General features: G+C 69.4%; 59 protein-coding genes. 39 read left to right on the top strand and 20 right to left on the bottom strand.

The genetic code is table 11. The features are described from left to right. The 8 genes from NL1_RS39695 to NL1_RS26030 all read left to right on the top strand — a co-directional run. Window positions 1-707: Rv0497 family membrane protein (locus NL1_RS39695; RefSeq protein ID WP_507763278.1), on the top strand; the 707-nt coding region annotated here is incomplete at its 5' end. Between the two features lie 139 nt (window positions 708-846). Beyond that, on the top strand, window positions 847-1,722 hold the full coding sequence (locus NL1_RS26005; protein ID WP_067844667.1) for a sugar phosphate isomerase/epimerase family protein: 876 nt from the start codon (window positions 847-849) through the stop codon (window positions 1,720-1,722). Between the two features lie 104 nt (window positions 1,723-1,826). Then, complete coding sequence (locus NL1_RS26010; protein ID WP_084510952.1) at window positions 1,827-2,714, top strand: thioesterase family protein; 888 nt, start codon at window positions 1,827-1,829, stop codon at window positions 2,712-2,714. A 23-nt stretch (window positions 2,715-2,737) separates the two neighbouring features. After that, window positions 2,738-3,559: a pyrroline-5-carboxylate reductase gene (proC, locus tag NL1_RS26015; RefSeq protein WP_067844579.1), complete on the top strand. Its 822-nt coding sequence runs from the start codon at window positions 2,738-2,740 to the stop codon at window positions 3,557-3,559. A 191-nt stretch (window positions 3,560-3,750) separates the two neighbouring features. After that, window positions 3,751-4,041, top strand: a complete 291-nt coding sequence (locus NL1_RS39700; RefSeq protein ID WP_245673532.1) for a helix-turn-helix domain-containing protein — start codon at window positions 3,751-3,753, stop codon at window positions 4,039-4,041. Window positions 4,042-4,286: 245 nt separating this feature from the next. Beyond that, window positions 4,287-4,388 (top strand): 30S ribosomal protein bS22, encoded by a 102-nt coding sequence (locus NL1_RS36840; protein ID WP_003402602.1) that lies wholly within the window; start codon window positions 4,287-4,289, stop codon window positions 4,386-4,388. Between the two features lie 346 nt (window positions 4,389-4,734). Further along, window positions 4,735-5,766: an NAD-dependent epimerase/dehydratase family protein gene (locus tag NL1_RS26025; RefSeq protein ID WP_067844581.1), complete on the top strand. Its 1,032-nt coding sequence runs from the start codon at window positions 4,735-4,737 to the stop codon at window positions 5,764-5,766. Next, window positions 5,763-6,791, top strand: coding sequence for a lysophospholipid acyltransferase family protein (locus NL1_RS26030; RefSeq protein ID WP_067844583.1), 1,029 nt, complete (start codon window positions 5,763-5,765; stop codon window positions 6,789-6,791). Before NL1_RS26025 ends, NL1_RS26030 begins: the two co-directional genes overlap by 4 nt. Window positions 6,792-7,256: 465 nt before the next feature. Here NL1_RS26030 and NL1_RS26035 read toward each other — a convergent pair whose 3' ends face one another. Beyond that, a complete protein-coding gene (locus tag NL1_RS26035; protein ID WP_245673534.1) occupies window positions 7,257-8,204 on the bottom strand; it encodes an HAD family hydrolase in 948 nt (315 codons plus the stop codon). 186 nt (window positions 8,205-8,390) lie between these two features. Here NL1_RS26035 and NL1_RS26040 point away from each other — a divergent pair, with 186 nt between their 5' ends. The 5 genes from NL1_RS26040 to NL1_RS26060 all read left to right on the top strand — a co-directional run bounded on the left by NL1_RS26040 (window position 8,391) and on the right by NL1_RS26060 (window position 13,882). Beyond that, the gene (locus NL1_RS26040; RefSeq protein WP_067844585.1) at window positions 8,391-8,675 is read left to right on the top strand and encodes a glutaredoxin family protein; all 285 of its coding nucleotides are present in this window, start codon (window positions 8,391-8,393) and stop codon (window positions 8,673-8,675) included. Window positions 8,676-8,912: 237 nt separating this feature from the next. Then, window positions 8,913-9,743 carry a redox-sensing transcriptional repressor Rex gene (locus NL1_RS26045; RefSeq protein ID WP_067844673.1) on the top strand — a complete coding sequence of 277 codons (831 nt, stop codon included), beginning with the start codon at window positions 8,913-8,915 and terminating at the stop codon, window positions 9,741-9,743. A gap of 73 nt (window positions 9,744-9,816) precedes the next feature. Continuing rightward, on the top strand, window positions 9,817-11,229 hold the full coding sequence (locus NL1_RS26050; RefSeq protein ID WP_067844587.1) for a glutamyl-tRNA reductase: 1,413 nt from the start codon (window positions 9,817-9,819) through the stop codon (window positions 11,227-11,229). Then, entirely contained in the window at window positions 11,226-12,323 is a 1,098-nt protein-coding gene (hemC, locus tag NL1_RS26055; RefSeq protein ID WP_084510953.1) for a hydroxymethylbilane synthase, read from the top strand. Before NL1_RS26050 ends, hemC begins: the two co-directional genes overlap by 4 nt. Beyond that, window positions 12,320-13,882, top strand: a complete 1,563-nt coding sequence (locus tag NL1_RS26060; protein ID WP_067844589.1) for a bifunctional uroporphyrinogen-III C-methyltransferase/uroporphyrinogen-III synthase — start codon at window positions 12,320-12,322, stop codon at window positions 13,880-13,882. Before hemC ends, NL1_RS26060 begins: the two co-directional genes overlap by 4 nt. A 200-nt stretch (window positions 13,883-14,082) precedes the next feature. Here the strand turns inward: NL1_RS26060 and NL1_RS26065 are convergent, their stop codons facing one another. From NL1_RS26065 to NL1_RS26080, 4 genes are all read right to left on the bottom strand, one after another. After that, window positions 14,083-14,367: a hypothetical protein gene (locus tag NL1_RS26065; RefSeq protein WP_067844591.1), complete on the bottom strand. Its 285-nt coding sequence runs from the start codon at window positions 14,365-14,367 to the stop codon at window positions 14,083-14,085. 105 nt (window positions 14,368-14,472) lie between these two features. Further along, window positions 14,473-14,754, bottom strand: a complete 282-nt coding sequence (locus NL1_RS26070; RefSeq protein WP_067844675.1) for a hypothetical protein — start codon at window positions 14,752-14,754, stop codon at window positions 14,473-14,475. A gap of 247 nt (window positions 14,755-15,001) precedes the next feature. Continuing rightward, a complete protein-coding gene (locus tag NL1_RS26075; protein WP_067844593.1) occupies window positions 15,002-15,796 on the bottom strand; it encodes a tetratricopeptide repeat protein in 795 nt (264 codons plus the stop codon). Next, window positions 15,793-16,029, bottom strand: coding sequence for a hypothetical protein (locus NL1_RS26080; RefSeq protein ID WP_067844595.1), 237 nt, complete (start codon window positions 16,027-16,029; stop codon window positions 15,793-15,795). The genes NL1_RS26075 and NL1_RS26080 overlap by 4 nt, the downstream gene beginning before the upstream one ends. Here NL1_RS26080 and hemB point away from each other — a divergent pair. The 6 genes from hemB (at window position 16,028) to NL1_RS26110 (ending at window position 19,517) form a co-directional block, all read left to right on the top strand. Further along, window positions 16,028-17,005, top strand: coding sequence for a porphobilinogen synthase (gene hemB, locus NL1_RS26085; protein WP_067844597.1), 978 nt, complete (start codon window positions 16,028-16,030; stop codon window positions 17,003-17,005). The two genes, NL1_RS26080 and hemB, sit on opposite strands and share 2 nt — an antisense overlap. Then, window positions 17,002-17,532: a hypothetical protein gene (locus tag NL1_RS26090; protein ID WP_067844599.1), complete on the top strand. Its 531-nt coding sequence runs from the start codon at window positions 17,002-17,004 to the stop codon at window positions 17,530-17,532. The genes hemB and NL1_RS26090 overlap by 4 nt, the downstream gene beginning before the upstream one ends. 341 nt (window positions 17,533-17,873) lie before the next feature. Then, complete coding sequence (gene mce1N / locus NL1_RS40315; RefSeq protein WP_373862596.1) at window positions 17,874-18,644, top strand: transport-regulating membrane protein Mce1N; 771 nt, start codon at window positions 17,874-17,876, stop codon at window positions 18,642-18,644. Further along, a complete protein-coding gene (locus NL1_RS26100; RefSeq protein ID WP_156095054.1) occupies window positions 18,641-18,889 on the top strand; it encodes a hypothetical protein in 249 nt (82 codons plus the stop codon). Before mce1N ends, NL1_RS26100 begins: the two co-directional genes overlap by 4 nt. Window positions 18,890-18,949: 60 nt before the next feature. Next, on the top strand, window positions 18,950-19,189 hold the full coding sequence (locus tag NL1_RS26105) for a hypothetical protein (protein WP_067844603.1): 240 nt from the start codon (window positions 18,950-18,952) through the stop codon (window positions 19,187-19,189). Between the two features lie 109 nt (window positions 19,190-19,298). Next, complete coding sequence (locus tag NL1_RS26110) at window positions 19,299-19,517, top strand: hypothetical protein (RefSeq protein ID WP_156095055.1); 219 nt, start codon at window positions 19,299-19,301, stop codon at window positions 19,515-19,517. 140 nt (window positions 19,518-19,657) lie between these two features. Here the strand turns inward: NL1_RS26110 and NL1_RS26115 are convergent, their stop codons facing one another. After that, window positions 19,658-20,050: a hypothetical protein gene (locus NL1_RS26115; RefSeq protein WP_067844607.1), complete on the bottom strand. Its 393-nt coding sequence runs from the start codon at window positions 20,048-20,050 to the stop codon at window positions 19,658-19,660. A 170-nt stretch (window positions 20,051-20,220) separates the two neighbouring features. Between NL1_RS26115 and hemL the strand changes: the two genes are divergently transcribed. The 8 genes from hemL (at window position 20,221) to NL1_RS26155 (ending at window position 28,550) form a co-directional block, all read left to right on the top strand. Further along, window positions 20,221-21,558 carry a glutamate-1-semialdehyde 2,1-aminomutase gene (gene hemL, locus NL1_RS26120; protein WP_067844677.1) on the top strand — a complete coding sequence of 446 codons (1,338 nt, stop codon included), beginning with the start codon at window positions 20,221-20,223 and terminating at the stop codon, window positions 21,556-21,558. A 638-nt stretch (window positions 21,559-22,196) separates the two neighbouring features. Continuing rightward, window positions 22,197-22,814: a histidine phosphatase family protein gene (locus NL1_RS26125; protein ID WP_067844679.1), complete on the top strand. Its 618-nt coding sequence runs from the start codon at window positions 22,197-22,199 to the stop codon at window positions 22,812-22,814. Continuing rightward, complete coding sequence (locus NL1_RS26130; RefSeq protein WP_084510955.1) at window positions 22,811-23,464, top strand: TlpA disulfide reductase family protein; 654 nt, start codon at window positions 22,811-22,813, stop codon at window positions 23,462-23,464. Before NL1_RS26125 ends, NL1_RS26130 begins: the two co-directional genes overlap by 4 nt. Before the next feature lie 31 nt (window positions 23,465-23,495). After that, on the top strand, window positions 23,496-24,317 hold the full coding sequence (locus NL1_RS26135; protein ID WP_067844683.1) for a cytochrome c biogenesis CcdA family protein: 822 nt from the start codon (window positions 23,496-23,498) through the stop codon (window positions 24,315-24,317). Then, entirely contained in the window at window positions 24,314-25,984 is a 1,671-nt protein-coding gene (gene resB, locus NL1_RS26140) for a cytochrome c biogenesis protein ResB (protein WP_067844609.1), read from the top strand. Before NL1_RS26135 ends, resB begins: the two co-directional genes overlap by 4 nt. A gap of 2 nt (window positions 25,985-25,986) precedes the next feature. Next, a complete protein-coding gene (gene ccsB / locus NL1_RS26145) occupies window positions 25,987-26,952 on the top strand; it encodes a c-type cytochrome biogenesis protein CcsB (RefSeq protein WP_067844611.1) in 966 nt (321 codons plus the stop codon). Window positions 26,953-27,008: 56 nt separating this feature from the next. Beyond that, window positions 27,009-27,617 (top strand): phosphoribosylglycinamide formyltransferase, encoded by a 609-nt coding sequence (gene purN / locus NL1_RS26150; protein WP_067844612.1) that lies wholly within the window; start codon window positions 27,009-27,011, stop codon window positions 27,615-27,617. A 219-nt stretch (window positions 27,618-27,836) separates the two neighbouring features. Further along, window positions 27,837-28,550 carry a hypothetical protein gene (locus tag NL1_RS26155; RefSeq protein ID WP_156095056.1) on the top strand — a complete coding sequence of 238 codons (714 nt, stop codon included), beginning with the start codon at window positions 27,837-27,839 and terminating at the stop codon, window positions 28,548-28,550. 144 nt (window positions 28,551-28,694) lie between these two features. Here NL1_RS26155 and NL1_RS26160 read toward each other — a convergent pair whose 3' ends face one another. Both NL1_RS26160 and NL1_RS26165 read right to left on the bottom strand, forming a co-directional pair. Further along, entirely contained in the window at window positions 28,695-28,895 is a 201-nt protein-coding gene (locus tag NL1_RS26160) for a hypothetical protein (RefSeq protein WP_067844617.1), read from the bottom strand. A 117-nt stretch (window positions 28,896-29,012) separates the two neighbouring features. Beyond that, window positions 29,013-29,225, bottom strand: coding sequence for a BldC family transcriptional regulator (locus NL1_RS26165; RefSeq protein WP_067844619.1), 213 nt, complete (start codon window positions 29,223-29,225; stop codon window positions 29,013-29,015). Between the two features lie 183 nt (window positions 29,226-29,408). Between NL1_RS26165 and NL1_RS26170 the strand changes: the two genes are divergently transcribed. The 6 genes from NL1_RS26170 (at window position 29,409) to NL1_RS26195 (ending at window position 33,010) form a co-directional block, all read left to right on the top strand. Further along, on the top strand, window positions 29,409-29,756 hold the full coding sequence (locus NL1_RS26170) for a DUF4229 domain-containing protein (protein WP_067844621.1): 348 nt from the start codon (window positions 29,409-29,411) through the stop codon (window positions 29,754-29,756). After that, window positions 29,753-30,838, top strand: coding sequence for an L-cysteine desulfhydrase Cds1 (gene cds1, locus NL1_RS26175; RefSeq protein ID WP_067844624.1), 1,086 nt, complete (start codon window positions 29,753-29,755; stop codon window positions 30,836-30,838). Before NL1_RS26170 ends, cds1 begins: the two co-directional genes overlap by 4 nt. Window positions 30,839-30,880: 42 nt before the next feature. Then, window positions 30,881-31,645, top strand: coding sequence for an SDR family oxidoreductase (locus NL1_RS26180; RefSeq protein ID WP_067844626.1), 765 nt, complete (start codon window positions 30,881-30,883; stop codon window positions 31,643-31,645). A 119-nt stretch (window positions 31,646-31,764) separates the two neighbouring features. After that, the gene (locus NL1_RS26185) at window positions 31,765-31,983 is read left to right on the top strand and encodes a hypothetical protein (RefSeq protein WP_067844628.1); all 219 of its coding nucleotides are present in this window, start codon (window positions 31,765-31,767) and stop codon (window positions 31,981-31,983) included. Beyond that, on the top strand, window positions 31,983-32,561 hold the full coding sequence (locus NL1_RS26190) for a Clp protease N-terminal domain-containing protein (RefSeq protein WP_067844630.1): 579 nt from the start codon (window positions 31,983-31,985) through the stop codon (window positions 32,559-32,561). The genes NL1_RS26185 and NL1_RS26190 overlap by 1 nt, the downstream gene beginning before the upstream one ends. Before the next feature lie 59 nt (window positions 32,562-32,620). Beyond that, window positions 32,621-33,010, top strand: coding sequence for a phage holin family protein (locus tag NL1_RS26195; protein WP_067844632.1), 390 nt, complete (start codon window positions 32,621-32,623; stop codon window positions 33,008-33,010). Window positions 33,011-33,018: 8 nt separating this feature from the next. Here the strand turns inward: NL1_RS26195 and NL1_RS26200 are convergent, their stop codons facing one another. Further along, complete coding sequence (locus NL1_RS26200; RefSeq protein WP_067844634.1) at window positions 33,019-33,888, bottom strand: 1,4-dihydroxy-2-naphthoate polyprenyltransferase; 870 nt, start codon at window positions 33,886-33,888, stop codon at window positions 33,019-33,021. A gap of 69 nt (window positions 33,889-33,957) precedes the next feature. Then, on the bottom strand, window positions 33,958-34,416 hold the full coding sequence (locus NL1_RS26205) for an SRPBCC family protein (protein WP_067844636.1): 459 nt from the start codon (window positions 34,414-34,416) through the stop codon (window positions 33,958-33,960). A 121-nt stretch (window positions 34,417-34,537) separates the two neighbouring features. Here NL1_RS26205 and NL1_RS26210 point away from each other — a divergent pair, with 121 nt between their 5' ends. Then, window positions 34,538-38,107, top strand: coding sequence for an AfsR/SARP family transcriptional regulator (locus NL1_RS26210; protein WP_084510960.1), 3,570 nt, complete (start codon window positions 34,538-34,540; stop codon window positions 38,105-38,107). A gap of 250 nt (window positions 38,108-38,357) precedes the next feature. Here the strand turns inward: NL1_RS26210 and NL1_RS26215 are convergent, their stop codons facing one another. From NL1_RS26215 to NL1_RS26240, 6 genes are all read right to left on the bottom strand, one after another. Then, window positions 38,358-38,672 carry a hypothetical protein gene (locus NL1_RS26215; RefSeq protein WP_067844640.1) on the bottom strand — a complete coding sequence of 105 codons (315 nt, stop codon included), beginning with the start codon at window positions 38,670-38,672 and terminating at the stop codon, window positions 38,358-38,360. Between the two features lie 188 nt (window positions 38,673-38,860). After that, the gene (locus NL1_RS26220; RefSeq protein ID WP_067844642.1) at window positions 38,861-39,697 is read right to left on the bottom strand and encodes an ABC transporter permease; all 837 of its coding nucleotides are present in this window, start codon (window positions 39,695-39,697) and stop codon (window positions 38,861-38,863) included. After that, on the bottom strand, window positions 39,694-40,674 hold the full coding sequence (locus tag NL1_RS26225) for an ATP-binding cassette domain-containing protein (protein WP_067844644.1): 981 nt from the start codon (window positions 40,672-40,674) through the stop codon (window positions 39,694-39,696). Before NL1_RS26225 ends, NL1_RS26220 begins: the two co-directional genes overlap by 4 nt. A gap of 328 nt (window positions 40,675-41,002) precedes the next feature. Then, window positions 41,003-42,136, bottom strand: coding sequence for an o-succinylbenzoate--CoA ligase (gene menE, locus NL1_RS26230; protein WP_067844647.1), 1,134 nt, complete (start codon window positions 42,134-42,136; stop codon window positions 41,003-41,005). 399 nt (window positions 42,137-42,535) lie between these two features. Further along, window positions 42,536-42,928, bottom strand: a complete 393-nt coding sequence (locus tag NL1_RS26235; RefSeq protein WP_067844649.1) for a VOC family protein — start codon at window positions 42,926-42,928, stop codon at window positions 42,536-42,538. 16 nt (window positions 42,929-42,944) lie between these two features. Continuing rightward, window positions 42,945-43,838, bottom strand: coding sequence for a 1,4-dihydroxy-2-naphthoyl-CoA synthase (locus NL1_RS26240; protein ID WP_067844651.1), 894 nt, complete (start codon window positions 43,836-43,838; stop codon window positions 42,945-42,947). A 93-nt stretch (window positions 43,839-43,931) separates the two neighbouring features. Between NL1_RS26240 and NL1_RS26245 the strand changes: the two genes are divergently transcribed. The 3 genes from NL1_RS26245 (at window position 43,932) to menD (ending at window position 47,509) form a co-directional block, all read left to right on the top strand. Continuing rightward, window positions 43,932-44,660: a PaaI family thioesterase gene (locus NL1_RS26245; protein WP_084510957.1), complete on the top strand. Its 729-nt coding sequence runs from the start codon at window positions 43,932-43,934 to the stop codon at window positions 44,658-44,660. A gap of 86 nt (window positions 44,661-44,746) precedes the next feature. After that, entirely contained in the window at window positions 44,747-45,193 is a 447-nt protein-coding gene (locus NL1_RS26250; protein WP_067844653.1) for a DUF6918 family protein, read from the top strand. 675 nt (window positions 45,194-45,868) lie between these two features. Further along, window positions 45,869-47,509: a 2-succinyl-5-enolpyruvyl-6-hydroxy-3-cyclohexene-1-carboxylic-acid synthase gene (gene menD / locus NL1_RS26255; RefSeq protein WP_067844655.1), complete on the top strand. Its 1,641-nt coding sequence runs from the start codon at window positions 45,869-45,871 to the stop codon at window positions 47,507-47,509. Window positions 47,510-47,527: 18 nt separating this feature from the next. Here the strand turns inward: menD and NL1_RS26260 are convergent, their stop codons facing one another. Both NL1_RS26260 and NL1_RS26265 read right to left on the bottom strand, forming a co-directional pair. Then, the gene (locus NL1_RS26260; RefSeq protein ID WP_067844657.1) at window positions 47,528-47,764 is read right to left on the bottom strand and encodes an Rv3202a family protein; all 237 of its coding nucleotides are present in this window, start codon (window positions 47,762-47,764) and stop codon (window positions 47,528-47,530) included. A gap of 91 nt (window positions 47,765-47,855) precedes the next feature. Next, entirely contained in the window at window positions 47,856-48,092 is a 237-nt protein-coding gene (locus NL1_RS26265; RefSeq protein WP_067844659.1) for a DUF8836 family protein, read from the bottom strand. A 146-nt stretch (window positions 48,093-48,238) separates the two neighbouring features. On the opposite strand from NL1_RS26265, the gene NL1_RS26270 reads away from it, so the two are divergent. Next, complete coding sequence (locus NL1_RS26270; protein ID WP_067844661.1) at window positions 48,239-48,817, top strand: TIGR03086 family metal-binding protein; 579 nt, start codon at window positions 48,239-48,241, stop codon at window positions 48,815-48,817. Window positions 48,818-48,836: 19 nt separating this feature from the next. Here NL1_RS26270 and NL1_RS26275 read toward each other — a convergent pair whose 3' ends face one another. After that, on the bottom strand, window positions 48,837-49,466 hold the full coding sequence (locus NL1_RS26275) for a TetR/AcrR family transcriptional regulator (protein WP_067844663.1): 630 nt from the start codon (window positions 49,464-49,466) through the stop codon (window positions 48,837-48,839). Between the two features lie 113 nt (window positions 49,467-49,579). Here NL1_RS26275 and NL1_RS26280 point away from each other — a divergent pair, with 113 nt between their 5' ends. Continuing rightward, window positions 49,580-50,614 carry an aldo/keto reductase gene (locus tag NL1_RS26280; RefSeq protein ID WP_067844665.1) on the top strand — a complete coding sequence of 345 codons (1,035 nt, stop codon included), beginning with the start codon at window positions 49,580-49,582 and terminating at the stop codon, window positions 50,612-50,614. A gap of 35 nt (window positions 50,615-50,649) precedes the next feature. Here the strand turns inward: NL1_RS26280 and NL1_RS26285 are convergent. Continuing rightward, the coding region (locus NL1_RS26285; protein ID WP_373862597.1) for a diflavin oxidoreductase at window positions 50,650-51,817 on the bottom strand (1,168 nt) is incomplete at its 5' end.

Genomic DNA, 51,817 nt, shown 5'->3' on the forward strand with positions numbered 1-51,817 from the left:
CGCCGAGCCAGGAGCCGCGCGAGGAGCAGCGAAGATCTCCGCGCTCCGAGAGCCTGCGCTCCCGCGCGGAAGGCGCGCGGCCGGCGTGGTCGGCGAGACGGCACAAGCCGGAGCCGCAGCAGACCGATTCCGAGCCCGAGTCCGGTGGCATCCCGACGGCCGCGTGGTCGCTGGCCAGCCAGGATCAGCAGCTGGTCTCCGGTTCCACGGTGGCGGGCGACCTGCTGCGCGACGGTGTGGAGCGCGCCGAACGCGCAGGCGGTCGCGGCAGGTCGCGCGGCGGCCGCGCCGAGGTCGCGCTCGACGAGGGCTTCACCGATGTGCACGATCAATTCCTGCTCGACGACGAGGAGGACGAGGACGAGGCGCCTGCCAGGAAGCGGACGCCTGCCAAGCGGCCGTTGCCGCGTGGCTCCCGCGCCGCGCGCAAGGCGGAGTACGACGCCAACCGCAAGCAGTGGATGGTCCTCGGCGGGCAGAGCACCGGCGCTGCGGTCGCCGGAATGTTGCTGTTCAAGGGTTTCGAGCGGATGTGGGAGATGCTGCCCTGGGTGGCGCTGGCCCTGGCGATGATCGTGATCCTGGGTCTGGTTGCCCTGGTGCGGATTCTGCGCAGGACCGACGACATCCTCAGCACGGTGATCGCCGTCGTTGTGGGCATCTTCGTCACGCTGGGACCGCTAGCCTTTCTTCTCAGTACGAACTGAGTAGGGAGTGGCTGTGGGGACCATCGGGCAGGCGGAAGACACTCGGATCGGCAGCGCGGTCGGGGGACCGGCGCCCGATCCGAGCGGGGAACCGGCGGCGGGGACGCCGGGTGGATCGGCGAGCCCGCCAGGGCGCGACATCCTGGTCGGCCTGTCCAGCGCGTCGGTCTATCCGCAGAACACGGAGGCGGCCTTCCGGTACGCGGCCGAACTCGGTTACGACGGCGTCGAACTGATGGTCTGGGCCGAGCCCGCCAGCCAGAGCATCGCCACCGTGCAGAGCTACATCCGCAGATACGGTGTGCCGGTGCTCGCGGTGCACGCGCCGTGCCTGCTGATCTCCCAGCGCGTGTGGGGCGCGGATCCGGTGGCCAAGCTGGAGCGCAGCGTGCGGACCGCCGAGGCGCTCGGCGCGGCGACCGTGGTGGTGCATCCGCCGTTCCGCTGGCAGCGCCGCTACGCGGAGGGCTTCGCCGAGCAGGTCGCCGAGCTGGAGGAGCACAGCCCGGTCGTCGTCGCGGTGGAGAACATGTTCCCGATGCGCGCGGATTCGCTGTTCGGCCGCGGCGCGAATTCGGCAAAGCGGTTGGAGCGGCGCGGCGGACCCGGCTGGGGCGTGACCGCCTTCAGCCCGTCCTACGACCCGACCGACACCGGCTTCCGGCACTACACCCTCGACCTCTCGCACACCGCGACCGCGGGCGCCGATCCGCTCGCGCTGGCCGCCCGGATGGGACAGGGCCTCGCCCACCTGCACCTGGCCGACGGGCGCGGTGCGGCCCACGACGAACACCTCGTGCCCGGCGACGGCACACAGCCCTGCGTCGAACTGTGCGAGCAGCTGGTGCGCAGCGGTTTCTCCGGGCACGCCGTCGCCGAGATCAACACCCAGAACGCCCGCACCACCGCCCATCGCGCGGCGATGCTGCATCGCACGCTGTCCTTCGCCCGGCTGCATCTGAACGGCGTGACCCCGGCTCCCGCACCGGCGTCCGCGCACGCGAATCAGGGCTGACGCCGGCTCAATGTGATATTGATCAGCCCCGCACCGGGGAATGCCGTGGTCACTACCGAGAGTTGTACGCTGTACGAATCTCTCGGAGTACGACAGGAGCGACGATGACGCTGGAGTTCACCGCCGACATGGCCGGGACGGCCGCACTGAACGGCCCGTTCGGCGAGGTGTGCGCGCTGACCGAGCTGCTGTCGGCCGAGGACGGAATCGGGCGATACGCGGGCGTCATCGACGATATCTGGACCATCGGCCCGAAGGTGCACGGCGGCACCATGGTCGCCGCGAGCGCCGCGGCCGCCACCCGCTGGCTGCGCGCCTCCGATCCCGCGCTCACCGGGATGGCTCCGATCGCCGCCAGTTCGGACTTCCTCGGCGCTCCCGAGCCCGGCGAGGTCGAGTACGAGGTGCGCATCCGCAAGATCGGCCGCCAGATCTGTCTCGCCGATGCCACCCTCACCCAGAACGGCCGCGCCATGGTGCGCACCGCCTTCACCTTCGGTCATCTCGACGACATCGAACCGCTCTACGCTCCCGAGCACGGTGACATGCCCGCCGAGCCGGCTGACGATGCGATGGGCTACGAGGGTTCGCCGATGGGCAAGATCGTGCACGTCGCCAAGGGCGCCGACCTCTACCTGGACCGGACCTGGGCGCCGTTCCTGGAAGGCGCGAAGGGCGAGCCGCGGCTGCGGTTGTGGATGCGCCCGTTCGAGAGCGATCAGCGCGATCCCGACGTGTCCATGTACTTCGCGATGATGGCGGCCGACATGAGCCCGCCGGTGCCGGTGAACCTCGGCCACTTCGGCTGGGCGCCCACCGTGCAGATGACGACCTACCTGCGCCGCAGGCCTGCGCCCGGCTGGCTGCGCATCATCGCTACCTCGCACGAGGTGGGTGGACGCATGTTCGACGAGGATCAGCTCATCCTGGACAGCACCGGCGCCGTGGTCGCGCAGAGCCGCCAACTCGCACTGATTCCCCAGCCGCGCTGACGCGCCAACTAATCTCTACAACCATGACGAGAATTGCGGTGATCGGTGGAGGCCGGATCGGGGAGGCGTTGATCGCCGGCTTGCTGGAGGCGGGCAGGGCGAGCAAGGATCTGGTCGTCGTCGAGACGCACGCCGATCGGGCCGAGCTGATCGCGAGCCGGTTGGGCGTGCGCGTCACCGCCGAGGCGGCCGACGCGGCCGTCGGCGCCGATCTGCTGGTGATCGCCGTCAAGCCGGGTGACGTGGACGCCGTGCTGACCGAACTGGCCAAGGCCGAGCTGAATGCGGGCGACCGCGACCAGGTGCTCGTCTCGCTGGCGGCGGGCGTGCCGACAGCGCGGCTGGAGGCCAAGCTGCCCGCGGGCTTCCCGGTGGTGCGGGTGATGTCGAATACCCCGATGCTGGTCGGCCAGGGCATGAGCGCGCTCGCGCCGGGCCGCTACGCCAAGCCCGAGCAGCTGGAGCTGGTCACCGAGCTGCTCTCCGCGGTCGGCAAGGTAGTCACCGTGGCCGAGTCGCAGATGGACGCGGTCACCGCGGTATCCGGCTCCGGCCCCGCCTATTTCCTGCTGGTCGTCGAGGCCATGGTGGACGCGGGCGTCGGGCTCGGCCTGACCAGGGACGTGGCCACCCAGCTGGTGGTGCAGACGATGGTCGGCTCGGCCGCGCTGCTCGACGAATCCGGCCAGAGTGCGGTGGAGCTGCGCGCGGCCGTCACCTCGCCCGCGGGCACCACCGCAGCGGCCTTGCGCGAGCTCGAACGCGGCGGTGTCCGTTCGGCATTCCTCGAGGCGTTGCACGCGGCCAAGCGGCGGTCCGCGGAACAGGGCGCGTCGGCGGAATAGCACCCGGCTCGTATACCTCGCGTTCTCCTCGGGGCAAACCGGGCGTCAGAAGCTGATTTCTCACACACGTCGCAGTAATCCCACTAGCCCCGCTAAGCTTCAAGGAGCACGTGCGTGTCTGTTCCGCCGGTGGGGAAGCCGGCGGCGCGGACGTGCCGGAGGTCAATGGTGCAATGATGTCTTCCAACAAGATGTCTGCAAATAGCTCGGGGACGTCACCAGGTTCGTCCGGCCCATCAGGTGGCCGGAGCGGCGGTCGAGCGCAAGGCGGTTCGGGATCATCGGGCCAATCCGTGCTCGGCGGTGGTACGCAATTCCTCACCGTCGCCGAAGTGGCGAATTTGATGCGGGTATCCAAGATGACGGTCTACCGGTTGGTGCATTCGGGTGAACTGCCCGCGGTGCGCGTCGGCCGATCGTTCCGCGTGCACGCGAAGGCGGTGCACGACTACCTGGAGACGTCTTACTTCGACGCCGGCTGAAGCGGTTTCGGACCGCGAGAGGGCCCCGTACGGCTTGCGGCGGCCCGCGGATGACGGCGCGCTCGACCGCTAGGGTCCTTGCTCGTGCCGCCATCGCATACCGGTAGGATGAACCCTCGGTTCGTGTTCGCCTGCCTGCGGCGCCAGTTTGTGGTGTCCGGTGGCCGCTGGCGGCGCGGATGCCGAAATCAGCTAGGCGTACGCCATGGCGTGCGCGCCGAGTAGAGAGAACGCGAGGACACCCTATGGGTTCTGTGATCAAGAAGCGCCGCAAGCGCATGTCGAAGAAGAAGCACCGCAAGCTGCTTCGCCGCACGCGTGTTCAGCGGCGCAAACTCGGCAAGTGAGCATGCGCGCCCGCCAGGGCGTGCAACCGCCTTCGCTCCGCAGGTGCGGAGCCGACGGCGGACTTCGCCAGGCAGGCGCCTATGTGAACAAGAGGCCCGTCACCGCTCGGTGGCGGGCCTCGGTCTTTGAAACAGTTCAGTTTGAAACTTATTCGATGTACCCGGTGACCGAAGTCGATGTATCCGGTGACTGAAGTCATCGTTAGATCCTGGTTAATACTCTCGGCGACCCAGACGGTAGCGGTTACTCTGGAACCGCCAATAAATGTAAATGGGGGCCTGGTAGGTGGGATCGGGTGCTGCGGTGGGATCTGAGATAAGGGACGGGCACACGCCCAAGATCGTCATGGTGACCGGCGCCAGCCGATTCTTCGGTAGCGCCGTGGTGGCCAAGCTCGCCCAGGATCCTGCTGTGGAGCGCATTCTCGCCGTCGACACCATGACACCGAGCCGGGAACGGCGGCGCCGCATGGGGCGCGCCGAGTTCGTCCGCGGCGATATTCGAAACCCATTGATCCGCAAGGTGATCGGCGGCAACGAGGTCGACACCGTCGTGCATACCGCGATGCTGGCCAAGCCGCCGTCCGGCGGCGGTCGCGCGGCGATGAAAGACGTCAACGTGCTCGGCGCCATGCAGTTGTTCGCGGTCTGCCAGAAGTCGCCTTCGGTGCGACGCGTCGTCGTGCGCTCCACCTCGGCGGTCTACGGGTGCAGCGCCAAGGATCCGGCGAAATTCACCGAGGAAATGAGCGCGCGCACGCCGCCGCGCGGATGGTTTGCGCGCGACATGATCGAAATCGAGGGTTTCGTTCGTGGGCTTGCGCGCCGCCGCCCCGATATCGCGGCATCGATTCTGCGTTTCGCGCCCATTGTGGGCCCGCGACTGGCCGGTCGCGGCGTACAGTATCTCCGTTCACCGGTTACTCCGACCGTCTTCGGCCGGGACCCTCGAATGCAGCTGTTGCACGAAGAAGATGCGGTAGCCGCGCTCGCACATGCGGCGCAGACGGCTCCCGGCGGTACCTACAACGTCGCGGGCGATGGTGCGTTGGCGCTGTCACAGGCGGTGCGTCGAGCGGGGCGCATCGAGCTGCCGGTGCCGTTCACGGTGTTCCGCACCGCGGGTCGCGCGTTGATGGGGTCGGTGATGCGCGAATTCACCGGCGAACAACTCGATTACTTCCATTTCGGCTGCGGCCTGGACACGACGCGGATGCGAACCGAACTCGGTTTCGAGCCGCGATGGACCACAGTTCAGGCGTTCGACGACTTCATCGGGGGCGCAGCGTTGCGGCCCGTCTTCGATCCAGCGTGGATCGATGCCGCAGAAAAGAAACTGCTCGGCCTCATCGGGGCCGGTACGGGAGCACACCAATGAGCGACGTGGCGAAAGTCATCCAACTTCATGATCTGAATATCGAGGCCAGGCAGCGCACCAGCACCCGTCGCTGGCCGGACCCCGCACCTGGCGAAAAGAAGCCGAGCCGGGTCACCTCTCTGACCGATCGGCTCGCCTCGGCCGTGCCGCAGGCGCCGCAGTCGCTGTCCGACCTGGTCCGCAACGAAATCGGCAAGCAGATCGGCCGCACCGCCGATTTCGCCCGCCGCCGCCTGACCGGCGACTACCAGGTGGACGAATTCGGTTTCGACGAACACCTGCTCGAGTCGGTCATCCTGCCCGCACTGCGCCCGCTGTCGGATCTGTGGTTCCGCGTCGAGGTCAACGGCATGGAGAACATCCCCGAGGTTGGCGGTGCGCTGGTGGTGGCCAACCACGCGGGCACCGTTCCGATCGACGGCCTGATGCTGCAGCTGGCCATTCACGACCACCACGCCAAGCAGCGCGCGCTGCGCCTGCTCGCCGCGGACCTCATCTTCGAAATGCCCTTCCTCGGCGTGCTGGCCCGCAAGGCCGGGCACACCCTGGCCTGCCGCGAGGACGCCGAGCGCCTGCTGCGCTCCGGCGAGCTGACGGGCGTGTTCCCCGAGGGATTCAAGGGCGTCGGCAAGCAGTACTCCGACCGCTACAAGCTGCAACGCTTCGGCCGCGGCGGTTTCGTCGCCGCCGCCGTGCGCACCGGCGTGCCGATCATCCCGTGCTCGATCGTCGGTTCCGAGGAGATCTACCCGAAGCTGGCCGACATCAAGCCGCTGGCGCGACTGCTCGGCCTCCCGTACTTCCCGGTGACGCCGATGTTCCCGGCCCTCGGCCCGCTCGGCGCGGTGCCGCTCCCCTCGAAGTGGTACATCGAATTCGGCAAGCCCATCGCCACCACCGCCTACGAGCCCGAGGCCGCCGACGACCCGATGACCATGTTCGAGGTCACCGACCAGGTCCGCGAGAACATCCAGCAGACGCTCTACAAACTCCTTACCAAGCGCCGGAACCCCTTCACCGGCTGAATCTTTGGCGCGCTGGCGCGCGCGCGTGTTCGCGGCCTCTATGTCTCGCGTCCGAGCGGCCGAGACTCGCGCCGGGGGCGCATGCGCTTCGGCCGCTCGGACGCGAGACGGCCGCGAACGGGTCGCTCGTCGGGCTCGCTCCGTGCGGGGTTGATCGGGTGCCGATGGTGCGGTCAGGTTTGATGCGCGGGATCGTGGAGACCGATGTTGCGGGCCCGCCGCTCAGTGGTCGCCGCCAGGTGACTGCCTCCGACATCCTGCCGCTCGCTCGGCCACGCCACTGCCCGCGCGGGCAGCACCTCGGCTCAGCGGCCTGGATTACCAGGCGACACGAACCATGCGACGTTCACGCCCACCGGATCTCCCCAACCTGCACACCGATCCGAACAGACACATCCGCACCCCGATCACCCCGCACGGAGCGAGCCTGACGCGCGAACACGCGCGCGCCAGCGCGCCAAAAATTCAGTGGTCGCGGCGGCGGGTGACCGCTGCGGCGACGGCGCCGCCCGCGGCGCCGAGTGCGAGCGCGGTCGGGACGCCGATCTTCGCCGCCTTGCGGCCGGTGCGGAAATCGCGGATCTCCCAGCCTCGGTTCTTGGCTAGCTCGCGTAGGTCCGAGTCGGGGTTGATCGCGACCGCCGTGCCGACCAGTGAGAGCATCGGCACGTCGTTGTGACTGTCGGAGTACGCCGTACAGCGCTTGAGGTTCAGACCCTCGCGGATGGCCAGCGTGCGCACGGCGTGCGCTTTGCCGAGCCCGTGCAGGATGTCGCCGACGAGTCGCCCGGTGAACTTGCCGTCGACACTCTCGGCCACGGTGCCCAGCGCACCGGTCAGCCCGAGCCGTTTGGCGATCACCTGGGCCAGCTCGACCGGCGTCGCGGTGACCAGCCAGACCTGCTGGCCCGCGTCCAAGTGCATCTGCGCCAATGCGCGGGTGCCCGGCCAGATCTTGTCGGCGATGATCTCGTCGTAGATCTCCTCACCGAGCGCGGCCAGCTCGGAGGTCGGGCGGCCCGCGATGAACGAGAGCGCCTTCTCCTTGCCGGAGGCCATGTCGGTGCTGCTCTCCTTGCCGGTGACGCGGAACTTCACCTGTTTCCATGCCACATCGACCAGGTCGGAGGTCTTGAAGTACTTGCGCGCCGCGAGACCGCGCGCGAAATGCACGATCGAGGCGCCCTGCACCATTGTGTTGTCCACATCGAAGAACGCCGCCGCGGTGAGATCGCGCGGCACCTCCGGTCCCGTGGGCTCGGCCGTCGCCAGCTCCGATTCGTGCAGCGACAGCGCCGCGTCGGCGCTGGCCTCACCGGCCAGATTCGCGCGGACCTCCTCCTCGGTCGGTCCGAACGGACTGCGGGAGATGCGAGCGAGCTGATCCTGCAGGCCCTGGCCGAGCGGGCCCAGGTGCCACCGCACCGGGAACTCGCCGAACCGGCCCGCGATGAACCCGGCCCTCTCCACCTTCGATCGTTCCGGCACCAGTACCTCCGCCCGTTCGCGCGAACCAGGTCCACACTAACCGGATTCCCCGACAGTCACCCGGAGACCACGCGCACCGGCGGGGAGTGGCGAGGGGATTTAATAACGGCCATGACCAATCCCACAGACAGCACCGCTGCGCCGCCCGCGCACGAAGTGATTTTGCTGACCAGGGCCGGCTGCGGGCTGTGTGCCACGGCACTGGAGCAGTTGCGCGCGATCTGCGCGGATTTCGGCATCGAGCCCGGCGCCCTGGACGTCGACCTCGCCGCGGAAACCGACCCTGGCCTGCGCGCGGAGTACGGCGACCGGCTGCCGGTCGTGCTGTTGGACGGTCGCGAGCACAGCTACTTCGACGTCGACGAGGCACGTTTGCGGGCGGATCTGGGTCGCTGATCGGTGTGATTCGTGTCCGATTTCGCCGCCGTGCTGGTCGCAGCGGAAAATGAGGCCAATTTCACCGACTTTGTGCAGGGCTTCACAAGCGGTTACGGTGGTGGCACGCGACCCGCATGCCGAGGCTGCGGAGCCGCCCTGAAATCCGATACTTCGACCATGGCACCGGACCGCGCCGGGCTCGAGGTCGAACGACGAACCGGACCTGTGCGCAGGCCGGAACGAGGAGCCGACGACGTGACAGAGCAGCATGAGGCGCCGGGCGGCGTCTCCGGCAGGGCTCTGCAGAAAGACATCCCGCAGGCCACCGTGGCGCGGCTGGCCACCTATCTCCGGGTCCTCGCCATGTTGGCCGACGACGGTGTGCTCATCGTATCGAGTGAGGAACTGGCTGTCGCGGCGGGTGTCAATTCGGCCAAGTTACGCAAGGATTTATCGTTCCTCGGGCCCAACGGCGTCCGGGGTGTCGGCTATGACGTAGCGAAGTTGCGGACCAGGATCGAGGACGTGCTCGGTCTGTCCGGTGGACATCGCGTGGTGCTTGTCGGCGTCGGAAACCTGGGCAGGGCCCTTGTCGGCTATGGCGGCTTCCGGCGGCGCGGATTCAGCGTGGTCGGCCTCTTCGACACCGATCCCGGGGTGGTCGGTCTGTCGGTGGCCGGATTGAGCGTGCGCGATGTCGCGGACTTGGCCGCGGGCGTCGCCGAACTGGAACCAACCATCGCGGTCATCGCGGTGCCCGACGACGCGGCCCAGGACGTGTGCGACCAGTTGGTCGCGGCCGGGCTGCAGTCGATTCTGAGCTTCTCCGCGTGCGGGCTGATCGCGCCGCCCGCGGTGGAAGTCCGCCGGGTGGACCTGGCGGTCGAAATGCAGATGTTGTCGTTCGAACGGACCCGCAACGCCGAACCGGAGCCGCTGCCCGAGGTGGCGCACGCGGGGTCCGGCCGGATCGCGCGCCGCGTGCCGACTCCGCACTCCCCGGCCGGGCATCCGGTCCTCACGCACTCGACGACCTCGCATTCGGCAACGGAGCCAAGTAGCAAGGGATCGGTGGTCACACCATGAGCGAACGTAGTGAGCGAATCATGTGCCAGCGCGCTTCGCGCATGCCGGAGCCGAGCGTCAGCGAGGCGCAGGCATGAGCGTTCTACTGGTCGGGATTTCGCATCGGAGCGCTCCCGTCGCAGTGCTGGAGAAGGTCGCCATCACCGATGCCGACCGGCCCAAGCTGATCGATCGAATGCTCGCTTCCAGCCACATCTCCGAGGCCATGATCGTCTCGACCTGCAACCGCGTCGAGGTGTACGCGGTGGTCGACGCCTTCCACGGCGGTCTCGCCGAAATCGGCGACCTGCTCACCAAGCATTCCGGGCTGCCGCTGCCGGATCTCACCAAGCACGCCTACGTGCGCTACAGCGAGGCCGCCGCCGAGCACCTGTTCGCGGTGGCCAGCGGGCTGGACTCGATGGTCGTCGGTGAGCAGCAGGTGCTCAGCCAGATCCGCGGCGCCTACGCCACCGCCGACGCGCAGCAGGCCGTCGGGCGCACCATGCACGAGCTGGCCCAGCACGCGCTGCGGGTCGGTAAGCGGGTGCACTCCGAGACCGGCATCGACAGGGCGGGCGCCTCCGTGGTGTCGGTGGCGCTGGACCGGGCCAAGCAGGTGCTGGGCGATCTGGTCGGCCGCACCGCCGTGGTGGTCGGCGCGGGCGCGATGGGCGGACTCGCCGTCGCGCATCTGTCGCGCGCGGGCATCGGCCGCATCATCGTGGTGAACCGGACCATCGACCGGGCGCGCAGACTCGCCGAGACCGCGGGCTCCTACGGCGTCGAGTCCTCGGCGCTCGAACTCTCCCGGCTCACCGAGGCGATGGCCGCCGCCGACGTGGTGGTCACCTGTACCGGTGCGGTCGGTGCCGTGGTGACGCTGGCCGATACGCACCGCGCCCTGGCCGATCGCGATCGCGCCGAATTCCCGGCGACCGAGCGTCCGCTGGTGTTCTGCGACCTCGGCCTGCCGCGCGACGTCGAGCACGCGGTGGCGGGTCTGCCCGGCGTCTCGGTCATCGACATCGAGACCTTGCAGCGCGATCCGGCCGCGGGCGCCGCGGCCGACGACACCGCCGCCGCACGATCGATCGTCGCCGACGAACTCGCCAGATACCTGGCGGGCCAGCGCATGGCCGAGGTGACCCCGACGGTCGCCGCCCTGCGCCAGCGCGCCGCCGAGGTGGTGGAAGCCGAACTGCTGCGGCTGGATTCGCGGCTACCCGGCCTGGCCGATCCGGAGCGCGACGAGGTGGCGCGCACCGTGCGCCGGGTCGTCGACAAGCTGCTGCACGCGCCGACCGTGCGGGTGAAGCAGCTCGCGTCCACGCCGGGCGGCGACAGCTACGCCGAGGCGCTACGCGAACTGTTCGAACTCAAACCCGGTGCGGCCCAAGCGGTTGCCGCACCGATGGAGATCAGCACGCTCACCGGTGAATTCGGCGCGGGACTCGCCGACGACTTCACCGCTGGACACTTCGGCGAGGAGGGCAAGTCGGCATGACCGTCGTTCAGGAAGAGGACAACATGACCGCCGACGGAACCCGGGCGCCGTGGCGCATCGGCACCCGCGGCAGTCTGCTCGCGCTGACCCAGGCGGGCACCGTGCGCGACGCGCTGATCGCCGCGGGGCATCCGGCCGAGCTGGTCGTGGTGAAGACGCCCGGCGATCTTTCCTCCGACCCGGTGCAGACGATCGGTGTCGGCGTGTTCACCTCGGCGCTGCGCGACGAGCTGGCCGCCGGAACCATCGACATCGCGGTGCACTCCTACAAGGACCTGCCGACCGCGCCGGACGCGCGTTTCACCATCGCCGCCATCCCGCCCCGCGAGGATCCGCGCGACGCCCTGGTGGCGCGCGACGGGATGGTGCTCGGTGAGCTGCCCGCCGGTTCCAAGATCGGTACCTCCGCGCCGCGCCGCGCGGCTCAGCTGGCGGCCCTCGGCCTCGGCCTGGACATCGTGCCGCTGCGCGGCAACCTGGACACCCGCCTGCGCAAGGTCACCGACGGTGAGCTGGACGCGGTGGTGGTGGCCAGGGCCGGTCTGTCCAGGATCGGCAGGCTGGACGCCGTGACCGAGGCGCTGGAGCCGGTGCAGATGCTGCCCGCCCCGGCGCAGGGCGCGCTCGCGGTCGAATGCCGCAGCGACGACACCGAGACCATCGCAGCGCTCACCCGGCTCGACGACGCCGCCACCCGGGCCGCCGTCATCGCCGAACGATCGCTGCTCGCCGAGCTCGAGGCCGGGTGTACCGCGCCGATCGGTGCGCTGGCCGAGGTCGTCGAGTCGCTCGACGACGACGGCCGCATCGTCGACGAACTCTCGCTGCGCGGTTGCGCAGCGGCCGCCGACGGGTCCGAGGTGCTCCGCGCCTCGGTGGTCGGCGCACCCGCCGAGGCCGATCGACTCGGCCGCACGCTCGCGCAAGAGCTCTTGGAGCTGGGGGCCCGCGAGCTGCTCGGCGCACCCGGAACAGACGACACCGCCGAGGCGAGATCCGAGCACTCAGGTGACGTCCCGAACTTGCAGCGGTCGCGACCGGGCGCGACCGAAGGTCGTATCAGCAATCCCAGCCCAATGGAGAACAACCAATGAGCCGAGCCACCAAGAAGCACCCCGGGCGGATCTTGTTCGTCGGGTCGGGTCCCGGTGACCCGGCGTTGCTGACAGTGCGTGCGCGCGAGGTGCTCGGGCGGGCGACACTGGCCTTCACCGATCCCGACGTGGACAAGGGTGTGCTCGCGCTGATCGGCACCGCCGTCGAGGAGAACGAGGACGGCACCCGGCCGGTCGACGTGCGCCCCGCACTCGGTGAGCCCGCCGAGGTCGCGAAGACGCTCGTCGCCGAGGCGCGCAGCGGCCACGACGTGGTCCGCGTGGTCGCGGGCGATCCGCTGACCGCCGATTCCGTGATCACCGAGGTCACCACCGTCACCCGTTCGCACATGGTGTTCGAGGTGCTGCCCGGCCTGCCGAACGGCTCCGCGGTCCCCAGCTACGCGGGCATCGCGCTCGGCTCCGGCCACACCGAGGCCGACGTGCGCGGCGAGGTCGACTGGGCCGCACTGGCCGCCGCGCCCGGCCCGCTGGTGCTGCACGCCACCTCCGGTCACCTGGCCGAGACCGCGAGCGCCCTGGTGGAGCACGGCATGGCGCCGCAGACCCCGGTCGCGGTGACCGTGCGCGGCACCACCCGGCAGCAGCGCACCATCGAAGCCACCCTGGCCACCCTGAACAGCGCCGCCTCCGAACTGGTCGGTCCGCTGGTCGTGACCATCGGCAAGGCGGTCGCCACCCGGTCGAAGATGTCGTGGTGGGAGTCGCGCGCGCTGTACGGCTGGACCGTGCTCGTGCCCCGCACCAAGGATCAGGCCGCCGAGATGAGCGAGCGGCTGGTCACCCACGGCGCCATCCCGATGGAGGTGCCGACCATCGCGGTCGAGCCGCCGCGCAGCCCCGCGCAGATGGAGCGCGCGGTCAAGGGCCTCGTCGACGGCCGCTACCAGTGGGTGGTGTTCACCTCCACCAACGCGGTGCGCGCGGTGTGGGAGAAGTTCGCCGAATTCGGTCTGGACGCACGGGCGTTCAGCGGCGTGAAGATCGCCTGCGTGGGCGAGGCGACCGCGGACAAGGTGCGCTCGTTCGGCATCAACCCGGAGCTGGTGCCCTCGGGCGAGCAGTCCTCCGAGGGCCTGCTCGCCGACTTCCCGCCGTACGACGACGTTTTCGATCCGGTGAACCGGGTGCTGCTGCCCCGCGCCGACATCGCCACCGAGACGCTGGCCGAGGGTCTGCGCGACCGCGGCTGGGAGATCGATGACGTGACCGCCTACCGCACGGTGCGCGCCTCGCCGCCGCCCGCGGAGACCCGCGAGATGATCAAGACCGGTGGTTTCGACGCGGTCCTGTTCACCTCGTCCTCCACGGTGCGCAACCTGGTCGGCATCGCGGGCAAGCCGCACGCGCGCACCATCGTCGCTTGCATCGGCCCGAAGACCGCCGAGACGGCCATCGAGTTCGGCCTGCGCGTGGACGTGCAGCCCGAGACCGCGCAGGTCGGCCCGCTGGTCGAGGCGCTCGCCGAGCACGCGGCCCGGCTGCGCGCCGAGGGTCTGCTGCCCCCGCCGCGCAAGAAGAGCCGGCGCAGCCGGTAAGTGCCGTCCGCTTCGCGCCCGGTGTGTGATCGGCGCGGCGAAACGCCCGCCCCATGGTGGGCGTTTCGCGTTTTTGGGCCGCGCCGCCTCGAGGTACCTCTCGTGGAAGGGGGCAGCTCCGCCGGTTGCCCATAGAAACATGGGCGTTTCACTTTGGCTGGATAGCGCTACCGTCACCGATTACACGATTGACAGTGTTATTAGGAAGGCGGTAACGCCATGTACCAGTTGATGACGAAAACTCTTGCGATTGGACTGCTTTCGTTGACCATCGGTGCCGCTTCGGCCGCACCTGCCGGCGCGGCGCCCGCCGTGGCGCCGCCCGTGGCGGGGACCGGTTCGGCCGCGGACTTGGAATCGGGTTCTGCGACCGGCTCCAGTGCCTTGTCCAGCACCTTGGTCAGGCTGTTGGCCTGCTTCGTCGAGTTGCCGGGCAGCAGTACAGCAATGCCGTACCCACCGCGGTGTTTGTTCACGCCGCCCATCGGCTGAAACCGTTTCGGGTCCGCACTGGCGGAGCTCGCGCGCGGCGAAACGCCCACCGCGTTGTGGACGTTTCGCTTTCGCGCCCGGCCTCGGGCCGGACGCAGTCAGCGGCTGTAGCGCAGCAAGGTGCGCACCAGACGGCACGTGGTGTCGGAAGGCGGCCGGATGCCGACGAGTTCGGCGGTGTTCCGGATCTTCTCGTTGCTCGCCTGGGTCGGCAGGTAGATCCCCGAGTCGAGCAGGGCGATGCTCAACCGCATCGCCTTGAGCCTGCGGTTGTGCGTGACGTACCACCTGCGCGGACGCCCCGCGGGCAGCGGGCGCTTCTCCAACGGCCGGTAGGGCGTGATGATCGTGGACTTTCGGGCGGCTGCGGTCGCGGGCACTTGCGTCCTCCCCTCGCGATCGGGAATCCGGCGGATCCCCTCGAACACAGCTTCGATTCTACCCGCCCCTACCGACAAAAACCGCTGGCTGCAACACTTTTCGCACTCGTCAGTCGCTGCACGCCGAACGCTTGATGCGGCGCGAGTGCTCGTCTGCTCCCACTCGAGCCACTGACGCCGACTCATCCTCGGGGACGGCGCGATCCCGAACCGCAACGAGCCGGTGCCAGGGTTCGAGCAGTCGGCGTCAGGGTTCGAGAAGGAGCCGAAGGGCCTGGGGATGGCCGAGATCGGCCGCGCGTTGGAGCCAGTAGGCCGCCTCGTCAGGAGCGGCGGAGTTCGGTGCGTCGGTGGTTCGGCGGTCGCGCAGGGTCATCGCCAGGTGGAACATGGAATCGGGATCGCCCGCCGCCGCGCCGCGGCGCAGCCAGCGCTCGCCTGCGCCGATGTCGCCGCGGTCCAGGTACATGGCGCCGAGCACCGCCATCGCGTCGAGGCGTCCGCGGCGCACGGCCTCGGTCAGCAACTCGACGGCGCGCTCGAATGCACCGGTGCGGGCCAGGTGCACGCCGAGACTTCGCATGGCCGTGGGGTTTCCGCCCCGGGCGGCCCGCTCGTACCAGCGCACGGCCGACTCGTCGTCCCCGCGCCGGTGCGCGATCACGCCCATGTTGGCCATCGCCTCCGGGGCCCCGGCTTCCGCCGCCGGTCGCAGCCAGCGCTCCGCCGCATCCAGTTCCCCTCGCTCCAGATACAGCGCACCGAGCCGGAGATCCGCTCCCGCGCACCCGGCGGTGACGGCCTGCTCCCACCATCCGATGGCCTCCGCTACGCGTCCGTCCGCCGCGGCGAGCTCGCCGAGCGGTCCGAGCGCGGATACGCTGCCGAGCTCTGCGGCCCGCCGCAACCATTGTTCCGCGCCGCCGGGGTCGTTCGCCTCCCGCAGCGCCTCGGCCAGCCGCTCCATCGCCCACACTTCCCCGCCCGCGGCGAACCGCCGCAACGCCGCCACCCGCAACCCGTATCGGTCGTAACCCGTCATCGCCTTGCCTCCGAGATCCGGCTCGCTGCGAGGAACCTGTCTTCAGCATGGCCCATGCGCCCGGTGTCGAGCGGCGCGTTTTGGTATCGGTCCGCGTCGTCGAGTTCGCGACCCTGTTTGCCGAGGTCGGCGACCGTGCGGGCCGGTATCGCCCGATGCCTGCGGTGGGCCGGATCACCACCGCCAGAGGCGCTGGCGACACCGGCGCCGAGCAGGCGTATCGTGCGATTCATGACCGGAATGGACCGCCCGCGGCGGTTGCGCCGTACTCCCGCTCTACGCCGTCTCGTGGCTGAAACAACGTTGGAACCACGGCAATTGGTGTTGCCGATGTTCGTGGCCGACGGGCTGGACGAACCGCGGGAGATCGGGTCGATGCCGGGGGTCTATCAGCATTCGATGGACTCGCTGCGCAAGGCGGCGGTGGAGGCCGTCACGGCGGGGGTCGGCGGGCTCATGCTGTTCGGCGTGCCCAAGCCGGAGGACAAGGACGCCGCAGGCACCCAGGCCAGCGATCCCAAGGGCATCCTGAACCGCGGCCTGCGCGCACTGGCCGACGAGGTCGGCGACGCGACGGTGATCATGGCCGACACCTGCCTCGACGAGTTCACCGACCACGGCCACTGCGGCGTGCTCGCCCCGAACGGCGCGGTGGACAACGACGCGACCCTGCACCGCTACGTCGATATGGCGATCGCCCAGGCCGAGGCGGGTGCCGACCTGCTCGGCACCAGCGGCATGATGGACGGCCAGGTCGGCGCGATCCGGCGCGGCCTGGACGCGGTCGGATGGACCGACACCGGCATCCTCGCCTACGCCGCGAAGTACGCCTCGGCCTTCTACGGACCGTTCCGCGAGGCCGTCGGCTCCTCGCTGGAGGGCGACCGCCGCACCTACCAGCAGGACCCGGCCAACCGCAGGGAGTCGCTGCGCGAACTGGATCTGGACCTGGCCGAGGGCGCCGACCTCGTGATGGTCAAGCCCGCCATGTCCTACCTGGACATCCTGCGCGACGTCGCCGACCGGTCCACGGTGCCGGTGGCGGCCTACCAGATCTCCGGTGAGTACGCGATGATCACCGCCGCGGCGCAGCGCGGCTGGATCGACCGCCGCGGCGCCGTGCTGGAATCGCTGGTCGGCATCCGCCGGGCGGGCGCGGACATCGTGCTCACCTACTGGGCGACCGAGGCCGCACACTGGTTGTCGTGACGAACCACCCGAGACCGATGGGCGTCGTGCCGGTCCCGCCCCGGCCGCCGATGCCCGAAGACATCCGTACGGCCCGCCAACTGTGGTGGGGGATCATCGGATTCGGTGTCGTGCAGCTGGTCGGCACGGTATTGACCTCGTTGCAACAGCGCGACGACCTCGACCAGCGGATGTTCGACCAGGGCAAGGCGGGCGACCCGAATTTCGCCATGGCCACCGCCGAACTGCTGGTGTCACTGATGCTGGTCGCCATGGTGCTGGCCGGGTTGGCGCTGGCCGCAGGCGCGCTCGCGGTCGTGCACCAGTTCGGCCGCGGCAAGCTCTGGGCGCGCACCGTGCTGACGGTGCTATCCATATGGCTGGTGCTCGGCGCGGTCGCGGCGCTGTTCGCCCTGGACGCGGTGACCGGCGTGGCCTCGCTGATCGCGGGCGGCGCGGCGATCGTGCAGGGCGTGCTGGCGGGTGGCGCGCTGTATCTGAGCTACCGTCCTGACTCGACGCAGTACTTCCAGACCGACCGCCGGTGACCGAATGACGGTGGCGTCGCCGAGTTTGTCGCGATAACGCGGACATGTATGGTGAGGGTTGTCACAGTAGTTATGGGAACCGGTAGTTATTGGTCATGCGTTGTCTTGCGTTGCGTGAGGGCGTCATCCAGTTGGCTCCGGGAGATCGGAGGCATAGATGCGAGTGGTGATCCAGCAGCCGCAGAGCATGCGACGAGACTTGCTCGTCCTGAGCCTGCTGATCCTGTTCGGCGTGGTCACCGTCGCCGTCCTGCTGCTGCCCGGGCTGGTCGGCTGATTTCAGCGGCGGGGCGACTCGACGCCGGAGGGCGTCGGATGCGCGATCTGATGGGTAGCGCGGCGTGAGCGATGGCGACGCCGTGTTGTTCGCGGAGCCGGGTGCGCGCTGGCGCGCGGTTGCCTACGGCCCCCTGCTCTGTCTTCTCGTTCTCGTACTCGAGCTGGTCACATCCAGTCCCGCGCACTGGTTCGCTCTGATTTTCTGCGGTGCGCTCATCGCGGCTTTCGTTGCGCTGCAAGTGGTCGCAGGTCGCCGTCATGTGAGCGTCGAGCTCACCGAATCCACCTTGCGCCAAGGCGCCGAGACCCTGCCGCTCACCGGCGTCGCCGCCGTGCTGCCCGAGCGCGACGAGAACTCCTGGAATGATGAGGACTGGGAGTCGGCGCGGGCGCTCGGCGAGTTGAGCGGTGTGCCGCGCAGGCGGAAGGGGATCGGGCTGCGGTTGCGCGACGGTGGACTGGTGCAGGCGTGGGCGCGCGATCACCGAGGACTGCGGACCGCGCTCACCGAAGTGCTGGGGTCTGATGGCGCCGGGGTGCTGGAGTCGGACGGCACCGGGGCGTTGCGGCCGGACGGCAGCGAGGTGCTGCGGTCTGATGGTGCCGGGGTGCTGGGGCCTGATGGTGCCGGGGTGCTGGGGCCTGATGGTGCCGGGGTGCTGGGGCCTGATGGTGCCGGGGTGCTGGGGCCTGATGGTGCCGGGGTGCTGGGGCCTGATGGTGCCGGGGTGCTGCGGTCTGATGGCGCCGAGGTGCCGCGTGGTGATGGCACAGAGGTGCCGCGGGCCGAGGGCGCCGAGGAACGGCATGGCGAGAACGGAGCGGATGGGTGAGACGTGACATGGTGGTGGCGCTCGGCGAGGTCATCGCGGCCGTGGTCGCGCTGATTCTCGCGGTGCTGAGCTGGAGCCGCGGCGTCGTCACCACGTCGTTCGCGGCGGTCGGCGAGATGCCCTCCTTCGAAGCGACCCGCTTTGTCGCGCCGTGGCTGGTCCTCGCGGCGTTCCTGGTCGCGGTGGCGGGGCTGTGCGGCATAGACGCCGCGACGCGTGCCGTGCGATCCGCCGCGGAGAAGTAAGCCGGACGACTCGTATCGCCCTCCGGGTTTCGCCGCCGTGCGGGCGGGAACATCCCACCCATGAAGCCGGCAATCCATGCGAAGAAGATCGCTCTCGGGGTTGTGGCAGGTGGCCTGATCGGTGCGGCCGCCTCGGTGCCTGCCGCCGCCGCGCCCGTCGAATACACACCGCCGCCACCGGTGCCGGTGACGCCCGCGTTCGCCGCGACCTCGCCTCCCGGGCTGCTGAAAGTGCTGCCCGCACCGCTGGCCTGTCTGGTGGCCACCGGGTTCGGCTTGTCCTGCGCGGGCATCACCTAGTTTGTCGTATTTGAAATAACAACGCTTCAAACTGTCGCGGTTGACCTACCATTCGTGTTGTGGCGCACCGGTATTCGCCGGTGGGCTGATCGAATGGAAGGTGTTGCTCGTGAAAGTTCTGGTCACGAGATTCGGCGCGGCCCTGATCGCGACCGCGGCGGTCGGCCTGGCCGCCGCGCCAGCGACGGCGGACCCCGCGGGTCTGCCGCTGGAGCCGACGGCGCCGGTCGCCGGTCTGGTGCCGGAGACCGGGTCGGCGGGAGCTATGAACGGGATCCTGTGCTCGTTGCAGACCCTGTCCGCCGCGCTGCCGTGCATGTACACGTAGGCGTAACTCCGCCTCGGCGTCGGCTGTGCGCGGTCCCTCGACGGACTGCGTCCGGGCCGCGCCCGCTAGGGCCGAAACCCTCTGTCACCGAATGATTCACGCTCGCCCGCGGACTCCGGTCCGCGGGCGAGTTTCGCGTTTCAGCGCGTCCAGCTCTGATACACGTCGAGGACGCGGCCGTTGCGCATCCACGGAGCGTTCAGGTAGAGGGTCACCGATCCGTCGGGGTGGCTCGCGGTCTCGGCGATCACCTGGCGCAGCGAGGCGTGCACGCCGCCGCTCTGGTCGCGGTAGAGCTTGGTGTCCTGGTGCAAGCCCGCACCGATCCGGTCCAGCGGCAGGAACATCGTGACCAGCGCGGGGGCAGGGCCGCCCGCTAGCCCGACCGTCTCCTCGTGGGTTAGTCGGACGCCGACGCGGCCTTGCTCGGGATCGGCGACCGGTACCGCCGCCGCGGCGGTGCCGGCGCCGAATACCGCTGCCGCGGTGGTGAATACGGCCAATGCTGCCGTGCTGACGAAGGTGAACCGCATGAGGAGCCTCCCGATGGGTAGCTGCTGCGAAGACCAACCGAGATTACGGACGTGCCGCCCGATATCGCGGCAAACGCCGCTCCGGCGTGTTGCCGCGGAGACTGCGGCGCGCGTCACTCTCCTACACCCTGTCGTCGACCGGGTTCGCCGGGGCTGCGACACTGGAGGCCGTGAGTTCTTCTCCGCGCGTGACCAGGGCATCGGTGCCGGTTTCCGCTCAGCTCTTCGACCGGGCGAGTTCGGTGATCCCCGGCGGTGTCAACTCGCCGGTGCGGGCGTTCAAGTCGGTCGGTGGCACGCCGCGGTTCATCGCGTCCGCGAACGGATACACGCTCACCGACGCCGACGGCAACGACTACGTCGACCTGGTGTGCTCCTGGGGTCCGATGATCCTCGGGCACGCGCACCCCGCGGTCGTCGAGGCGGTGCAGCGGGCAGCGGTCGGCGGTCTGTCCTTCGGCGCGCCCACCGCGGCGGAGATCGAGCTGGCCGAGCTGATCGTGGAGCGCGTCGCGCCGGTGGAGCGGGTGCGGCTGGTGAACTCCGGCACCGAGGCCACCATGAGCGCGGTGCGGCTGGCTCGCGGCTACACCGGGCGCACCAAGATCATCAAGTTCAGCGGCTGCTACCACGGGCACGTCGACGCGCTGCTCGCCGACGCCGGTTCCGGTGTCGCGACCCTCGGCCTGCCCACCTCGCCCGGCGTCACCGGCGCGCAGGCGAGCGACACCATCGTGCTTCCGTACAACGACCTCGACGCGGTGGCCGCGGCGTTCGCCGCGCACCCCGGCCAGATCGCATGCGTGATCACCGAGGCCGCCGCGGGCAACATGGGCGCGGTCGCGCCGCTGCCCGGTTTCAACGAAGGACTGCGCGCGCTGACCGCCGAACACGGTGCGCTGCTGATCATGGACGAAGTGATGACCGGCTTCCGGGTCAGCCGCTCCGGCTGGTTCGGCCGCGACGGCGTCGCCGGTGATCTCTACACCTTCGGCAAGGTGATGAGCGGCGGCCTGCCCGCCGCCGCGTTCGGCGGACGCGCCGAAGTGATGAACCAGCTCGCCCCGCTCGGCCCGGTCTACCAGGCGGGCACCCTCTCGGGTAACCCCGTCGCCGTCGCCGCGGGTCTTGCCACGCTGCGCGCCGCCGACGACGCGGTCTATGCCGCGCTGGACCGCAATGCCGAACGGCTGGGCGGCCTGCTCACCGAGGCGCTCGGCGCGGCAGGGGTCGAGCATCACGTGCAGTTCGCGGGCAATATGGTGAGCGTGTTCTTCTCCGACCGTCCGGTCACCGACTACGCCACCGCCAAGGCCAGCCAGACCTGGCGTTTCCCGGCCTTCTTCCACGCGCTGCTCGACGGCGGCGTGTACGCGCCGCCGAGCGCGTTCGAGGCGTGGTTCGTCTCCGCGGCGCTCGACGAGGACGCATTCGACCGAATCGCCGCAGCTCTGCCCGCCGCCGCGCACGCGGCCGCGGCCGCCACCCCCGAAGGATCCCGCGCGTGAGTTCCGACCACGACCAGCCCGGCGCCGCCCGCCGCGAACTACCGAACAACCCAGATCCAACGACCGACCTCCCGCCGACCGCGGACTCCCCGTTCAGCGAGGCCGAGGCCCTCGGCGCGATCACCGAAGCCGAGATCGCCGAGGAGTCCGCCGCCCGCGCCTCGGAGTCGGCCGCTGCCGCCGCCGACCTCGATCTCGCCGATGCGCCGGTGGATGGTGACGCCTCGGGTGCGGAGAAGGCCGTCGATACCGAGACTGAGGCCGCTGCCGACGTGAGCGCTGCCGAGGCCGCGACCGCCGAAACCGCCGCCGACCAGCCTGCGATCGACACTCCCGCCGACACGGTCGTCGATGCCGAGACGGTTGCGGCTGACGAGATCGCCGCTGCCGAGGCCGAGGCCGCGGCCGACGTGAGCGCGGCCGCCGCCGCGACCGTCGCTGACGCCAACACCGCCGGTGCCGAGCCCGCCGCCGATCGGTCCGCGACCGACCTCGCTGCATCTGACGCGACCCCCGCCGACGAGCCGCCCGCTGTCGCCGCCAAGGCCACCGAAACCCCCGCGCGCACTTCGCGCGTCACCGCCACCTCTCGCTCCGGCGCGCCCGACCTCACCGAGGCGAGCTCCGGCGTCGAGACGATCGTGCACGTCCTGCGGCACGGTGAGGTGCACAACCCGAAGGGCATTCTCTACGGTCGGCTGCCCGGCTTCAGCCTGTCCGTCACCGGCCGGGCGCAGGCGGGTGCGGTCGCGCGGGCGCTGTCCGATCACGACATCGCCGTGGTGATCGCCTCGCCGCTGCAGCGCGCGCAGGAGACCGCCGCGCCGATCGCGGAGCAGCACGGCGTGCTCGTGCGCACCGACGAGAATCTGATCGAGGCGGGCAACACCTTCGAGGGCCTGCGGGTGTCCGTCGGCGATGGCGCGCTGCGCAAGCCGCGGCACTGGTGGAAGCTGCGCGACCCGTTCACTCCGTCCTGGGGCGAGCCGTATTTGCAGATCGCGCACCGCATGCTGGCCGCGGTGAACAAGGCCCGGGTCGAGGCCGCGGGGCGCGAGGCGGTGCTCGTCTCGCATCAGCTGCCGGTCTGGACGCTGCGGCGGTTCCTGCAGGGCCAGCGGCTCTGGCACGACCCGCGCGCCAGGCAGTGCTCGCTCGCCTCGCTGACCTCGCTGGTCTACCAGGGCGACACCCTCGTCGACATCGTCTACTCCGAGCCCGCGGGCGGTTCGGATCCCACGGTGCACGGCGCATGATCCGCGCCACCGCGTCCACGACGGCCCGGCCCGCGTCCGCACGGACGCCGGTCAGGCGGGTCGTGCCGGTGCTCGTAGCGTGCGTGGCCCTGGTCGCCGCGCTCGCGGGCTGCTCGACCGGATCGGACGCGGTGGCCACCGGCGGCACCTTCCAATTCGTCTCGCCCGGCGGCAAGACCGACATCTTCTACGATCCGCCCGCCGCGCGCGGCACCATCGGTGCGCTGTCCGGCCCGGACCTGATGACCGAGGGCAAGACCCTGTCGGTCGCCGACTTCCCCGGCAAGGTGGTCGTGATCAACCTGTGGGGCCAGTGGTGCGGGCCGTGCCGCGCGGAAGCGCCCGCGCTGGAGCAGGTCTACGAGGCCAACAAGGACAAGGGCGTCGCCTTCCTCGGCATCAACGTCCGTGATCCGCAGCAGGACAAGGCGCAGGACTTCGTCACCGACAACAAGGTCGGCTACCCGTCGATCTACGACCCGTCCATGCGCACCCTGCTCGCCCTCGGCGGTAACTTCCCGACCAGCGTCATCCCGACCACCCTGGTGCTGGACCGCCAGCACCGCGTCGCGGCGGTCTACCTGCGGTCGCTCATCGCGGAGGACCTGCGGGAGATCGTCGATCGGCTCGCCGGGGAGGGCGGGCAGTGATGGGGTGTCCGACCGTGCGGGGAGTGCGGTGATGGTGCTCGCGAGCGTGGGGGAATCGTTCCAGCAGACGGCGGCGACCGGTCCGCTGCTGCTAGCCCTCGGCGCGTGCCTGCTGGCCGGGCTGGTGTCGTTCGCCTCGCCGTGCGTGGTTCCGCTGGTGCCTGGGTACCTGTCGTATCTGGCCGGTCTGGTCGGCGCCGAGGCCCCGCCCGCGACCGCCGAGTCCGCGAAGAGCAAGTCGTCGGTCGCGGTCGCCGTGCGCAGCGGCAAGTTGCGCATCGCCGGTGCGGCCGGACTGTTCGTCGCCGGATTCACCGTGGTCTTCGTGCTCGCGACGGCCACCGTGTTCGGTGTTATCCAGACCCTCAACGTGAATCGTGAACTGCTGCAACGCATCGGCGGCGTGGTCACGATCCTGATGGGTCTGGTGTTCGTCGGTCTGGTGCCCGCCCTGCAGCGCGACACCAGGATGGAGCCGCGCCGCCTGACCAGCATCCTGGGCGCGCCGCTGCTCGGCGGTGTCTTCGCGCTCGGCTGGACGCCGTGCCTCGGACCCACCCTGTCCGGCGTGATGGCGGTGGCCGCGGGTACCGAGGGCACCACCGCCGTGCGCGGCGTCGCGCTCATCGTCGCCTACTGCCTGGGGCTCGGGCTGCCGTTCGTGATCCTGGCCTTCGGCTCGGCGGGCGCGCTGCGCGGCGTCGGCTGGTTGCGCCGCAATTCGCGAACCATCCAGATCGTCGGGGGCATCCTGCTCATGGCCGTCGGCGTCGCGCTGGTCACTGGGGCGTGGGATCAGTTCGTGGCCTGGGTGCGCGACGCGTTCGTCTCCGAGGTGACCCTGCCGATATGACCGTGACCGACCATCCCGTGACCGGATCGTCCTCGCCCCGCCCGCCCCGCCAGTCGCTGCCCGGCCGCGCCCTCGCGCTGGTGCGCAACACCTGGCGCGGGCTCACCAGCATGCGTACCGCGCTGGTGCTGCTGTTCCTGCTGGCGCTAGCCGCGATCCCCGGCGCCCTGCTGCCGCAGCGGAACCTGAACGAGCAGAAGGTCAGGGAGTACATCGCCGACCGCCCGACACTCGGACCGTGGATGGACCGGTTCGAGCTGTTCGACGTGTTCTCCAGCTTCTGGTTCACCGCCGTCTACGTGCTGCTGTTCGTCTCGCTGGTCGGCTGCATCCTGCCTCGCACCTTCGATCACTACAAGGCGCTGCGCACCCCGCCGGTGCGCGCCCCGCGAAACCTGGCCCGGTTGCCGCACCACTATTCGGGCGAGTCGGCGAGCACCCCCGAGCAGCTGATCGAGCACGCGCGCGGCCAGTTGCGCGGCTGGCGCACCGAAGTGCGTCCGGGCAACCGCCAGGGCGAGCTCACCCTCTCCGGGGAGAAGGGCTACACCCGCGAATTCGGCAACCTGGTCTTCCATCTGGCGCTGGTCTGCCTGCTGGTGGCCATCGCGGTCGGCAAGCTGTTCGGTTACGAGGGCACCGTCATCGTGATCGCCAACAACGGTCCCGGCTTCTGCACCACCTCGCCCGCGGTGTTCGACTCCTTCCGCGCGGGCAATGTCAACGACGGCACCGGCATGACGCCGATCTGCGTGCGGGTCAAGGATTTCCAGGCCGACTACCTGCGCACCGGCCAGGCCGAGATGTTCACCTCGAACATCGATTACCAGGCCGGATCGGATCTGGCGACCAACACCTGGCGCGACGCCACGCTGCAGGTCAACCATCCGCTGCGGGTCGAAGGCGATCGCCTCTACCTGCAGGGCCACGGTTACGCGCCGACGTTCACCGTCACCTTCCCGGACGGCCAGACCAGGACCGAGACCATCCAGTGGCGGCCCGACGACGCGCAGACCTTCCTGTCCAGCGGCGTGCTGCGCATCGACCCGCCCGGTGGCATGTACGCCACCGACGAGGAGCGCCGCAAGAACCAGATCGCCATCGAGGGTCTGTTCGCGCCGACCGCGTTGTTCCACGGCAACCTGCTCACCTCGGCGTTCCCGAGCATGGACGACCCCGCGGTCGCGGTGGACATCTATCGCGGCGACACCGGCCTCGACACCGGACGCTCGCAGGATCTGTTCTCGCTGGACCAGGAGATGGTGCGGCAGGGCAGGCTCACCAAGGAGGCCAGGGTGAACCTGCGCCCCGGCGAATCGACCACCCTGCCCAACGGCGCCAAGGTGACCTTCGACGGCGCGCAGGAATTCGTGAACCTGCAGGTCTCGCACGACCCGGCCCAGCAGTGGGTGCTGGTGAGCGCGCTGGCCATGATGGCGGGACTGCTGGTGTCGCTGCTAGTGAAACGGCGGCGGATCTGGGTGCGGGTCTACCCGGCCGAGGATTCTGCCGGTACCGTTGAAAAACGACGCACTGTAGTAGAGATGGGCGGGCTCGCCAGAACCGATCAGGCAGGCTGGGGCGGCGAATTCGACCGGCTCCGTGCGCGCCTGTTGGAGGCTGCGGGCGACGACGCGAAGACCGACCTCGCAAGCACGGGAGAGTGAACATGCCGATCGACGAGACCCTCGCCGGGTACAGCAACCTGGCCTTCAAATCGGCGTTCGTCATCTACGTGCTCGCACTCGGTCTGCTGATCGCGCAGTACGCGTCGGTGCAGACCCGCAAGGCCGAGGCGCGCGAACTCGTCACCGTCGGCGGCGGGGCCGGACCGGGCGTGCCGGGGAAGGTGGCGCCGCCACCGCGCCGCTCGCGCGCCGAACAGTTCGGCAACATGGCGTTCTCCGTGCTGCTCGTCGGTATCTTCCTGCACGTTGCCTCGATCGTGCTGCGCGGCTTCGCGACCAACCGTTTCCCGCTCGGGAACATGTACGAGTTCATCACCATGGCGTGTGCCGCGGCGCTGATCGTCGGTCTCGGATTCCTGTACGAGCAGAAGTTCCGCGCCATCTGGGTGTTCCTGATCGCGCCGGTGCTCGTCCTGATGTTCCTCGCCGGGCAGGTGCTGTACGCGGAGGCCGCGCCGGTGGTGCCCGCGCTGAAATCGTTCTGGCTGCCCATCCACGTGACCGTGGTGAGCATCGGCAGCGGCATCTTCCTGCTCTCCGGCGTCGCGAGTCTGCTGTTCCTCTACCGCATCCGCCAGCCCGAGGACCGGGAGTCCGACAACCTGCTCGGCAAGATCGCCCGCAGGCTGCCCGACGCCCGCGCCCTGGACCGCCTCGCCTACAAGACCACCATCATCGGCTTCCCCCTCTTCGGCGCGGGCGTCATCCTCGGCGCCATCTGGGCCGAAGCCGCCTGGGGCCGCTTCTGGGGCTGGGACCCCAAGGAGACCTGCTCCTTCATCGCCTGGGTCCTCTACGCCGCCTACCTCCACGCCCGCGCCACCTCCGGCTGGCGCGACACCAAGGCAGCCTGGATCAACGTCGCAGGCTTCGTCGCCATGCTCTTCAACCTCTTCATCATCAACATCGTGATCTCGGGATTGCACAGCTACGCCGGTCTGAACTGACCGGGGGTCTCGGCCGTCGTCGAGGGGCGGCTGGGGGCTGTGGGAGACTGCGGGGTATGTCGAGGCTTCGGGTCGCGGTGCTTGCGTCGCATTATGGGTCGAATTTGCGTGCGCTGCATGGGGCTTCGTTGGAGGCGGAGGCGCGGTTCGGGATCGCGCTGGTGATCGGGAACAACAGTGGGTCCGGTGCGTTGACGTATGCGCGGGAGGCTGGGATTCCGACGGTGCACATGTCCGGGCAGACGCATCCGGATCCGGAGGAACTGGACGAGGCGATGCGGGCGGCGCTCGTCGCGCACGGCACGGGCCTGGTCGTGACCGCGGGCTACATGAAGAAGCTGGGGCCGCGGGTGCGGCAGGAGTTCAACGGTCGCATCATCAACATCCATCCCGCGCTGCTCCCGCGCCACGGTGGAAAAGGCATGTACGGCAGGGCTGTCCACGAGGCCGTGCTCGCGGCGGGTGACGCGGTGTCGGGGCCGACGGTCCACTTCGTGACCGAGGAGTACGACGCGGGCGCGGTCATCGCGCAGAGCGAAGTGCCGGTGCTGCCCGACGACACCGTCGAGTCGCTGGCCGAGCGGGTGCTGGCCGCCGAACACCTGCTGCTTCCCGCGGTCGTGCAGATCATCGCGACTCGCGATCCCGCCGGCGCCGATCGCTGAACCGCGACCACCACGGTCTCGAATCAGGTGCCGCCGGGGGGCTTGCCGCCGTCCGCGGGGATCGAGATGCCTGGCCTACGCGGCGTCGCCCGCACCGCCATGGTCGCCGGAACCGCGACCGCCGTCTCCAACCTGGAGGTCAATCGACCGACTGTCGAATTGCGCGGGGCGGCTGATTCTTTCGTCGGACGCGGTCCGGGTTGTGGAAGGATCGGGTGGATGAGTGGGGAGAACGCCTCGGGGGTGGACCAGGATTGGCCCGAACGGTGGCGGTGGGACGAGAAGCGAGCGCGGGATTACCAACGCCGCGGCTGGTCGGGCGTGCGGGTGGAAGACATCGAGCACGACGGCCTGCGGGAATCCGGTCTCCTGCTCGCGACGCGCAAGCCGCACAAAGCGTTCGGCGTCCTGGCGGCGGTTCTCGGCGTGCTGTTGTTCGTGATCGCCGGAACGAACGCGGCGCACGCGGTCGTCGAACGCACCTGGCTCGGCCTGCTGGCTTTGGTGGTCGTGGGTCTGCCCGGCGCGGTGGCGCTGTTGGCGGCGTACGTGATTCTGCGCGGTCGCCGCGGCGTGGTACCCGGATTGCTCGTGACGCCGACCCGAATCCTGTTTCGCGACAACGCGGGCGGCGTTTTCGCGATCCCGTGGCGGGACGTCTCGGGAATCGAGGCCCGAATCCTGACCCAGAGCACGAGCCGCTACTACAACCTCATCGCGATCGAAGCGCACCCGTCCGCCGAGGTCTGGCAGTCCGTCAACCCCGCGCTCCTGCGGTTGGCGCGCAAGCGCGACGATTTCGGCGTCCTGAAGGTGCAAGACCAATCACTGCTGATGAACCCGCTGATCGCTTACCGCCTGCTGCGGCACCACCTGACGAACCCCGAGCAGCGTCGCGATATCTGCCGGGTCGCACCGGCCGGCCAGCACTGACGCCGTAACACTGGACTCGGTCATCTCGCCGACGAGACGTTCGGGATGGAATGCCGAGCCGGATGACAGGCGGCCGGTCACTTGTCTCGGGGGATGAACAAGCGAACTGGGCGCGCCGCTACCGCCCCCTGCGCATGGGCCCCTTCAGCGTTCGGTGCTGCCGTCGCTGTCGGGATGCTCCTGCCGCGAGATGCGCCACAGGAACTCCGGGTCGTCGTCGGGCCCGAGGATCTGTTTGCGCTGGGGTGAACGCGGGGTCCGCTCACCCGCCTTCACGGGGCCGAACGCCTTCCAGCACAGCACCGCGACAGCCACAATGGCGATGAGTGCCAACAGGTACGTCACGTTCGCTCACCTCCTGCTATCGAGGGTAGACGCACGCGACGTCCGAGCACACTGCGGAGACCGAATTCACCGACATGACCGGGCGCGGGCAACGAGGCCCGCGCCTGTCGTGGTCGTTCAGCGGGTGGGAGATGCTTCCGTGGTCAGCGACTTCAGCAGCTGGAGGACCTCGGATTCCCGGAAACGGCGGTGCCCGCCGGGGGTGCGCAGCGAGCCGAGACGCCCGGCATGAGCCCATCGGGTGACGGTCTTCGGATCGACGTGGAACATGGCAGCCACTTGGCCGGGTGTCAGCAGAGTGTCCTGGCCGCCGACGGTGATCGCACTCATAGCAAACCTCTCCGTTCTCGACAGTTCCCTCATCAGATGGCGCCATCGTTGCACCCCGACCCCTAGGTACGCGAACCACCTACAGTTGGTAAAGGCGAAGTAATGGACAAAACGGATCGTTGCCCGGTCCCGGAAGTGGGTGTGCGCCGAAGATGGGCAACAGCTTCGCATACGCTGGTTCACGTGAGCGACTCCACTAGTCCGGACGGTGCCTCGTCCCAGCCCACCGCACGTCCCGGTCGCAGGCTGGCCGTGAATCTGGCGGTGTACACCCTGGCCAGGCTGGCGCTGGTCGCGGTGATCACCGCGGTGATCGTCGTGGTCGCGGGACTGGTCTCGGTGGACATCCCGCTGGTCGTCGCCGCGCTGTTCGCGCTGATCATCGCGATGCCGCTGTCGCTGACGCTGTTCAAGAAGCTGCGCGCCAAGGTGAACGAGGACATCGCGGTGGTCGACGAGAAACGCCGCAAGGACAAGGCGCAGCTACGTGCTCGGTTGCGGGGTGAGGACGGGCACGGAGCGGCCAAGTGAAGTACTGCGATCGGAGCGCGCCGCGCGATTGGGTCGACAACGCGGTGCGGCTGATCGACGCCGACGCCCAGCGCTCCGCCGACACGCATCTGCTGCGCTATCCGCTGCCGGTCGAGTGGAACATCCAGCTGTATCTGAAGGACGAGTCCACTCACATCACCGGCAGCCTCAAGCACCGCCTCGCCAGGTCGCTGTTCCTGTACGCCATCTGCAACGGCTGGGTTACCGAGGGCACCACGGTGGTGGAGGCGTCCTCAGGTTCGACCGCCGTGAGCGAGGCGTATTTCGCGAAGCTGCTCGGGCTGGACTTCGTCGCGGTGATGCCCGCGAGCACTTCTCCGCAGAAGGTCGCGCTGATCGAAGCGCAGGGCGGGCGTTGCCATTTCGTGGAGCGTCCGCCGGACATGTACACCGAGGCGGCGCGGCTGGCGGCCGAGTGCGGCGGCCACTACATGGACCAGTTCACCCACGCCGAGCGGGCCACCGACTGGCGCGGTAACAACAACATCGCCGAATCCATCTTCGAGCAGATGGTGCTCGAGACGCACCCGGTGCCGGAATGGATCGTGGTGGGCGCAGGCACCGGCGGCACCAGCGCCACCATCGGCCGCTACATCCGCTACCGCAGGCATGCCACCAAGCTCGCCGTGGTCGATCCGGAGAATTCCGCCTTCTACGGCGGCTACGAGACCGGCGATGCCGGATATCAGACCGGCATGCCGTCGCGGATCGAGGGCATCGGCCGCCCGCGGGTGGAGCCCTCGTTCGTCGGGCAGGTGGTGGACCGGATGATCGAGGTCCCCGACGTCGCCTCCCTCGCCGCCATGCGGCACGCCAGCCGGGTGCTCGGCCGCCGCGTCGGCGGGTCGACCGGCACGAATCTGTGGGGTGTGTTCCACCTGATCGCGGAAATGCTCGCCGAGGGACGCAGCGGCAGTGTGGTCACCCTGCTCTGCGACGGCGGAGACCGTTACGCCGGAACCTATTTCGATGACCAGTGGGTCGCCGCCCAGGGGATGAGCCTGGCCGAGCCGACCGCCGTCCTCGACGAATTCCACGCCACCGGTATCTGGAACGGGTAGCGTCGCGCACGAAGCCGTCCGACGTGTCGAGAGGGTTTCGCTATGAGAATCGTTGTCATCGGCGGTACCGGGCTGATCGGGACGAAGCTCGTCGCCGAACTGGACAGACACGGTCACGAGGCGATCGCGGCCTCTCCCAAAACGGGTGTCGACACCCTCACCGGCGAGGGGCTCGCCGATGTCGTCGTCGGAGCCGATGTCGTCGTGGACGTCTCCAACTCGCCGTCGTTCGAGGACGCCGCTGTGCTCGAGTTCTTCACGAAGGCGACGACGAACATCCTGGCGGCGGAGGCCGCGGCGGGAGTCGGCCATCACGTCGCGCTGTCGGTGGTCGGCGCCGAGCGGCTGGGCGACAGCGGCTACATGCGCGCGAAAGTGGAGCAGGAGAAGCTGATCGCGCGGTCGCCGGTTCCGTACTCGATCGTGCGCGCGACGCAATTCTTCGAATTCTTCAAGAGCATCGCCCGGGCAGCGACGGCCGGGGACGAAGTTCGCCTCTCGTCCGCCTCGATCCAGCCGATGGCTGCGGACGACGTCGCGACCGCCGTCGGTCGTGTCGCGAGGGATGCGCCGGTGAACGGCACCCTCGAGGTCGGCGGACCCGAGGTATTCGGGCTGGCCGCCTTCATCGCACACGGACTGGCGGCCCACGGCGACCCTCGGACCGTGGTCATCGACGCCGGGGCGCGCTACTACGGAGCGCTGCTGTCCGATCGTGAACTCCTTCCGGGTGACGGTGCGCGGTTGGCGGACACCACGTTCGACGCATGGCTCGAACAGGACGTGGTGAGCGGACCCAAGCCCTGACGGGTCGCGACGTAGGAGCTGAAACAGCGGGGTGGTGACGAACCGTCGATGGCTTCCGCACGCCCATGTTTGTCAATTTTTGTTGACATCCCGCCGGTTCGTCAATCAAAATTGACGGCATGACTGAGGCAACCACCCTGGCGGCCGCCGCGGGCAGTCCCGACCCCAAGGTCGGGCTGCGCGCCGTGCTCGCACTGCGTCGGCTGCTCGAACGGCTGGAGGCGATCCAAGTGACCAACGCCCGGGAACAGGGCTGGTCCTGGCAGGCGATCGCCGACGCGCTCGAGGTCAGCAAGCAGGCGGTCCACCAGAAGTACAACCGGAAAGGCAGGAACTGATGTTCGAACGGTTCAGCAGGACGGCGCGGACGGCCGTGGTGATCGCTCAGGAAGACGCCCGCGAGCTGCGGTCGCCGAGCATCGAGGTCGAGCACGTGCTGCTCGGTCTGCTCGCGCACGGCGAGCCCGAGCTGAAGGCGCTGCTCGCCGATGCCGGGCTCACCCACGAGAGTGTGCTGAGCGCGTTGAACGCCAAAGGCCGCGGCGAGCCGCTCGGCGCCGAGGACGCCGAGGCGCTGCGCTCGATCGGCATCGACCTGGACGCGGTGCGCGAATCGCTGGAGGCCGGCTTCGGCGAGGACGTGCTCGACCGCCCGATCCCGGAGCCGCGGCGCGGATTCCTCGGGCGCTCCCGATGGAGCGGCGGCCACATCCCTTTCACCAGGGACGCGAAGAAGGTGCTCGAGCTGTCCCTGCGGGAAGCCCTCGCGCGCAAGGACAAAAGCATCGAATCCGGGCACGTGCTGCTCGGGATCCTGCGCGCGCCGAATCACACCACGGTGAGCCTGTTCGGCGGTTCCGGGCAGATCGACGACCTGCGGCCGAAGGTGCATGCGCTCCTCGACCGCGCGGCCTGACGAACCGGGAAACACGCTTCCCGCCAGCGGCGGCGGCTCACCGCACTTAGCATGTGCGCATGCAGCTTGTGCTTCGGTTGATCATCAACGCGGTCGCCATCTGGTTGGCCGCCGCCTGGGTGAGCGGTATCGACATCCTCAGCCCGGAAGAGAACGGCACCGGCGGGAAGATTCTCGTCGCCGTCGTCATCGCGGCGGTGTTCACGGCGGTCAACGCGCTGGTGAAGCCTCTCGTGAAACTTCTGTCGCTGCCGTTGATCGTGCTGACTCTCGGCCTGTTCCTGCTGTTGATCAACGCGCTGATGCTCTGGCTCACCGCGGAGCTCACCGAACTCGTCGACGCCCCCGAATACGGCCTCGTGGTCGACGGGTTCTGGGCCGCCGTGCTCGGCGGCATCATCATCTCGCTGGTGAACTGGGTGCTCGGGATACTCGTTCCCGACAACTGACGAAACGGTCAGGCGAAGCCGAGGGCCAGCGCCGTCAGCGCCGACCAGACGAGCAGGGCCAGGCCGGAATCGCGCAGCGCCGGAATCAGTTCCAGACCGTTGCCACCCGAGCGCACGGGCGCGTTCGCGCGCACCGCGAGCGGGAGCGCGAGCAGCCCGACGAGGGCGAACGGGGTGCGGATCACCAGCAGCAGGGTGACGACGAACGGCGCAGCCAGCAGCGCGAGGTGCAGGGTGCGGGTGCGGGGATCGCCGAGTTTGACCGCGAGCGTGCTCTTTCCGGACTCGGTGTCAGTGGGGATGTCGCGCAGGTTGTTGGCCACCAGCACCGCGCTGGAGAACGAGCCGACAGCGACCGCGAGCGCGGCACCCACCCAGTCGACGCGCTCGGCCTGCACGAACTGCGTGCCGAGCACGGCGACCAGCCCGAAGAACACGAACACGGCGATCTCGCCGAAACCGCTGTAACCGTAGGGTTTGCTGCCGCCGGTGTAGAACCACGCGCCTGCCAGGCAGGCCGCGCCGACCAGCAGCAGCCACCACGCGGTCGTCGCAACGAGGACCAGGCCGAGGACGCCGCCGATCGCCAGGCTCAGGAGCGCGGCGTTCTTGACCGCGGACGGCGAGGCGAGCTTGGAGCCGACCAGCCGCAGCGGGCCGACGCGCTCGTCGTCGGTGCCCCTGATCCCGTCGGAATAGTCGTTGGCGTAGTTGACCCCGACGATCAGGGCCAGCGAGACAAGCAGCGCCAGAACGGCTTTCCACCACACCGCGGCGTCGAGCGAGGCTGCGGCGCCGGTACCGGCGAGGACCGGGGCGATCGCGTTCGGCAGGGTGCGGGGCCGTGCGCCCTCGATCCATTGCGCTGCTGTAGCCATGAACGCAGCCTAGTCGGCGCGGTCAGGTGGAGCCCGTCGACAGTCCGCGCACGGCCGCAGCGACGGCCCTCAGGCTTCGGCCGCCGCCTTCATTCGGGTGAGTCCCTTCTCGAAGTCCTTGCCGACCAGCCGGTCCATCGAGATCACCTTGCCGAGCAGCGCCATCAGACCGTGCTGCTGTCCGGTCATCCGCCAGACCACCTCGGTGGCGCCGGACTCGGTCGGGTTCAGCTCGAAGTCGACGTGGTTGGTCGCTTTGAAGGGTTTGAGGAACTCGAGCCGGACGCCGAGCTCGCCTTCGGCGTCGGAGACGATCTCCATGTTGCCCGCGCCCGCCTTGCGATTGCCGCTCCACGCGTAGTGCGCGCCGACGCCGGATTCCGGGCCGGAGTAGGTGCGCTGCAATTGCGGGTCGAGGTCCTCCCACGGGGACCATTTCGTCCACTCCCGGAAGTTGTCGATGAGCGCGTGAATGCGCGCGGGGTCGGCCGAGATGACGATGCGCCGGACCACTTCGAAGTCAGCCATTGGCACAGCGTAGGGGCAAATCTTGCGCAGAGCCCGCCGACAGACCGCGCAGGGCGGGAGCGAAGGCGCGCGCGAAAACGATGTCGGCCTCGACGGGGCCCTCGCATACGATGACCACGGCATGTTTCCAGATCGGCGCGGCCCCGACGGCCCGAATCCCACCGCTACACCCGCCGCCGCAGGCGCATCGGTCGTGGTCGCCCTGCTCGGCGAGGTCGCCCTGCGCCGCGACGACGCACTCACCTCCGTGCCGGGCACGCGCTCCCGGTTGTTGCTCACCGCGCTCGCCCTGCGACCGGGCCGCAGCCGCAGCGCACCGGCACTGATCGAGGACGTGTGGGCCGAGCAGCCGCCGCGCGCGCCGATGAACGCGCTGCACACCCAGGTCTCCCGGCTGCGCTCGGTGCTGCCCGACGGCGCGCTGGAGATCGGGCCCGCGGGCTACCGCCTCACCTTCGCGCCGGAACAGGTCGACCTGACGCTCGGCGGCGCGTTGCTGGCCCGCGCCCGCCGCGAGCTCGCGGCCGCGGACTTCGCCGCCTGTCTGGATTCCGTCCGCACGGCGCGAGCGCTGTGGCGCGGCGAGCCCGCGGCGGACCTGCCCCCTGGCGAAATCGCGGAGGAACTGCACCGCGCCGCGGGATCGCTGGCGACCGAACTGGACGCGGTCGAGCTGGCGGCGCGCGAATCCGGCGGCGACATTCGCGGCGCGTTGGACCTGGCGCGTCGCCGCAGCGCCGCCGAACTGCTCGACGAGCCCGCCCAGCTGGACCTCATGCGCCTGCTCGTGCGGGCCGATCGGGCGAACGAGGCGCTGGAATCCTTCGCCGCCTTCCGCATCCGGCTGGCCGACCAGCTCGGCACCGATCCGGGCCGGGCATTGGTCGAGCTGAACACCGCCATCCTGCGCGGTGAGATCGTCAGCGGTTCGGCCACGAGTGGGTCGGGCGGTGCCGTAGCGAATGTGCCAGGTCTCCCAATGCGGAACGGGATCGGAGCCTCCGCGTCGGTCGCCCCGTCGCAGCACGGGCCGGACGCGCCAGGGTCCCCGGCGCTGAACACCTTCGAAGATCCCAGGCGGACAGCGTTTTCCGGCCTCTCGGACCAGTTCGTATATCCAGGCGATTCCCCCGCCGGTGTCCTCGCACCGAACGCGATGACGACACACGCACAGCTCCGCACCCGCCCCGACACCACGCGCGAGACCATCGGCTTGCGCGCAGCGCCGAACGCGCTGCTCGGCAGGGACGCCGATCTCGACGAACTGGTCGAGCTGCTGCGCGCCGCCCGGGTGGTCACCGTGCTCGGGCCGGGCGGCACCGGAAAGACCCGGGTGGCCAACGAAGTCGGGGCCAGGGTGGCGCGGCGCGAATCCGTGGTGCTCGTGGAACTCGCCTCGGTGCGCTCGGCCTCCGTGGCGGACGCCCGCGCCGACATCGAGTCCGCGATCAGCACGACGCTCGGCATCGGCGAGGTGGTGCTCGAGCCGGGTCTGCTGCGGCCAGGGCGAATCGATATCGGACGGCGGCTGCGCGACGCGCTGTCCGCCCGGCCGATGCTGTTGATCCTGGACAACTGTGAACATCTCGTCGAGGCGGTCGCCGAGGTCGTCGCCGACTTGATCGGCAGCTGCGAGCCGCTGACGGTGCTGACCACCAGCCGCGCCCCGCTGGCCATCAGCGCGGAGAGCGTCTACCCCTTGGCGCCCTTGGCCATCGACGCCGCGGGCTCGCCCGCCACTGACCTGTTCACCGCGCGGGCCCGCGCGGTGCGGCCGACGGTGCGCTTGGATCCGGACGCCGTCGCCAGGCTGTGCGCGATGCTGGACGGCCTGCCGCTGGCGATCGAACTGGCCGCGGCCCGCGCTCGGACGATGAGCGTGGAAGAGATCGAATCCCGGCTGGAGCACCGGTTCGCGCTGCTGCGCGGCGGTGACCGCTCCTCACCGGAACGCCACCGCACGCTGCACGCGGTGATCGCGTGGAGCTGGAACCTGCTCGATCCGCCGCAGCGGGCGACGCTGCGCCGAATGTGTCGATTCCCGGCAGGTTTCACGCTGTCCGCCGCCGAGTCGGTGGCAGGCGGCCCGGACGTCGCCGATGTGGCGGCGGCGGTGGAAGGTCTGGTCGGCCAGTCGCTGCTCACCGTGCTCGAGGACGAGGACGGCACGCGCTACCGCATGCTGGAGACCGTCCGCGAATTCGGCGAGGAGCAGCTGACCGCCGTCGGCGAGGGCGAGCCGGTGATGCGACGCATGTCGCGCTGGGCCTCCGAATACGCGGTGGAGACCGCCCTGAGCTACCGCGGCGACGAACAGCTGAGCACGGTGCTCTCCGTCGCCGCCGAACAGGACAACCTCGCCGCCGTGCTGCGCTACGCGCTGGATCGGGGCGACTCCGCGACGGTGTATCGCGTCTTCCCGGTCGCCGCGACGCTGTGGATGATCCGCGGCGCCCACCTCGAGTTGACGTCGTGGGCCCCGCGCGTGCTGCGCTGCGTACCCGAGCCGGAACCCGCGCGCGGCGTCGTCGCGGATCTGCAGATGCTGGCAGCGCTGGTGATGGGGGTGCACATGATCTACCTCAGCCCCGACCTGCGCCCGGTGGCGACGGTGCGCTCGCGGTCCCGTGTGCTGCTGCGCACCGCGGTGGGCATGAATCCCGGGCTGCGCCTGCTGGGCGAACTGCTGGTGGCGCACGTATCGGGAAAGGGCGTGGCGCGCAAGCTCGCCGACGGTGCGCGCTCGCCGGATCGGGACGTGCGGGCGGCCGCGCTCGTCGCGCGGGCGAACATCAGGGAGAACGCGGGCGACGTGCACGGCTCGGCACGTGACGCGCTCGGCGCACTCCGACTGGTCGAGCCCGAGGATCTGTGGGGCACGGCCATGGTCTGCCAGCACCTCGGTCAGCTCGGCGGCCAGACCGCCCGCTACGCCGAGTCGGTGGACTACTACCGCAGCGCTGTCGACGCGCTGCGCACGCTGCGCGCCCACGAGGAGACCGTGGAGATTCGCAGCTACCTCGCGGTCGCGCTGATCGGCATCGGCCAGGTGCAGCAGGCGCGTGCGGAATTGTCCTTCGCACTGGGCGCTTCCGACGATCCGGCCGGTCCCGCGCCGATCGACGACCCGAACATCCGGCGCAACCACCGGCTGGCCACGGTGGCGGGCGGTGTCGCGGAACTCGCGCTCGCCGAAGGGGATATCGATGCAGGCCTGCGGTACTACCGGCGGTCGCTGAACCTGTTGGGCTGGCCCGAGGACGATCTGGCGCCGGGGCCGGGCGGGCTCATGCTGGCCGGTGCCGCGGTCGGCGCGCACGTGCTCAACGGACGCGCCGGTGCGGCAACGGAATTCGCCGCCCAACTGGCCGCGTGTGCGGCGGGCCGCCTCGCTCAGTTCTTCGACTTGCCGCAGATCGGCGCGGTGGCCTGCGCGGTCGGTTCGCATCGCCTCGCGCTCGATCCGGATTCCGACACCGGTCTGGAACTGCTGGCGCTCTCCGCCAAGGTCGTCGCCCGCCAGGACTATCCGTCGATGATGGTGAAGCGGCACCTCGACCTGCACCGACCGCGAATCGGCGCGGAGCGGATGAACTCCGCCCTGCGCGCGGCCACCACGCTGCGCCGCAGAACCGGAGCCGCACGGATCATCGCGCTGCTGCGCGAGCTCAGCGGAATGCTGGACTCGTAGGTCGCAGTCGGACGAAGTCCGTCGAAAATCCGCGCACAGCCGGAGCACGGGCGGAGGTACGCCCACATCATTTCCGGCCAGCGCATCGTGGATATAGATACTCCGGCAACAGGGATCGTGGAGGATCGTCCGAGTTGATAGTGGCTGAACCGTAGCTGGCGGTCGACGCTCGAGACTGCGCGAATCCCATGCCGATTCCTTGGCGATGTCGCTACCGATTGGGAATCCACCGCTCAGCCGATGGGCGCGGTCAGGCGCAGGCGCGGTTGAGTTCGTCGGTGAAGGGAGTGAGGTCGGCGACCCCGTCATCGATCAGGGCGCCGGCGTAAGCCCCGATGGCATCCCGTTCGGCGCCCTGCGTCGTCTCGGCCAGGCTGCTCAGCCTGCCGGACAGCGCGGTCGCGGTCGCCTTGTCCATGCTGCCGCCGGTCGTGTCGATGGCGACGTTGATCAGCTCAATGGCTTTGGCGCAGCTCGGGGACTGGGCGTGTGCGGGCGTGGCGGGCAGCGCAATCAGCGCGCCCGCAGCAATGGCGAGGGCGGCGGCGGACGAAGACTTGATCATGATTTCCTCTCGGAGGTGTACGAAGCGAGACCGTAGCAAAGATGGACGACATCGTTGCTGGAGAGTCAGGTCACAGCCGGACGGAGTCCGTCGACAGACTGCGCACGGCCAGAACGAAGGCGAAGGTAGGCCTAGTGGAAACGGCGAAGGCCGGAACCCCTTTCGAGGTTCCGGCCGTGGCGCGTGGATCAGGCCCTGCGCATGTATGCCTTGACAGTCAGTGGCGCGAAGATGGCGATCACCACCGCCGAGCCCAGCAGTGACCACGCCAGGTTGCTGCCGTACACGTTGTCGTTCATCAGGTCTCGGCACGCGTTGACCATGTAGTACACCGGGTTCGCGTGATTGATTGCCTGCATCCAGCCCGGCATCGTGCTCACCAGGGCGAAGGCGCCGGACATGAAGGTGAGCGGGAACATCACCATCATCGAGATGCCCTGCACCGAGGCGGCGCTCTTCCCGGTCACGCCGACCAGCGCCCAGATCCAGCTGATGGCGAACGAGCAGAGCACGATGACCACCGTGGCGGCGGCAACACCGAGCACCCCGCCGCCCGGACGGTAGCCGAGGCACAGGCCGACGACGACGGTGAGCGTGGTGGCGATGCCGTAGCGCACCATGTCGGCGATCAGGGCGCCGGCCAGCGCCGAAATGCGGGCGATCGGCAGCGATTTGAAGCGGTCGAAGACGCCCTTGTCCATGTCCTCGCGCAGCTGGGTGCCGGTGACCACGGAGGTGAGTACCACGGTCTGCACCAGGATCCCGGGAATCAGGATGGGCAGGTAGTCGTGCACGTTGCCCGCGATGGCGCCGCCGAAGATGTAGGTGAACAGCGCGGTGAACAGGATCGGCTGCACCGTCACGTCGAACAGCTGCTCGGGATTGTGCTTGATCTTGAGGATGCCCCGGTAGGCCATGATGAACGAGCTGGACACCGTCTGGCGGAGGCTGATTCGGTTCTCGGCCGTGGGGATTCGGATGGGCGCCGCGGTGTGGGCGGCGGTGGGTGCGGTGAGGGTCGTCATGCCGCGCTCCGTTCGTCGTCGTCGGCCGGGTGGCCGGTGATGGTCAGGAAGACCTCGTCCAGGCTGGGTTTGCTCACCGTGATCTCGTCGATCGCGATCTCCCACTCGCGCAGCCGGATCAGCAGGTCGGTGGTGACGCTCGCGTCCGGCAGCGGCGCGGTGAGCCGCCCCGCCTCCGGCGTGATCTGCGCGTCGGTGCCGAGGAAATCCCCGACGATGCGGCGCGCTTCGGCGAGCTGATCGCGGTCGACCAGGGTCAGGTGCAGCGAGGAGCCGCCGACCGAGGCCTTGAGTTCGTCGGCGGTGCCGTCGGCGATCACCCGGCCGCGGTCGATCACCGCGATCCGGTCGGCCAGCTGGTCGGCCTCGTCGAGGTACTGCGTGGTGAGCAGCACCGTCGCGCCCTCGCGGACCAGGCGACGAATGGTGTCCCACATCTGCGCTCGGGTGCGCGGATCGAGGCCGGTGGTCGGCTCGTCGAGAAACAGCAGCGGTGGCGTGGAGATCAAGCTGGCCGCGAGGTCGAGGCGGCGGCGCATACCGCCGGAGAAGTTCTTCAGCGGCTTGTCCGCCGCCTCCGTGAGATCGAACTCCTCGAGCAGCTCGCCCGCCTTACGCCGGGACTCGGCTCGGCTCAGGCCGAGCAGCCGGGCGAAGATGATCAGGTTTTCGGTGGCGGTCAGATCCTCGTCCACCGAGGCGTACTGCCCGGTGAGCCCCAGCAGCGACCGGACCGCGGTCGGCTCGGCGACCACGTCGTGGCCGAAGATCCTGGCTCGTCCGCCATCGGGCCGCAACAGCGTCGAGAGCATCCGGATGGTGGTGGTCTTGCCCGCCCCGTTCGGCCCGAGCACCCCGTACACCGAGCCCTGCGGCACCGCCAAGCTCACCCCGTCCACGGCCCGCTGCTCCCCGAACACCTTGACCAGTGCGTCCGCCTCGACGGCAAGCGCAGCATGTGGCGCAAAAGAATTCATGCCACAAACTCTGTCCCCCACCACTTGCACCACACTTGCACCACGATGGCGCCCCCTCTTGCACCACAGCCACACACCTTTCCAACGCGCCACAGAGCCACCTGCGCTGTGCGGCGTTCGAATGCTGTGTGCCCCGCGGATATGCAGGTGAAGGTGCACGGCCACACAGGTTTCGTACGCGCCACACAGCCACCTGCGTTGTGTGGCGTGCAGAGCCTTTGTGCCCCGCGTATGCGCAGGCAAAGGTTCGTCCTCGCAGAGGTTTTGTACGCCTCGCAGAGGTTGTGTGCCCTGCGAGGCGTGTGAAGGGGCTGCGAGGAACCAGCGGTTAGTTGGGGGATTGGGTGAGCAAGAGTTCGCGCAGCTTTGCGCGGTTGGGTTTGCCGGGGCCGTGGAGCGGCAGTTCGTCCAGGAGTGCCAGTTCGCGAGGGGCGGCTATGGCGTCGAGTTCGCGGATGACGTGTTCGCGGAGCTCCTCGAGGGTGGGGGTGGCACCGGCCGTTGGCACGACCGCGACGGCGACGCGTTGGCCGAGCCGTTCGTCGGGCAGGCCGAGTACCACGCACTCGCTGATGGCCGGGTGTGTCACCAGCACGGCCTCCACCACCTGCGGGATGACGAGCAATCCGCCCGTCATGATGGCCTCGTCCAGCCGTCCGCTGATGTGCAGCACGCCGTTGTCGAAAGTGCCTGCGTCCTCGGTGCGGAACCAGCCGGGTTCGGCGAAGGCGGGGTGGTCGGGTTGGCCGCGGTAGCCGCGGGCGATCATGGCGCCGCCGAGCAGGACGCGGCCGTCTTCGATGCGCACACGGGCGCCGTCGAGCGGCACGCCTTCGTAGACGCAGCCGCCGCAGGTCTCGCTCATTCCGTAGGTGCGAACGACGTTGATACCGGCCGCTTTCGCGCGCTCGTAGACCGGGAGCGGGGTGGCCGCGCCGCCGACGAGCACCGCGTCGAGTTCGGCGAGCGCCTCGGCCGCGGCGGGCGCATCGAGGGATTTGATCAGCTGGGTGGGCACCAGGGCGGTGTAACGGCGTGGGCCGCGCATGCCCGCCACCGCGCCCGCCAGCGCCTCGGGCAGGAAGCCGCCGGAGACGTCGAGCACGGTCGGTTCGGTGCCCGCCAGAATGCTGCGCAAGAGCACCTGGATGCCTGCGATGTGATGGGTGGGCAGCGCGAGCAGCCAGGCGCCGGGTCCGCCGAGGCGGTCGTGGGTGGCGGTGCCGCTGGCGCGCAGCGCGGAGGCGCTGAGCATGGCGCCCTTGGGTACGCCGGTGGTGCCGGAGGTGGTGACCACCAGTGCCACATCGTCGTCGATCGTTTCGCCGGGGCAGAGCGCGTCGCTGAGCCGGCGGGCCTCCCTGCGGTCGCTGGTCGGGATGGGCAGCCACGCGGGGCCGTTGCCTTCCAACGCTTCTCGCAGATGCGGTAGCACGTCGCCCAAGCCGGACCCGGTGGGCATAGGCAGCGTCCGCAACGTGTTGTTCACGACTCCGCCTCGCTGGCGCTCGGCTCCGTCGTGCGCAACGGCGCGCTGTGTTCCTGGTTCGCTCGCTGAAGCTTGCTCACGACCGCACCTCGCCGTCGCTCGGTTCCATCACGATAGGGATCGTGTCATGCCCGTGCCGTCGCGCGGGGAACGGGTCGGTTTGCTGGGGCGGCGCGCGCAGAGTACGGCCGCCCCGGAGGAATGGGGCTCGGCTAGGCCAGACATCGAGACTGCGATTCACTCGTCGGACGGGTCGCGGATGGCGGTCGCCCGGACATCGGCGGCCGGGCGTCCGCTAGAGCGCTATCGTCCTCGCCGAGACAGCCCTTGGCAACTCGGCATTCGGACCCCGGTCCGATCCCTCCGCGGTGATCACTCGTCCGACCAGCGGGAATCCCGTCGGATCGGATGTTCGGGCGGAATTTCCACCAGCACCACCGGCACCCCGTCCGGGTCCCGTATCCACATTTCGATCAGTCCCCACGGCTCCCGTTCCGGCGCACGGTCGATCGGGATTCCCTTCAGCGCCAGCTCGACGGCCGCGCTGCCGACATCGCGCACCTGCAGCCAGATCGCGCCGTCGAAAGCCGTCGACACACCCGTTCCGCCGTGCGCCGCGACCTCAACCAGCGACTGTCCAGCGAAGAAAACGGTTCCACCTGGATATTCCCTGGCGATCGCGAGACCGAGTCCGTCGCGATAGAACTCGAGCGTTTTCGCATAGTCCTTCGGCCGCAGAATCACTCGGCTGCTGAGGATCTCCATGGGGCCAGTCCCTTCGTCAGAAGTACCAGGGGTAGGGCGACCAGTCGGGCTTGCGCTTCTCCAGGAACGCGTCACGGCCTTCGACGGCCTCGTCGGTCATGTACGCCATGCGGGTCGCTTCGCCCGCGAACAGCTGCTGGCCGACCAGGCCGTCGTCGAGCAGGTTGAACGCGTACTTGAGCATGCGCTGCGCCTGCGGGGATTTGCCGTTGATGTCGGCGGTCCACTCCAGCGCGACGTCCTCGAGTTCGGCGTGGTCGACGACCTTGTTGACCGCGCCCATCTGGTGCATTTCCTCGGCGGTGTAGGGGCGGCCGAGGAAGAAGATCTCGCGTGCGAACTTCTGGCCGACCATCTTGGCCAGGTAGGCGCTGCCGTAGCCGCCGTCGAAGCTGCCGACATCGGCGTCGGTCTGCTTGAACCTGGCGTGCTCGCGGCTGGCCAGGGTCAGGTCGCAGACCACGTGCAGGCTGTGCCCGCCGCCCGCGGCCCAGCCGTTGACCAGGGCGATGACGACCTTGGGCATGAAACGGATGAGGCGCTGGACCTCGAGGATGTGCAGCCTGCCCGCGCGCGCCTGGTCGACGGTGTCGGCAGTATCGCCGCTGGCGTACTGGTAACCGCTGCGGCCGCGAATGCGCTGGTCACCGCCGGAGCAGAAGGCCCAGCCGCCGTCCTTGGGGCTCGGTCCGTTCCCTGTGATCAGGACCGCGCCGACGTCGGAAGCCATCCGCGCGTGGTCCAGCACCCGGTAGAGCTCGTCGACGGTGTGCGGCCGAAACGCGTTGCGCACCTCGGGCCGATCGAACGCCACCCGCACCGTGCCCTGCTCGATATGCCGGTGGTAGGTGATGTCGGTCAGATTCTCGAATCCGGGGACGGGTCGCCACAGCTTGGGATTGAACGTCACGCCTGTGATTATTGCCCGCGCCGGTGCCAGCGACTTCCGTGCCGTGCGGCACCGAGGACTTGACGGTGTAAAACTACGCGTTACCGTGCAGGTATGAGCGAGCGAGTGAAACCTGTTCCAGATAGCGCCGCGGAAGCGCCCGCCGAATCGGGTGCGCCGCGCTCCCAGGGGACGGCGATCCGCCCGCGCATCGATCGCAGCGCGGTGGACGAAAACCGGTACGAGACGCACGGCGGATTCCCGAAGGTCAGCCGCGCGCAGATCGGTTCGAATTTCGGGCCTTTCGTGGATGCCATGCGCACCCTGCAGGATCTGGCGGTCTCGGTCGACGCGCCCGACGAGGTGTTCGGCGACGCATTGGCGCAGGCCCGCGAACTCATCGAGCTGCTCGAGCCCTATCGCGCACCGGAATTGCAGGGCCCGGCCGGTCGCGCGGTGGAGCTGCCGGGCCGCGGCAACCTGTTGTTGCTGCCGTGGCGGGTGCTGTCGGCCGGACCGGACGGCATCACCATGACGGGCGAGTTCCGGCGTTTCCATCTCGGTGGCAACGGTGCGGCGCACGGCGGCGTGCTCCCGCTGCTGTTCGACGACCTGCTCGGCATGATCGTGCACTACGCGGGCAGGCCGATCAGCCGGACCGCCTACCTTCATGTGAACTACCGCAAGGTCACTCCGTTGGAGCGGACGCTGACGGTGTGCGGACGCGTCGATCGTATCGAGGGCCGCAAGACCTTCATCACCGCCGAATTACGCGATGAGCAGGGCGATTTGCTCGCGGATTGTGAGGGGTTGATGGTGCAGTTGCTGCCGTGGCAGCCGTGAGCGGAACTAGCTCGTGTGACCTCGCGCACCAGTGCGTATAGTGGCGTGCGCTCGTTCATCGACATCTATTTCGGAGGAACCTGAAAGTGGTTGCAGCACTGTCTGAATCCCTGCTCGACGACACGAAGCGCTCGGCCTTCCTTGCCGATGCCAAGGAGGTTCTGGACGCGGAGGTGTCGGACAAGGGCGGGGCGTCCGGCCTCGCGGTCAAGGGTGGCTACGCTGCGGTGAAGAAGATCAGCCCGTCCATCGTGCCCGACGCGCTGGAGTCGTTGGCGCCCAAGCTGGTCGAGCAGCTGGATCCGTTCTGGCAGGAATACAAGGCGGCCGGTTCGGGCCAGTTCGCGGACCTGCTGGTGGCCAAGTCCGACGAGGTCGCCGAGGCGCTGCTCTCGGTGACCGACGCCCGCTCCGCGGCCTCGACCCGCCCTGCGCTGCAGAAGGTGTACTCCTCGATGCGCTCCTCCGCCAAGAAGAACGTCATCGAGGCGCTGCCGCGCCTCGGCGACCTGGTGCAGCGCCACGCGAACTGATCACACACAGCAAACGCACGCCGAGCTCCACCCGACCGAGCTCGGCGTGCGGCTGTGCTCATCGCCCGGCCACCCGACATCGGCCGCGCACCAGCGCAACTCACCGAACACCCTGATCACGCCCCCATCTCCGCGCACACCGCGCCCCGCAACCCGAACGCTCGATCCCGCCACCCCGAGGGCGAGTCTTACGAGCCCGTTCCCGGCCGTTTCGCGTCCGAACGACCGAGGTACGTGCGTTGTGTGTCTGCGCACTTGGTCGACTTCGGGATTCGTGCCCTCGCTGCCGCGCACCGGCATCCGAACGCTCGATCCCGCCCGCCCAAGTCTTACGAGCCCGTTCGCGGCCGTTTCGCGTCCGAACGACCGAGGTACGTGCGTTGTGTGTCTGCGCACTTACTCGACCACGAGAGGTGCGTCCTCGCTGCTGGGCGCGGTACACACCGATCTTCGACCGCTCGATCCCGCCCTCCCAGCCACCCCGAGGGCGAGTCTTACGAGCCCGTTCGCGGCCGTCTCGCTTCTGAGCGGCCGAGACGCATGCGACGAAGTCGCGAGACTCGGCCGCTCAGAAGCGAGACACCAGGGGCCGCGAACCCGCGCGCGCCAGCGCGCCAACGACACTGTGACCAGGGTGACGGAGACGGCGCGGATACTGTCTGAGAGGCTGGACGTGTGAACCCGTCTACCGCTCAGGCTCGAGTAGTCGTCGACGAACTTGTGCGCGGGGGTGTCCGCGATGTGGTGTTGTGCCCCGGGTCGCGCAACGCTCCGCTGGCCTTCGCGCTCCAGGCCGCCGACGCGGCCGGTCGGTTGCGGCTGCACATGCGCATCGACGAGCGGACCGCGGGGTTTCTCGCCATCGGTCTGGCGATCGCGGGCAACAATCCGGTTCCGGTGGTGATGACGTCCGGTACCGCGGTGGCGAATCTCGGCCCCGCGGTTCTGGAAGCCAACTACGCGCGGGTGCCGTTGATCGTGGTGAGCGCCAATCGGCCGTACGAGATGCTCGGGACCGGTGCCAATCAGACCGTCGAGCAGCTGGGCCTGTTCGGTAGCCAGGTGCGTGCCACCATCAGTCTCGGACTGGCCGAGGTGGACCACGACGGCAACGGCAGTGGCCCGTACGGTCAGCAGAACAGCGTGTGGCGCTCGGCGGTGTGCCGGGTGCTCGCCGCGGCCCGCGGCACCCGGTCGGGCAACGCGGGCCCCGTGCACTTCGACATTCCGCTGCGCGAGCCGCTGGTCCCCGATCCCGCGGCGGTCGCCGGTCCGGAGGGGCGTGCGGACGGACAGCCGTGGACCGCGACCCAGTACGCGACGCTGGACGTGCCGCTCGATATCGATCTGACCCCGGACACCGTGGTGATCTCCGGGCACGGCGCGGGTCTGCGCCCCGAGCTGGCCGAGCTGCCGACCGTCGCGGAGCCGACGGCGCCCATGCACGGCCCCGCGCTGCACCCGCTCGCCCTGCCGCTGCTGAAACCGAAGCAGGCCATCATCACCGGTCGCCCGACCTTGCACCGGCAGGTGTCCAAGGTGCTCGCCGACCCGTCCGTCACCGTCTTCGCGCTGACCACCGGTCCGCGCTGGCCCGATGTGTCCGGCAACGTCGTCGGCACCGGTACCCGCGCGATCGCGGCGGGAGCGCCGCGCGCGGAGTGGCTGGCGCACTGCCGCGAGGTGAGCGACAACGCCGAACAGGTGGTGCGCGCCGCGCTCGCCCGGCACCCGAAGCCGACCGGCCTGCACGTGGCGGCGGTCGTCATGGACGCTCTGCGCGAGGGCGATCAGCTGTTGCTCGGCGCGTCGAATCCGGTGCGCGACGCGGCCCTGGTCTCGCACCCGAGGCCCGGCATCAAGGTGATGTCGAACCGCGGTGTGGCGGGTATCGACGGAACGGTGTCGACGGCGGTCGGCGCGGCCTTGGCGCACGGCGGGCGCACCGTCGCGCTGATCGGCGATCTGACTTTCCTGCACGACGCGTCCGGCCTGCTGATCGGGCCCGGCGAGCCGCGGCCGGTCGACCTGACGATCGTGGTCGCCAACGACGACGGCGGCGGCATCTTCGAGCTGCTGGAACAGGGCGACCCGCAGTACGCGGGTGTCTTCGAGCGCGTCTTCGGCACGCCGCACGGCATGGACCTGGCCGCGCTGTGCGCCGCGTACCGGATTCCGCACCGTCAGGTGGATTCCGAGCAGTTGGCGGCCGAGCTGGCCGGGCACGCGCACGGTCTGCGGGTGCTGGAGGTGGCTACGGAACGGTCCAGCCTGCGCGAGCTGCACGCCGCCGTGCGGGCCAAGATCGCGCCCTGAGTTCGCCGCCGCGATCCGCTATTCGGCGTCGCGGTCCTCGTCGTCGATCGGCACGGAAATGGACTGCTCGATGATGTCGGCTTCGTTCGCGCCCCAGACGTCGCGATCGCCCACGGCGCGCGCCTCCCGTTCGACGACGGTATCCGCGACGGCCCGGTCGTCGGCGTCGTCCATCTCATAGGCGGGCGTGGACTGCTCGACGCGGTCGGCCTCCGGGGCGTCGTCCAACGTGCGCGGCGTGCTGCGATCGATCATCGTGTGCTCCTCTCCGCTGTTTCCTCCCGTACCGGGTATACCCCGTTGGGACAGCGGACAACAGTCCAACTGTGTGGAGAATCGGATGTTCTCATTCCCCCTCGACGGCCGCGCCTCCGTTCACCGGATGCTCGACCAGCGCCAGGGTGCGCCCGGCCATGAACCGCGCCGTGCGGACCGCGACGCCGGTCCTGGTCACCTCGCTGACCTCGACCACCCCGCGCACGATGCGCACCTCGACCCGCCGCCCCGCGCGCGTCGCGACGATTTCGTAACTGCGAGAGCCGTCGCCGACATCGACGACGATCTCCACCCGATCACCCTTCATCCACCAATTCTCCTCTTTTCCAGCACTTTTCGCCGTTACGAGTTGGTCGCGGAGGGGTCGCCGCTCCGGTTCGGCGGTACCGATGAATTCCGGGTCCCTGCGCGGTCTCAACTCACGAAGACAACTCGCATCCGGCAGGAGACCCGATGACACCCACGTTCGATTTCGAGCCCGCCGCCATCGCATTGGAGACCGTGGTCGCGGGCATCGCCGACGACCAGCTCGACGCCCCGACGCCGTGCGCAGGCACCACCGTGGCCGCGCTGCTCGATCACGTGCTGGCACTGACCGAGGCGTTCCGGCAGGCCGCGACCAAGGAATCAGTCGGCCGCAGCACCCCGCCCGCCGTCGCGCAGGACTCGAAGCTGCCAGGAGACTGGCGCGCTCGCATCCAGGCCCAGCTGAAGGCGTTGGTCGCCGCATGGCGGGAACCGGGCGCGTGGGAGGGCGAGACCGAGGCGGGCGGCGTGCGGGAAGCCGCGCTCGTGATGGCCGTGATCGCGCTGGACGAGATCGTCGTGCACGGGTGGGACCTGGCGCGCGCCACCGGTCAGCCGTTCACCTGCGCCGAATCCGACGCGGCGATCCTGTTCGAGTTCCTTCGCGAAACTCCGGCGGCGGGCACCCCCGGACTCTTCGGCCCGGTCGTCGAGGTCCCCGCCGACGCGCCTGTCCTCGATCGCGTGATCGGCCTGACCGGCCGCACTCCGAGCCGGCCCGCCTAGTCCACCGGCCGCGGCGCGGTCAGGCGTCGGCGGCCTGCCTCGTCACGAAAGTGCCTGCCGCGACGGCGTCCAAGGCCGCGCGGGCGGCGGTGTCGGCGGCGGCTTCGTCGATGGGATCGCCGCTGGCCAGCAGGCGATAGTAGAGCGGCGCAGAGACCGCGGAGAGAACCGCGCGCGGATCGGTGCCCGCGGGCGCCTCGCCGCGGGCGATCGCGTCCTCGACGCACGGCGCCCATTCGGTGAGGCGGACGTCGTAGAAACGGCGCAGCGCCGCCGAGGTGACCGGGTCGCCGGTGGCCGCGGCGATGACGGCCGCGAAGAGGCGGCTCTGGCGCCGGTCGGTCAGTGTCTTGGCGACCAAGCGCGCGTTGGCGGTGAGATCGCCGCGGAGCGAACCGGTGTCGGTGCGGGGCAGCGACTGCTCGGCCATGTCGTCGAGCAGATCCGCGACGAGCCCGGCCGGGGTGCCCCACCGACGGTAGACGGTGGTCTTGCCGACCCCCGCCGCCGCGGCGATCTCCGCCAGATCCAGGGTGGCGAAACCGCGTTCGGCGAGCAGGTCGCCCGCGGTGCGCAAGACGGCCGCGCGGATGCGTGCGGTGCGCCCACCTGGGCGAACCGATCCAGGGGCGGGCTCTTCAAGGGTCATAACGGGTCTCCAGTTCCATTTACGTCGCGCGAGGTGTACTGTCCGAGATGTTAACGGAACTATAGACCCTTTAGGAGGGCCGTCCTGTGAACTCGCAAACAGTGGACACGCACATGGAGTACCGGCGGCTGGGCGCATCGGGTCTGCTCGTCCCGGCCCTGAGCTTCGGCGCGGGCACCTTCGGCGGGCGCGGCGAACTGTTCGGCGCGTGGGGCGACACCGATGCCGAGCAGGCGCGGCGGCTGATCGACATCAGCCTGGAGGCGGGCGTCACCATGTTCGATACGGCCGACGTCTACTCCGACGGCGCCTCGGAGGAAGTCCTCGGCGCGGCCATCAAGGGCAGGCGCGATCGGCTGCTGCTGTCCACCAAGGCGAGCCTGCCGACCGGGCCGGGCCCCTTCGACGCCGGTTCGGGCCGTGCACGGCTGATCGGCGCGGTCGAAGGCTCGCTGCGCCGACTCGGCGTCGACCACATCGACCTGTTCCAGCTGCACGCCTTCGACGCGCATACCCCCGTCGAGGAGGTTCTCGCCGCGCTCGACGATCTGGTGCGGGCGGGCAAGATCCGCTACCTCGGCGCCTCCAACTTCGCGGGCTGGCAGCTGATGAAATCCCTTGCCGCCGCGGATCGCAACGGCCTGACCCGCTACGTCGCGCACCAGGTGTACTACTCGCTGGCCGGCCGCGACTACGAGTGGGAGCTCATGCCGCTCGGTCAGGACCAGGGCGTCGGCGCGGTGGTGTGGAGCCCGCTCGGCTGGGGCAGGCTCACCGGCAAGATCCGGCGCGGACAGCCGCTCCCCGCGGGCAGCAGACTGCACCAGACCGCCGAGGCCGGTCCGCCCGTCGACGACGAGCTGCTCTACGACGTGGTCGACGTGCTCGACGAAATCGCCGCCGAGACCGGCAAGACCGTCCCGCAGATCGCGCTCAACTGGCTGCTCGCGCGGCCCACCGTGGCCACGGTCATCGTCGGTGCGCGCAACGAGGAACAACTGCGCCAGAACCTCGGCGCCGTCGGCTGGCGGATGGACGCCGAACAGATCGCCCGCTTGGACAATGCGAGCGCCGTCACCCCGCCCTACCCCTACTACCCGTACTACCGCCTGCCGGACTTCGCCCGGCTCAATCCGCCCGCCGTGTGAGGGGATTCGGCCCGCCTCCGGGCGGGCCGCCCTGCTCAGTACACGTCGCGCACGTAACGCTTCTCGGCGACGAGCTGCTTGCGGAACGCCAGCGCGCCGTCCTCGTCCAGCTTGCCGTGGATACGGGCGATGGCGAGCAGCGTGTCGTCGACATCCTTGGCCATGCGCGCCGCGTCGCCGCACACGTAGAAGTGCGCGCCGTCGCGCAGCCACGACCACAGCTCGGCGCCGTGCTCGATCATCCGGTGCTGCACGTAGATTCGCTCCCGCTGGTCGCGGGAGAACGCCAGGTCGAGACGGGTCAGGAAACCGGTGCGGAACATGTCCTCCAGTTCCGCGCGGTAGTAGAAGTTCTGCGCCGCATGCTGTTCGCCGAAGAACAGCCAGTTGCGGCCCGTCGCGCCCAGCGCCCTGCGCTCATGGAGGAAGCCGCGGAACGGGGCGATGCCGGTGCCGGGTCCCACCATGATCATCGGCGCCGTCGGGTCCAGCGGCGGCCGGAAATGCGGTGCGCGCTGCAGGAAGATCGGTACGGCGGCGGACTCGCCCGCCACCCGGTCGGCGAGGAAGGTCGAGCAGACCCCGCCGCGCCGGGCCGTCGCGCCGGAGGGTTCGCCGTAGCGCACCACGCCGACCGTCAGCTGCACCTCGTCCGGGCTGACCAGCGGACTCGACGAGATCGAATACTGGCGCGGCTGCAGCTTCTTCAGCGCGCCGAGCCATTCCACCAGGTCGGCACGCACCGGGAAGTCGCGCAGCACGTCGACGGCTTGGCGGTCCCACAGATAGCTGTCCAGCTCGTTGCGGTTGTCCCTGCGCAGCAGTTTGGCGAGCTGATTGCTGGCGTTGCGCTCGCCGATGAAGCTCAGCAGGTCGTGGCTGACCTTGGTGATGTCGTACCGGGTGCGCAGCGCCTCGGCCAGCGGCATCTCCCGGTCGTCCACGTCGATGACGCGCCGACCGTCCAGGCCGGTCGCGGCGAGCCACTCGTCGACCAGCGACGGGCAGTTCGACGGCCACACGCCGAGCGAATCGCCCACCTCGTAGCCCGCGTCCAAGCCGCGCAGGTCGAAACCGAACTGGCGCACCTCTTTCGGCGATCCGGCGAGCGAGAGCTGTTCGTTGCGGACGAGCGGCGCGGCCACCGGCGCGTTGCGGGTGAACGGCGCGGCGGCGCGCAGGGAGCGCGCGGGAGCCGGGGCC

It is taken from the genome of Nocardia lijiangensis NBRC 108240, assembly GCF_001613045.1.
Classification (GTDB): Bacteria; Actinomycetota; Actinomycetes; order Mycobacteriales; family Mycobacteriaceae; genus Nocardia; species Nocardia lijiangensis.

Coding starts and splice junctions, on each gene's coding strand:
- NL1_RS26010 (WP_084510952.1), top strand. CDS start 1,827: ATGACGCTGGAGTTCACCGCCGACATGGCCGGGACGGCCGCACTGAAC.
- proC (WP_067844579.1), top strand. CDS start 2,738: ATGACGAGAATTGCGGTGATCGGTGGAGGCCGGATCGGGGAGGCGTTG.
- NL1_RS39700 (WP_245673532.1), top strand. CDS start 3,751: ATGTCTGCAAATAGCTCGGGGACGTCACCAGGTTCGTCCGGCCCATCA.
- NL1_RS36840 (WP_003402602.1), top strand. CDS start 4,287: ATGGGTTCTGTGATCAAGAAGCGCCGCAAGCGCATGTCGAAGAAGAAG.
- NL1_RS26025 (WP_067844581.1), top strand. CDS start 4,735: ATGGTGACCGGCGCCAGCCGATTCTTCGGTAGCGCCGTGGTGGCCAAG.
- NL1_RS26030 (WP_067844583.1), top strand. CDS start 5,763: ATGAGCGACGTGGCGAAAGTCATCCAACTTCATGATCTGAATATCGAG.
- NL1_RS26040 (WP_067844585.1), top strand. CDS start 8,391: ATGACCAATCCCACAGACAGCACCGCTGCGCCGCCCGCGCACGAAGTG.
- NL1_RS26050 (WP_067844587.1), top strand. CDS start 9,817: ATGAGCGTTCTACTGGTCGGGATTTCGCATCGGAGCGCTCCCGTCGCA.
- hemC (WP_084510953.1), top strand. CDS start 11,226: ATGACCGTCGTTCAGGAAGAGGACAACATGACCGCCGACGGAACCCGG.
- NL1_RS26060 (WP_067844589.1), top strand. CDS start 12,320: ATGAGCCGAGCCACCAAGAAGCACCCCGGGCGGATCTTGTTCGTCGGG.
- NL1_RS26065 (WP_067844591.1), bottom strand. CDS start 14,367: ATGGGCGGCGTGAACAAACACCGCGGTGGGTACGGCATTGCTGTACTG.
- NL1_RS26075 (WP_067844593.1), bottom strand. CDS start 15,796: ATGACGGGTTACGACCGATACGGGTTGCGGGTGGCGGCGTTGCGGCGG.
- hemB (WP_067844597.1), top strand. CDS start 16,028: ATGACCGGAATGGACCGCCCGCGGCGGTTGCGCCGTACTCCCGCTCTA.
- NL1_RS26080 (WP_067844595.1), bottom strand. CDS start 16,029: ATGAATCGCACGATACGCCTGCTCGGCGCCGGTGTCGCCAGCGCCTCT.
- NL1_RS26105 (WP_067844603.1), top strand. CDS start 18,950: ATGAAGCCGGCAATCCATGCGAAGAAGATCGCTCTCGGGGTTGTGGCA.
- NL1_RS26115 (WP_067844607.1), bottom strand. CDS start 20,050: ATGCGGTTCACCTTCGTCAGCACGGCAGCATTGGCCGTATTCACCACC.
- NL1_RS26130 (WP_084510955.1), top strand. CDS start 22,811: ATGATCCGCGCCACCGCGTCCACGACGGCCCGGCCCGCGTCCGCACGG.
- NL1_RS26135 (WP_067844683.1), top strand. CDS start 23,496: ATGGTGCTCGCGAGCGTGGGGGAATCGTTCCAGCAGACGGCGGCGACC.
- resB (WP_067844609.1), top strand. CDS start 24,314: ATGACCGTGACCGACCATCCCGTGACCGGATCGTCCTCGCCCCGCCCG.
- ccsB (WP_067844611.1), top strand. CDS start 25,987: ATGCCGATCGACGAGACCCTCGCCGGGTACAGCAACCTGGCCTTCAAA.
- purN (WP_067844612.1), top strand. CDS start 27,009: ATGTCGAGGCTTCGGGTCGCGGTGCTTGCGTCGCATTATGGGTCGAAT.
- NL1_RS26155 (WP_156095056.1), top strand. CDS start 27,837: ATGAGTGGGGAGAACGCCTCGGGGGTGGACCAGGATTGGCCCGAACGG.
- NL1_RS26165 (WP_067844619.1), bottom strand. CDS start 29,225: ATGAGTGCGATCACCGTCGGCGGCCAGGACACTCTGCTGACACCCGGC.
- NL1_RS26180 (WP_067844626.1), top strand. CDS start 30,881: ATGAGAATCGTTGTCATCGGCGGTACCGGGCTGATCGGGACGAAGCTC.
- NL1_RS26185 (WP_067844628.1), top strand. CDS start 31,765: ATGACTGAGGCAACCACCCTGGCGGCCGCCGCGGGCAGTCCCGACCCC.
- NL1_RS26190 (WP_067844630.1), top strand. CDS start 31,983: ATGTTCGAACGGTTCAGCAGGACGGCGCGGACGGCCGTGGTGATCGCT.
- NL1_RS26195 (WP_067844632.1), top strand. CDS start 32,621: ATGCAGCTTGTGCTTCGGTTGATCATCAACGCGGTCGCCATCTGGTTG.
- NL1_RS26200 (WP_067844634.1), bottom strand. CDS start 33,888: ATGGCTACAGCAGCGCAATGGATCGAGGGCGCACGGCCCCGCACCCTG.
- NL1_RS26205 (WP_067844636.1), bottom strand. CDS start 34,416: ATGGCTGACTTCGAAGTGGTCCGGCGCATCGTCATCTCGGCCGACCCC.
- NL1_RS26210 (WP_084510960.1), top strand. CDS start 34,538: ATGTTTCCAGATCGGCGCGGCCCCGACGGCCCGAATCCCACCGCTACA.
- NL1_RS26215 (WP_067844640.1), bottom strand. CDS start 38,672: ATGATCAAGTCTTCGTCCGCCGCCGCCCTCGCCATTGCTGCGGGCGCG.
- NL1_RS26220 (WP_067844642.1), bottom strand. CDS start 39,697: ATGACGACCCTCACCGCACCCACCGCCGCCCACACCGCGGCGCCCATC.
- NL1_RS26225 (WP_067844644.1), bottom strand. CDS start 40,674: ATGAATTCTTTTGCGCCACATGCTGCGCTTGCCGTCGAGGCGGACGCA.
- menE (WP_067844647.1), bottom strand. CDS start 42,136: ATGCCCACCGGGTCCGGCTTGGGCGACGTGCTACCGCATCTGCGAGAA.
- NL1_RS26235 (WP_067844649.1), bottom strand. CDS start 42,928: ATGGAGATCCTCAGCAGCCGAGTGATTCTGCGGCCGAAGGACTATGCG.
- NL1_RS26245 (WP_084510957.1), top strand. CDS start 43,932: ATGAGCGAGCGAGTGAAACCTGTTCCAGATAGCGCCGCGGAAGCGCCC.
- NL1_RS26260 (WP_067844657.1), bottom strand. CDS start 47,764: ATGATCGATCGCAGCACGCCGCGCACGTTGGACGACGCCCCGGAGGCC.
- NL1_RS26265 (WP_067844659.1), bottom strand. CDS start 48,092: ATGAAGGGTGATCGGGTGGAGATCGTCGTCGATGTCGGCGACGGCTCT.
- NL1_RS26270 (WP_067844661.1), top strand. CDS start 48,239: ATGACACCCACGTTCGATTTCGAGCCCGCCGCCATCGCATTGGAGACC.
- NL1_RS26275 (WP_067844663.1), bottom strand. CDS start 49,466: ATGACCCTTGAAGAGCCCGCCCCTGGATCGGTTCGCCCAGGTGGGCGC.
- NL1_RS26280 (WP_067844665.1), top strand. CDS start 49,580: ATGGAGTACCGGCGGCTGGGCGCATCGGGTCTGCTCGTCCCGGCCCTG.